The sequence below is a fragment of the Streptomyces sp. NPDC001002 genome, from assembly GCF_053599215.1.
Genome location: NZ_JBSFLV010000011.1, coordinates 1 through 57,671 on the forward strand (window position 1 = coordinate 1; position 57,671 = coordinate 57,671).

Genomic DNA, 57,671 nt, shown 5'->3' on the forward strand with positions numbered 1-57,671 from the left:
GGACGTGCACCACCTCCATATCGCGAAACCCCCCACAGGAAGCACAACCGACCGGATGTCGTCGGGGGCTCGGGCCCCGGATACGGGTGGGTCTTCCCGGTGCGGACGGACGAGTGCTCAGAAGCGGATTTCCTCGAAGCCCGAGGCGTTGGCCCGGACGGTGCGGTTGTAGTTGTCCGACACCTCGTCCAGGGTGGTCGCGTGGCTGTCCAGGATGGTGCTGAGTGCCTGGACCTCGGCGTTCCAGGTCGGCTGGACCTTCTGGTAGTAGATGTCCTTGTCCGGGCCGAGCCAACTGCCCACGATGCCCGCCAGGTTGGACTCCAGCTCGGACACGATGGAAGCGATGTTCCTGGTCTGCTGCCGCATCTCCTCGGAGAAGGTCAGCGCCTGACCGTGGTCGATGTAGATGCCGTCTTCGGCGGGCATGGCAGGCTCCTGAAGGTTGTGGGTCGGTTCGGGGTGACCTGATGTGCGGGGAGAGTCGGTGTCACGTGGTGAGCGTCGAGTAGACGTTGTCGCCCGGCGACCCGGTGACACTCAGGTTCAGCTGCGAGTTCACCATGTCGTTGTTGTGGCTCTGGGTCTTGTTGGACGACGTCATGCTGTTGCGGAGCTGGTTCTCCATCGCCATGCAGGTGTTCTTGATGCGGTCCACCTCCGACGACCAGGTCGCCATGACCTGTGCGTACGCCTGACCGTCCGCGCCCTGGTAGTTGGTGTGCAGCGTCGCGGCGGCGTCGGAGACCTGACCCTGGATGGTGGTCATGCGCGTCCGGGCGTCTTCCAGGAAGCTGATCGCGTTGCTGTAGGTCCTGGTGGACGATTCCTGCAGGTTGCCGGAAGGGCTCATACCGATCTCCTCTTCAGTGGCTCAGGTGAATATGGGCATGGGGATTCTTCGCGCCATATTCATATCCCCGGCCAGAGTAGCTTCGTGAAAGATGTGTACCGATTGCTCGCCGCCCGCTCTGCACGTACGGGCAATCCCCCTGCACCGACGGGAATGAGAATTCCGGTCGGCCGTTCTCTCCCGGCAAATGCCTCCACCCCGGCGCCTTCCCGACTCCGCGAACGGAGAAGAGGACAGGCGCCGGGGTGGAGTCCTGCCGGGTACCGAATTTCTCAGTGCTGGGTGCCGGCCGCCCAGAGGGTCGAGTCGCCGGCCGTGAGGATCGCGACGTTGCCGTCGGCCTGGATCACCAGCTTGGCACCGTCGTTGCCCCCGGTGCCCGAGGACCACAGCGTCCGGTTGTCCGCGCTGTAGACCGCGAAGTTGCCGTCGGCCTGGAACACCGCGCGGTTGCCGGAGCCCGACGTGCCCGAGGACCAGCGGACGACACCGTTCTCGTCGGAGATGACGAGGTTGCCGTTGCTGCCCAGGGTGATCCGCATCCGGTTCGACGCGACCGAGTCACCCGGGTTGAGCACCGTGGTCGAGCTGATGACCTTGGTGGACCAGTCGGGAGTGGCGGGCTTCGCCGGCTTGGCGGGCTTGACCGCGGTGGGCTTGGCGACCGTGGGCTTGGCCGTGTCCGACTTCACCGTCGCGGGCTTGACCGAACCGGCCTTCACCGTGTCCGACTTGGTCGAGTCGGACGACTTGACGGTGTCGGTCTTGGTCGAATCGGGCTTCGTGGAGCCGGACTTGACCGTGGCGGGCTTCACCGAGTCCGTCTTGACCGAGTTGGACTTGACCGTGTTCGTCTTGGTCGAGTCGGGCTCGGCCACGGCGGGTTCGACCGCGTCGGACCGGTCCGTGACCGGCGAGCCCACCCGCGGCTGCAGCACCGCGTAGGGCGAGTCCGACCCGTCGGACGACGAGTCGTCGAGCTGCCCGCCCGGCAGGTCGGACGAGGGCGAACCGGCGGCGATCCCGAGGCTGAACGGCACCCCGTTCTTCACGCCCGCCGGCAGCTCCCCGTCCTGCGCCGGCTGATCCGTGCCCTCCGCCGGCAACTCGCCGCTCCGCGACGTCGGTTGCTTCACCGAGGTGCCGGGGACCGTGGCGGTCCCGTTGTCGACAACGGTGTCACCGTTGGCGGCGACGAAGTTCCTGCCGTTCCCGGACGCCACCGGCGGGGTGTCGGACTCCGGCTCCGGCACCAGCGGCGACGCCGGACCGTCGTTCGGCTCGTACGTCGGCATGTCGCTGGCGTAGCCGTCCGCGGTGGCGTTGCCCGTGCTCTCCAGGCCCGTCACATTCTTGCTGCCGCTGTTGTGCACGAACGGCGCGGAGACGAGCACGGCGCCGGCGAAGGCGGCCGCCACCATCGGCCAGCGGCCGAGCTTGGGGGAGTGCCCGTGCCCGGTGGCGGTCCGGCCCGGGCGCCTGCGCGAACTGCCCTCGGCCAGCGAGCCGTTGACCACGGCCTCGCCCTCGTCGCCCTCGTGCGCCGGCGGAACGGCGGCCAGGGCCGGGGCGGCGGGCCCGTCGGATCCGGCACCGCCCTGCTGCGGCCGGAAACGCGGCCGGAAGAGCCGCCCGGCCTGAGCGGTGCCGTCCGCGCCGACGGCGGTCGCCGAAGCGACGGAGACCGCGGTGGTGCCCGAGGCCCCGCCCCGGTCGGTCCGGCCGCCGGTCACGCTGGTCAGAGTCCCCGCCGGGACCTGCGCGGCCGAGGTCATGGCACTCGCGGCTCTCGCCGTCTGGGTGGCCGACACGAGCGCCGAGGCCTCGCCCGAGCCGATGTCGCCGTCGTTCAGGGGCAGCGCGACAGCCCGTCGTATGGACGGTGACCCGGAGACGGTGGACCCGATGGCGGGCGGCGAGCCGCCCACCGGATGTTCTGTGGCCATCTGTCCTCCTCAATCGTCTTGCGTGCGGTGGGTGGGACGAGGTGGCAGTCGTACGGGAAGCGGGCCCCGCCCAGAACCGGCACGGGGCCTACGGCTCCCACGGCAGCGCCACCGGTACGAGCGGCCCGCCGCCCCCCACGAAGCGGCGGCCGCACGCGCCTCACCCGGGTCCTCGCCAGGACCCGAACGAGGTCGGGCCCACAGGACGTCAAGCGACCAGGACCCGGATCGACGAGCCGTCCGGCGCGCACTGTCATTCTTCGCTCCGGACTGTGACCGCCGGTACGCGAAGGGCCGGACGCTGCCTGTTGAGCGGGAGGTTCTGCCCGAACGGGAAGGGCGCACTCCGGGTACGGATCAGGCGTCGGGCGCCGGCATCCCGAGGACGCCGGTGCACTGCTGCGGCCACCGCGCACCCGAACCCACCGCCGTGGACAGGTCGATGAGACCGAGCAGACGCTTGAGGACGGAGTTGTCCGCGTCGTCCAGCAGGCCGGGCGCGGACGGCGGCGCGGACTCCGGGAGTTCACGCAGCAGCACGACGGTCGCCCCTGTCCGCTGTACGACCTGGAGGACACGCAGCCGGGTCCCGGGGGCGAACAGCACCTCCCCGGCGAGGACGCCGGAACCCGGTGCTGAACCAGCCTCCGCCGTACCGGAGTTGTCACTCGCGGCACCGGGTCCCGCCTCGGGCTCGGTCAGTACGGCGGCCGCCTTGCGGCCGGTCATGGACCAGATCAGGTAGTGGTCGGCGGACACGGAGGGGTACGCCTTGTCGAAGGCGACGGCGCCGACCGGCACGGCCTCACCCAACTCCTCACCGGGCAGCAGCAGTTCGGCCGCCTCGCCGAGCACACCACCGGCCGATCGCACGGCGGCGCCACGGTACGACGGCAGCGTGCGCAGGCCCGAGGCCACGCACCCGAGGAACGGCACCAGCTCGGTGCCGCCCGCCTCCAGCGACTCCAGCAGGGCGAGCCGGGTGTCGGCGCTCTCGGCCAAGTAGGCGTGCAACGAGGCGAGATCGGCGGCGACCTCCTCCGGGCGCTCGCTGTCACGCAGCGCCGGCATCCGGGTCAGCGCCCGCGTCACGGCACCCGCGTGATGGTCCCAGCGCTCACCCAAGTAGACCCGCACGGCGTCACGTTCGGCCTCGGAACTCCGGTACGAGGGCCGCACCGGCAGCCAAGTCACGGTCCGCAGCGCGGAGTCGCCCCCGACCTCGCCGCCCGTCTCCTCGGCCCCGCCGGACCGTGACTCGCCGGAACCGCTCGCCGGGGCTTCCGCCCCCAGCGAGAGCGAGCTCACCAGCCCGGCCAACGGCACGGCAGGCAGGGCGAGTTCCTCTTCATCGACGTCCGAGCCGACCTCCGAACCGACCTCCGAGCCGCCCTCCGCTCGTTCGGCATCGGGGTCCAGGGCCGGCGGTGGCGGCGGCCACGGCGCCCTTTCGGCGACGGGCGTCTCGGGAGGCGAGGCAGGTCGGGCGACGGGCTCCCGCTCCGCCCCACCAACACGCAGGGCGCTCGCCCCGGCTCCGGTCGCTGAGGCGGTTGTGGAGGCAGAGGCAGAGGCAGAGGCTGTGGCCTCCCGCGTCTCGGGCATGCCGCTGGAGGCAGTCGCGGGACCACCGCTGAGCGTGGGCCGCGTGTCCGGCCGTATCGCGACCGGGTCTGCCCCGATCGCACCCAACGGCACGGCGGGTACGGGCGGTTCGTGCACGGGCACCGTCGGCTCGGGGGGCTCTACGGCCTGTCCTTGGAGCGGATCGGGCTCCGCACCTGCCGTGATCGTCGAGGGGACGGGGGCCACAGGCTCGGAAACCCTCGCTGTCGCCGGCGCCTGGGCCACCGAGCCTCCGGTGCCTGCCGAACTCGCCGCACTCGCCCCGGTCGTAGCCGTACCCGGAGCCACCGTCGGAAGCCCCCTGCCCCCCGGCAGTACCGCCATCGACACGGACGTCTCCCGTGAGGTCAGTGCGAGGTCGTGGCGGATGGCGAGTCGGCGCAGGGCGCGCAGGGTCTCGGGGTCGGGTTCGCCGAGGAGTTGGATCAGAGTGTGGGTGCGGACGTCGTCCTGGAGCGAGGCGAGCAGATGCTCCAGCGGTGCCAGGAGCGAGGTGTCCAGGCGCCCGCCGGGGACGCCGATGTCGATGGCCATCAGGTCGGCCCTGGCCGGCCGGGCCGCCGAGGACGCGGGCAGCGAGGCCCGCTGCGCTCCGATCCACAGGCCCGCGCGGGTGACGGTGACCTGCCACCCGCCGTCGAGCAGCAGGGTGCCGGTCTCCGGGGCCGGGCGCAGACCACCGATCGGGGCACGCCAGTTGCTGATCCGCGGGGCCGCGCCGGTCTCGGCCGGGCTGCACGTGACGGTCCGTACGTACGGCTGCCAGGAGGGGTTGCCGTCGGAGTCGAGCAGCACGGTACGGGCCGTACCGCCGTGGCCCGGGCCGCCCCACGGCGACTCGTCGGCGCCCCGGGACCGGCCGGCCGGGCGCGGTGCGGGCGCGGTGGCGTGCGGCTCGTCCAGCAGCACGGTCAGGCCGTTGGCGACCTGCACCTCCGTACCGAGCAGGTCGGCAACCTCCTGGCCCAGGGCGAGCAGGTCGCTGCCGTCGCAGGAGGCCAGGCGTACGGTGCCGCGGACCGAGCCCGGCAGCGCGGCCAGCACGTCGGCGAGGGCGTCGGGCGGCACCGGCGCCGAGCCGCCGGTGTTGACGAGCAGCACCGGACCCTCGGGGTCCACGGGCAGGGCGTAGCGGATCGCGTCGACCCCTTCGGGCGGCGCTCCGGCGGGCTGGATGAGCAGGCCCGCCGGGATGTGCTCGATGACGCAGCCCGGGGCGCTGTCGGCCGGCACCCGGTCCAGCGCGTTCTGCCAGCCGGGCACCGGATGGCGCGGGCCGAGGCCGCGGGGCTGCCGGGCGGGGGAGAACTGCCACCAGCCGCCGACCGCGTCGGGCAGGTCGGGCGCGAACAGGGTGCCGCCGGGCACGACCATGGCCACGCCGGCCGGGGCGAGCACGTCCAGGCCCCAGTTGTCGGCGATCCGGCGGGCGGGGCTGGGGCGTTCGGGCACGTCGATCGCGCCGCCGGACATCACCATCCGCAGCAGCGTGGTGCCCGCGGACCGGCACTCCTCCAGGGCCGGTTCGAGCACATCGCAGAGCGCGTCCACGTCGTTGAAGCCGGCGCCGACCAGCACGGTGGCCGTGCCGGGGAAGGCGCCGGTGCCGGTGACCGAGTCGAGAGTCCGGGCCGCGCCGGCGAGTTGGTCGGGGACCCCGCCGCCCGCGTGCACGGCGTAGACGCCCTTGGCGCCGGTCAGGTGCAGAGCGCCGCCCTGGCGCGGCTTGCGCGGGCTCACAAGACGTCAACTCGATTCTTGAGGTAGTTTTCCGGCACCTTAGTCGGCCTCATCTCTCGGAATATACTGACTGCGAATTTGAGCACGCGAAAACAAAGGGCATGGAAAGCGATCCGGCAGGAGTTGGTATGGCCGACAGCGGTATACGAGGTTTTCGGTTCGCAGGTGGTGTTGTGCCCGCCGTAGTGCTCACCGCGGCCTTGTCGATGTGCGCCACCGGTACCGCCGTCGCGGACGGTACGCCGACCCCGTTGCCCTCCGCCGGTGGCACCACCGCGCCCGCGCTGCGGCTGCCGGTCATGCCGCCGGCGCTCGGCCTCACCCGGACGTCCTGCACCACCGCGTCCAACACGGTGATGACCGACGTACCTTGGGCACAGCAGAACCTCGAACTGACCCGGGCGCACCAACTCACCCAGGGCGCGGGAGTCAAGGTCGCCGTCATCGACACAGGTGTGTCGGCCAGTGCTCCCACCCTGACCGGCAGGGTGACACCAGTGGGTGCGGGTGCGACCAAGGACTGTGTCGGACATGGCACGTTCGTCGCGGGCATCATCGCCGGGGCACCGCGCGCCGGGACCGGCTTCAGCGGGGTGGCGCCCGCCGCGAGGATCCTCGCGGTCAGCGGCACCGACTCCGCGGGCATACCCAACGAGTCGAAGGTGGCGGCCGGCATCCGCGCGGCGACCGACGCCGGGGCCGAGGTGATCGACGTGTCGCCGTCCTTCCCGAGCACCATCGGGGCGCTCGACTCGGCGCTGGAGTACGCCGCGAAGCACGATGTGCTGGTGGTCGCCGCGGGTGTCTCCGACGGTCTGACGGCCACCTCGACGGACAACGGCGCCGAGCGGCCGACCGTCACGTACTGGCCCGCCGCCCGACCGGGTGTGCTGTCGGTGGTGGACCTGGACATCGACGGGGCCCGGCCGGACAGCGCGGTGGACCCGGCCCGGGCCGACCTGGCCGCTCCGGGCCAGGGCATCACCGGTATCGGGCCGCGCGGCAAGGGGAACTACCTGGCCAACGGCCCTTCGGTGGCAGCCGCGTTCGTCGCCGGTGCCGCCGCGCTCGTACGGGCCTACTACCCGGACCTCAGCGCCGCCGAGGTGCGTGACCGGCTCGTCGCGGGCGCCTACCCCGGCGAGGTGCCGCGCCTGAACCCCTACGGCGCGCTGTCCGCGGTCCTGCCCACCGCCAACTCGTCGGCCCAGCCCGGGACTTCGCACGCCGTGCACCTCACTCCGGTCGTGCGGGACCACGCCCCGGCCCGCCGCGCCTACGCCGTCCTCACGGCGTCCGTGGCGGCAGCGGCCGTACTGGGCGCGGGAGTTCTCCTGGCGAGGCGCCGCCGCAGCCACACGACGGCCGACGCCTGACTCGACGCGGCGGCGAGCCGCCCGGCCCCGGGCGGCTCCGGCCGTCTGCCGACCGTCTACGCCGGCTCGTCCGCCGGGCGGAGTGCTCAGCCGGGCGTCGGCAGCGGTAGGCCAGGTGTCCGGCCCGGTTCCCGCAGCTGTGAGCCGGGCGCCCGCCCTGAGTTCGCCGGGGCCCGCAGCATGAGGACGGTCGCCCGCCCCCGCCTCCACGGCAGCAGGCCCGGCCCCCGCCCCGGCTCTCCGGGCCGGCCGAAACCCCGTCCCCGCTCCCGCTCTCACAGCAGATCCGGCACCCGCTCCTCCAGGTCCAGCATGGCCGTCTGGACCTGGAGGGTGCGGCGGCGGGTGATGTACAGGCCGCGGCCGGGGGGCAGCAGGCGGGGCTTGACGTTGTTGAAGAGGTAGCCCTCGGCGGGCGGGCAGGACATCAGCAGGCCGGGGGAGTTGGTCTCCAGCATGCGGCGGACCAACTGGTCGTTGATGCCGCGCATCGCGCCCGCCGCGGCCCGTGCGACCACCATGTGGAAGCCGATCTCGTAGCCGAGCGGCAGGTGTTCCAGGAGGGGTTCGAAGGGGGTCCGCATCGGGGCCGTGACCAGGTCGTAGTCGTCGACGAGCACGAACAGGCGGGGGCCCTTCCACCAGTCGGCCTGGCGCATCCGGGCGGGTGAGATGTCCTGGCCCGGGGCGCGCGTCTTGAGGGCGCGGCCCACGCCGTCGACCAGTTCCCTGAGTTGGTCCACGGAGACCGCGTGGCCGAGCCGGTACTCCTCCGGGATCGCCTCGATCAGGTTGCGGCGGAAGTCGACCGCGAGGATGCGGGCCTCGGCCGGGGTGAAGCGCTCGGTGATGCTCTTCGCGAACAGCCGCAGCAGGTTGGTCTTGCCGCTCTCGGTGTCGCCGAACGTCACCAGGTGCGGGGACTCGGCGAAGTCGTGCCAGGCGGTGTCGAGTTCGGTCTCCTCGACACCGATCGGGATGCGGAGGCGGCGCGCGGTGTCCGGTGCGCCGGAGGCCGTGGAGCCGGCCGGCGCGCGTGTGAACGCGGGCAGTTCCTTCGCGTTGAGCTGCGTCGGCAGCATCCGCACCGGAGGCGCGGCGGGACCGAACCAGTTCTCCGCGACCGCCGTCACCAGGTCGCTGACGCCGTCGGCCAGGTCGGTGGCGTCCTGCCCGCCGTCGATCCGGGGCAGCGCGGCGAGGAAGTGCAGCTTGGAGTCGATGGTCAGGCCGCGCCCCGGTGAGCGGGGCACGCTGCCGGCCTTCCGGATGTCGACCATGGAGTCCAGCGCGTCACCCATGCGCAGTTCGAGCCGGGTCGCCGACTGGTCGCGGACCGCCGCCGACAGCTCCACCCAGCGGGCGGTGGTGGTCATCAGGTGGATGCCGTAGCTGAGTCCGCTGGTGGCGATCTGGTTGATGACCGGCACATGGTCCTGGAAGTCCTGCCGGACCGTGGACCAGCCGTCGATGACGAGGAACACGTCACCGTGCGGCTCGTCGGGGAACTCACCGGCCGCCCGGCGCCGCCGCAGCGTCGTCATGGAGTCGATGCCGTGGTCGAGGAAGAGCCGCTCGCGGCGGGCGAGGAGCGAGGTGATCTCGGCGATCGTCCGGCTGATCCGCTCGTGGTCCATCCGGGCCGCGACGCCCCCGACATGGGGGAGCCCGGCCAGCGAGGTCAGCGTGCCGCCGCCGAAGTCCAGGCAGTAGAACTGCACTTCGCGCGGGGTGTGGGTGAGACTGAGCGCGGCGATCAGATTGCGCAGCAGCGTGGACTTGCCGCTCTGCGGGCCGCCCGCGATGGCGACATGGCCGCCGGCCCCGGACAAGTCGACGGTCATCAGGTCGCGTTGTTGCTCGAAGGGCTTGTCGATGATGCCGACCGGCACGGTGAGCCGGCCGCGCCGCGGCCAGTCCGCGGTGCTGAGGCCGAGGTCCAGATCTGGGGTCAGCGGCGGCAGCAACTGGTCGAGCGTGGGCGGCTGGTCGAGCGGCGGCAGCCACACCTGGTGGGCCGGTGGACCGGCGTCCCGCAGCTTGCCGATGGCGACCGCCAGCAACGAGCCCGCGCCGCCCTCGGGTTCGCTCACCGCGGGGTCACGGGCCGGCTCCGGGGCGGGCACGGGCGCCTGCCGGGCGGCGACGTACTCACCGGTCCACGGCACCACCTGTCCGGCCAGCTGCTCGGGGGCGATCGCGCCGGAGCGCTTGCGGTAGGTGCCGGAGACGTACGCGGCGCGGAACCGGGTCAGCGCCTCGATGCCGCTCTTGAGGAACCCGCTGCCGGGCTGCGGCGGCAGTTCGTAGGCGTCCGGGACGCCGAGCACACCGCGCGACTCCATGGCGGAGAAGGTGCGCAGCCCGACCCGGTAGGACAGGTGGCCCTCCAGCTGGTGCATCCGGCCCTCGTCCAACCGCTGCGAGGCCAGCAGCAGATGGACCCCGAGCGAGCGGCCCAGGCGCCCGATCATCACGAACAGATCCATGAAGTCCCGGTGCGCGGCGAGCAGTTCGCTGAACTCGTCGACGACCACGAACAGGCTGGGCAGCGGCGCCAGCGGCGTACCGGCGGCGCGGGCCCGCTCGTACTCCAGCGCGGAACTGTAGTTGCCGGCCGAGCGCAGCAGTTCCTGACGGCGCATCATCTCGCCGTGCAGGGCGTCCTGCATCCGGGAGACCAGCGCGGCCTCGCCGGCCAGGTTGGTGATCACCGCGGAGGTGTGCGGGAGTTCGTCCAGACCGAGGAAGGTCGCGCCGCCCTTGAAGTCGACGAGGACGAAGTTGAGCGTCTCGGAGGAGTGGGTCAGGGCCAGGCCCAGGACCAGGGTGCGCAGCAGCTCGCTCTTGCCCGAACCGGTGGCGCCGATCAGCATGCCGTGCGGACCCATGCCGCCCTGCGCCGACTCCTTGATGTCGAGCTCCACCGGGCGCCCGTCGGCGCCCACGGCGATCGGCACCCGCAGCCGGCCCGACTCGGAGACGGACCGGCGCTGCCAGTAGGTCACCGGGTCATGGCGGTGCAGGTCGGCGATGCCGAGCAGGCTGGTGAGCTGGATGTCGGACTCCAGCGGGCGGGTCTCCTCGCCGAGGTCGCCGGTCCGCATCGGCGCCAGGATCGCGGCGACCGACCGGGCCGCGGCGGGCCCGAGCGAGTCGGCCCGGCCGAGCAAGGTGGTGGCCTCCTTGCGGTTGCGGTCGGTACGCACCAACGCGACCTCGCCGTCGCTCAGTTCGAGCCGCAGCACGGTACGCCCGGGCCGCCAGCTGAGCGTCTCGGACAGATCGAGGATCACACAGTTGCGGACGCCGGCCCGGTCGAACCGGTGCCCAGCGGGCAGTTGACCGCCGTCGATGACGACGACGGTGAACGCCTCCTCCTTGCTGGGCGTCGCCGCCACGTCGAAGGCCGGCCGCTCGGTGAACTCCGCGCCGAGCAACTCCTCCAGCTCGTTGCCGGTGCTCGCGAACATCCGGGTCGGGCCTGCCCCGTCGGTCTCGTACGGATGCAGGCTGTGCGGCAGCCACTTGGCCCAGTCCCAGTCCGCGCGCCGCTCGGCGGACACACAGAAGGCGAGCATCAGGTCCTGCGGGGCGTGCATCACCGTGAGTTGGGCGATCAGGGCGCGAGCCGTGCCGAGCACCTGCTCGCGGTCGCCGCGCATCAGCACCCGGGCCCAGGTGCGCAGGAACACGGCGATCGGCTGGTCGGGCACGGTGGAGTAGGCATTGATGAAGGCGCGCAGCGCGTGCGCGGTCAGCGGGTCCAGGTCGGACACCGGCTTGCTCGCCGTGGTGGTCAGCCGCAGCCCGAGGCGCTGGTCGCCGACCGCGAGCCGCACCTCCGCGAAGTCCTCGTCACCGGTCCGGCGTTCCCACAGCCGGGGACTGCGGGCGAAGGACCACAGCACCGCCGGATCGGGATGCCGCCAGGCCAGCGCGCTCTGCTGCTCGGCCACGGCCCGCCGCACCCGTCGCCGCACCCCGGCCAGATAGCGCAGATAGTCACGCCGGGAACCCTTGAGCTTGTGCTTGCGCTCGGCACCCGACCGCATCATCTGGCCGGCCAGCATGCTGCCCATGGCGACCACCATCACCCCGACGATCAGGTAGGTGATGGGACTCGATGTGGAGCCGGGACGCATGTACAGCAGCACCATGGCGCCCGACATCATCGCCATCGGCAGATACGTCATCATGCTGCCGCCACCGGGAGTCGGCTCGGCGACCACCGGTGGTTCCTGGAGCGAGAGGTCGCCCGTGGGCATCTCGGGTCCGCTGCGGCGGGCCGACCGGCGGAAATACACCACACTCACGGGAACGTCACCTCTGGCTTTCGAACAGACCGACCGGGCATGCCGAGCACATGAGGTACGCCCAGGGGTGAGTCTGGTAAATCCCCTGGCAGGCATCACGTGCTGGGAGCGACCGTCGCCCATTGGGTCAGTGTCCTGTGCCCCTTCGTGCACCTGGCGCACCGGAAGTGTCGACACCTGCGATGCTCACGGTTGACTGGGCCCATGTGCACGGCACGGGTCGGTTCCTGAGCCATACCTGTCGGCCGCCGAGTCACTGTTCGTTCCCGTTTCCTGCCAAGTCGCCGCGTTCGCACGCCCCGAACGCACCCCATGCCAAGTCGAAGGAGTGGGCACCCTGATGAGCGAGAGTTCGGTGGCGGCCTTGCCCGGTACGTCGTCGGGCCTGTGCCGGCTGACCGTACGGGCCCCGGAGAAGTCGCTCGACCTCGCCGTCCCGGCCGACATTCCGCTCGCGGACCTGCTGCCGGTGATCGTCGGCTACGCGGGGGACGATCTGCACGAAGCCGGTCTGGAACACGGCGGTTGGGCACTTCAGCGCATCGGCGGCCCGCCGCTGGACCCCGAGGGCACCTTGCAGTCGCTCGAACTGCACGACGGTGACGTGGTGTTGCTCCGCCCGGCGACCGAGACCCTGCCGCCGGTACGGTTCGACAACCTGGTGGACGGCGTCTCGGCGACCATCCGCGGACTGCCCAACTCCTGGTCGCCCACGGTCAGTCGATGGGCGCTGCGCTCCGTCCTGACCGCGGTGCTGATGGGTGTGCTGGCGTTGCTGGCACTGTCCGACGGCGACCGCGACGGACGGGCCGCGGTGTGCGCCGGGGCGACGCTGCTGCTCCTGGCCGGGGCGGGCGCCGCGGCCCGGGTGCTCGACGACCTGCCCAGCGCGACCCTGCTGGGCCTGGCCACCGGCCCGTTCGCGGCACTGGCCGGCGCACTCCTCGTGGGCGGCGCGACCGGTGCCGCCGACGCCCATGTGACCGGCGCCCGTTGGCTGGCCGGCGCGGCGGCCTGGGGCATCTTCACCGCGCTCGCGATGACCGTGGTCGGCACCTTCCCGGTGGCGTTCGCCCCGGGCATCCTGGTCGCGGTGGCCGGCGTACTGGGCGGCCTGCTGATGCTGTCGATGGACGTCGACGTCGACGGCGCGGCGGCCGGAGTGTCCGTGCCCGTGATCATCTTCGGGGCGTTCGTCCCCATGATCTCCTTCTCGCTGTCGGGACTGCGGCTGCCCCCGCTGCCCACCAACGCCGAGCAGTTGCAGGAGGGCATCGACCCTTACCCCAGCGAGGAGTTGACCGCCCGCTCGGCGGCCACCGACCAGTGGATGACCGGCCTGTACCTCGCGGTCGGCGTGGTCTGCGCCGGCTGCTTCGCCGGCCTGGCCCGGCACACGGCGACCCCTCAACTGCTCACCGGCGGCCTGCTGTCCGCGGTGCTCCTGCTGCACAGCCGCAACCTCGGCAACGCCTGGCAACGCCTCGCGCTGGCGGTACCCGGCGCGCTCGGCGCGGTGCTGCTCACGGTGTGCGCGGCTCTGCGGACAGGCGCAGAAGGGCAGTTGACGGCAGTGGTGATGCTGCTGGCCGCGGTGGCCGTCGCGATCGTCCTGTGGTCGGTGCCGGGCCGCCGGCTGCTGCCGTACTGGGGCCGGGCCGGCGACCTCCTCCAGTCGGCGGCGGCGATCGGTCTGCTGCCGTCCGTGCTCTGGGTGTTGGACGTGTACGCGGACCTGCGCGGAATCAAGGGCTGAGGGCGAAACGTCACCATGCAGACTCGACGCGACCAGGTGCAGGCGCACCGCTTCGTCGTCTCCCGGCTCACCACCGGCCTGATGCGGACCGACCCGGACGCCCTGGAGAGCCCCAACCGCCGCACCAACCGGGGTATGGCGATCGGCGGCGCGCTCGGCGCGGTGGTGGCCATCGGCTTCCTGATCTTCGGCTTCATCTCCCCGGGCGGCTCGACCACTTGGCAGAACGGCAACGCGCTCATCGTCGAGAGCGGCACGGGCAACCGCTATCTCTACGACGGTTCACTGCGCCCGGTCCGCAACTACGCCTCGGCCCGCCTGATCGTGGGCACCGAACTGGCCACCAGAACGGTCCCCGCCAAGTCACTGGCCGACACACCCCGCGGCAGCGCGGTCGGCATCCCCGGTGCCCCCGACACACTGCCGGACGCGGACAGCCTGGACACCGGCCGCTGGGAGGTGTGCGCCGCGACCCGCACCACCGGCAGCAGCGAACACACCCCGTCGACGACCCTCGTGGTGGACGGCTCGACGACCGGCGCGGGCCTGGCGGCCGACCAGTCCCTGCTGGTCCGCGGCCCGGACAAGACGTCGTACCTGATCTGGCGCGGAAACCGCTACCGCCTGGCATCCGGCACCGCCACCGCCGAAGCGCTCGGCTACGGCGCCACCGAACCGTTGCCGGTCTCCGCCGCGTTCCTGGACGCACTGCCCGCCGGCGCCGACCTGGGCGCGCCGGCCGTCGCGGGCCAGGGTGCGAAAGGCCCCGAGCTGGACGGCCACGCGACCCGCCTCGGCCAGGTCTTCGTGGTCCAGACCCCGGGCACCTCGGAGCGCTACTACCTCCTGCTCCGCACCGGCCTGGTCCCGCTCACCCCCACCCAGGCGGCCCTGTCCCTCAGCGGCCCCGGCGTCCGGGAGAAGGCCTACGGCGGTGACGCGCCCGTCGCCGTCACCATCACCGCGGACGCCCTCAACGGCGTACTGGTGCAAGGCGATTCGGACGTCGAGTCGGCCGGCCGGGCCCTGCCGTCCACACCGCCCGCGCTGCTGCCCGTCGCCGCCACCCAGGCCGCCTGCGTACGACTGGAGGCGGCCGGCGGCAAGGACAGCGGGTCGAGCGGCGTGGGCACCAGCATCAGCGTCGCCCTGATCGACGCGGGCGCCCTGCCGGCGGGCGCCAAGTCCCCGGTGGGGCCCGCCTGTCTGCCGATGGACGCCGTGGCCGTACCGCCGGACGGCGGCAGCCTGGTCCGGGCCCTGGGCGCCGGCGGCGGCCAAGTCGGCGACGCCACCTACCTGGTGACCGAGACCGGCATGAAGTACCTGGTGCCGTCCGCCGAGGCGGCCGCGGATCTCGGCTACGACCTGTCCGACGCCCGAGGCCTGCCCTCGGCGCTGTTGGGCATGCTGCCCACCGGCCCCGACCTGTCACCGGCGAACGCGATCGCCGGCCGGGCGACGACCAGCACCGCACCGGGCTGCACTGCGCGCTGACCGGGGTTGCTTGAAAGTCACCCAAAGTGCGGCAAAGGCAGACGCATACGCCGAAGCTCCACTCGGTCATTTGACGGAAGCTCTGCGCAACAGGGCAGCCATATCGTGCTCATGGGCCACATCGGCCTCATGCGCGGGACCCCACGTCCTCGCGCCATGCAGTCAGCTCTGTTTGGGGAATGCCAGGTGTGTGAGAGTCGAGCGGATGGAACGGGTGACGCGTCGAGCGCTCCGGTCTCTGTCGTTCTGAGGGCAAGTGACGCCATCCTGGAGCATGCGGCCACCGCCTACCTGCAGTCGTGTTCGCGCGTCGACGTCGCTCCCCCCGAAGGGCCGCCCGCGGCGGACGTCTCCGTCCTGCTGCTGAACACCCTCAACGACGAGTGGATGAGGGTCCTGAGACAGGATGCCGCGCGCGCCGCGGGTCCACCGGTCCCGGTGGTGGTGATGGCGGACCGGATCACCGAGCGACAGCTCACGCTCGCCATCGAGTACGGCCTCACCAGCTTCCTGTACCGAGGGCACTCGAACCTCGACCAGCTGGTCGACGCGATCATCAAGGCCAGTGCGGGCCGCAGCCACATGCCGGACGACCTGTTGGGCCATCTGATCGCCGAGCTGGGTTATCAGCAGCGACAGCAGACGCTCACGGATCTGGCGAAGAAGGGCGGGCTCCTCGTACGCGAGATCGAGGTGCTCCGCATGCTGTCCGAGGGGCTCAACACCGTCGAGATCGCCGACAAGATGAGCTACTCGGAGCGGACGATAAAAGGGATCATCCATGACGCCGTGAAGAGGTTGAAGGTCAAGAACAGGACGCAGGCCGTCGCGTACGCGATACGCGTCGGGATCTTCTGAGGTGGGTGGACCGACTCCGTCGAGCGTATGACCGGCGACGCCGATCCGCCGCTCCGAGGGACGGTCTCTTCCCCTTGGTGCAGCCCGCTGCCCGTGGGTGCAGATCCGGTGAACGCAGGTTGCCGTCCGGGAGCGAATGCGCGGGCCCTGGCGGGCTGTGGCCCACGTCACACCAACGCCTTCGAACTTTGCGCCGGAGCTGGTGTCTTGCAGGCATGAAGACGGATACAGACATCGAACCCCAGATCGCCAACTGCCGTGACTACTGGCTGGGTTGGGGCTCGTCCGAACGAGTCGACGGTGAACTGACCTATTTCCGGAGCGGAGTCCCGAACGGTCAGGTCAACGGAGTTCTCTGCCTGCGCGACAGCGCCAAGGTGGAGCAGTCGATCGCCTACGCCACCGAGCGGCTGGCCGGCGTCCCCTGGATGTGGTGGGTGGGACCGGACAGTGCCCCCGGTGTGGCTGCCGGACTGGCCGACCGGGGCGCGATCTGGCTCTGTGCCATGCCCGTCATGAGCGTGCGCACCGACAGGGTCACGCCCGTCGAAGCCCCCGCGGACCTGGACATCGAGGTGGTGAAGGGCGCGGACGCGCTCAAGGAGTGGGTGCACACCTTCGCCTCCTCGTTCGGGCTCCCGCCCGAGACCCACGACGACCTGCTGCGCAGCGAGAGCGAACGCCACGACGCCGACCGGATCGTCCGGTTCCTCGGCCGCCGCGCCGGCCGACCGGTGAGCACCTCGCTCCTGTACGACGCCCACGGCGTGGCCGGCGTCTACGTGGTCGCGACCGCCGAGGACCAGCGCCGCCAGGGCATCGGCACGGCCCTCACCGCGGCGGCCCTCACCGAGGGCAGAGAGCGCGGACTGGACGTCGGCACCCTCCAGTCCAGCCCGCTCGGCTTCCCGGTCTACCAGCGCATGGGCTTCGAGACCGTCGCTGAGTACGAGCTCTTCCAGATCCCCGCTTCCGAGGCGTAGGCACGATCTTCCGAGGCCTGGACGCGACGACGCCCAGCCCACCGCGGGCTGGGCGTCGCTCTTCTCGGTACCGGGTGTCCTTATCGGCGGAGCCTGCGCTCGACCGCCGTGGCCATGGCCTGGTGTCCCGCGGCGTTCGCGTGCACGGGAGCCGCGGGGTGGACGGGGGCCAGGTCCTCGATCCACCGCTCCTCGGCCGGCGCGCACATGTCGTGTCCGACGGTCGGCGTGTAGGTGTCCACGTAGGTGGCTCCGGCGCGCTTCGCCTGCTGCTTCAGCATGGCGTTGAGGGCCAGTTCACCGTCCCGCATCCACGCGAAGTCACCGGCGGCGAAGGGCGCGGTCGGACTCGTGCAGGAGCTGCCGTCCGCGGGGAAGATGTCCGCGTAACCGACGACCACCACACGGGCATGTGGGGCGCGCTCCTTGATGCCCCGCAGCACCTCGGCGACCTTCGGCGCGGTCGCGTTCACCGCGTCCTGGACCCCGTCCGTGCCGCCCTCGTTGTACTTGGCCTTGCAGGGCGCGCCGGCCAGATCCGTGGAGGCGACCGTCGCGCAGGTCCCGATGATCGTGCTGAAGCCGATGTCGTTGCCCCCGATGGTCAGGGTGACCAGCTTCGTCGACCGGCCGAGCGCGTCGAACTGCGGCGGTGCCGTTCCCTGGGCGGTCGTCATCTCCGCGGTCGTAGCACTGGAGCAACTGACGTCGGTCAGCGTGGCCTTGAGCGAGGTCGCGACGAGCGACGGGTAATTCTTGTCGGACCGCAGACAGTTGGCGTCGACCTGGTCGGGGATCGCCGGCCCGGAGGCCGCCGAGTCGCCGAGCGCGACGTACGAGAGGTCATGGGTCCTGCCGTGCAGTGGCGAGGCGCTGGAGACCGGCGCGGTCGCGGCGACGAAGGCCAGGGCCAGGGCGCCACTGGCGACAGCGGATCTGCCGAGACTGCGCGTGCGTGGGGTATCCACGTGTTCACCCTTCGGTGATGGGCGTTGATAGGGCGCACGCAGGACGCGGTGGGTGGGTCAAAAGTTCGACGCGGGGCCTGTGTTGACGCTCACACGCGGACTGTCGAGGTCAGTTCCAGGTGGCCGGTCGGTGGACGTGATCCGGCAGGGTGCCGACCCGGTCGTACCCCTCGACGGCGACCGTCAGCCCCGGCGCGATCTCCGTGAAGCCCGCGTCGCGCACCAACGGCAGCCCGCTCGTGGTCAGTTCGGGCCAGCGGGCCGGGTCGGCGGTCCGTACGGCGAGCGGGAAACCGGCCGCGCGCCAGGCGTCCCGCTCCTTGTCCGACAGTTCCCACCAAGCGAGTTGGGCGCCGTGACCGGCCTGCGCCATCGTCTTCCCGGCGGTCATGTCGAGGTCCGGGTTCAGCCAGATCACGGGCTGTTCCGTCGGGTCGGCCGCCAACGGCGGTTCAGGGTCGTCGAGTTCGGTGCCGGACACCTGAAGCTTGGCCAGGTCCTTGGGCCACCCGTCCAGCGGCACCGGCGGAAAGACGCGCACCTGTGCCGACTCTCCGCTCACCGTGATCCCGGGCAGCGCCTCGGCCCGCCGCCACTCCGCGCCACGGGCCCGCCGCACGACCTTGCGGATCCGGGCGTCCTGCCAGTCCCGCACGGCCTGCGCCCACTCGCCCTCGCCGAGCGACCGCTCGTCGCTGAGCATCACCAGCACGGCCCGCGCGGCCGTCTCCAGGGCGTCGGTACGGGCGGGCGGCGCGGCCTTCTCGATCCGCACGACGAGAGGCAGCACGAACTGCGGCGCCTCGTCCCGGGAGGTGGGCTCGTTGCGGAAGGGGCTGGCGTCGGGGGAGGTGGAATCAAGGCTCACAACAGCCAACCCTAAGCCTGTCACCGACCACCCAGGAGCCCCGCCCGCCGGCCCCGGCCAACGGCACCCCCTAGGACCCGATCAGCTGGGACACCTTCACGAACCGGAAGCCCCGCGCGCGCAGCTCCGGCACGATCGTCCGCACCGCCCGCTCGGTCGCCGGGGCCGCGCTCCGTGTGCAGTGCATGACGACGACCGACCCCGGCCGCACCCCGTCCAGCACCTGCCGGGCCACCGCGTCCGCGTCGGTGGCGAACGCGTCCCCGCTCACCACGTCCCACTGCACCGCGGTGACACCGGTCGCGGAGAGCGTCCGCAGCGCCTGATGGTTGTAACACCCGCCGGGGAAACGGAAGTACGGCATCGCGTCCGGCACCCCGGCCCGCCGGAACGCGGCGTACGCGCGCTCCACGTCCGCCCGCATCCGGTCCTCGGACACCGTCGGCAGGCCGTAGCAGTCGCCGGTGAAGGCGTAGTGGCTGTAGGAGTGGTTGGCGACCTCGAAGAGCGGGTCCGTGCCGATGGAACGGGCCTGGACCGGGTACTGCTCGGCCCACCGCCCCGTCATGAACACGGTCGCCGGCACCTTCAGCGCCCGCAGCGTCGCGATCAGCTGCGGATTGTCGAAGCGTTCCCCCGATGCCGCCCGGGCCCCCTGGTCCGCGGTCATGTCGGCGTCGAAGGTGAGCGCGACGGTCTTGCCGTGGTCGCGCGACCCGTTCTTGAAGACGGGCGTGAGCCCCGCGGGCCCCGGGGCGAGTGTGGGCGGCCGGGACGGGACGGCGGAGGTCGCGGAGGGGGCCGGCCGGGCGGCGGGAGGCGCCGCGGGGGCACCACAGGCGGTGAGCGCGGCGCCGAGCGCACAGGCGGCGGCTGCATGGCGTACTCGAATGATCACCGTACGAAAGTAAACGTACTAATCAGGCAAATCGGTCAGCGCCGCGCGCCCTCGCCCGGGTCGTGCCCCGTCCAGGTCATGCCGGGGTCACCCCTCCTTCAGCAGCCGCTCCCGGTACTCCGCCGCGTCGAACTGCGCCTTCGGGTACTGCGGGTCCAGGGCCTCCAGATGTTCGAGGAGGAGCCGGCTGATCGCCCAGTTGCGGTACCACTTCCGGTCGGCGGGGATCAGATGCCAAGGGGCGTACGAGGTCGAGCAGCGGTCCAGGACCTTCTCGTAGGCCTTCTGGTAGGCGGGCCACAGGGCTCGGTCGTCGATGTCGCCGGGGTTGAACTTCCAGTGCTTGTCCGGGCGGTCGAGGCGAGCGAGCAGGCGGCGCCGCTGCTCCTCGTAGGAGATGTGCAGGAAGCACTTGATCACGGTCACGCCGTCGTCGGTCAGGGACCTCTCGAACTGGTTGATCTCGTCGTAGCGGCGCTCGATCTCCGCGCGCGGGACGATCCCGCGGACGCCGGCGGCCAGCACGTCCTCGTAGTGGGAGCGGTCGAAGATGCCCAGTTCGCCGGGGAAGGGCAGCGGCTTCCAGACGCGCCACAGGAAGTGCTGCGCGAGCTCCTCGGGGGTGGGGGCCTTGAACGCCTTGATCCTGCAGGCGGAGGGGTTGAACAGGCCGATGACGTGTTTGACCGTGCCGCCCTTGCCGCTGGTGTCCATGCCCTGCAGCACCAGCAGAATCCGCCGCCGGTCACCCGCGGTGCTCGCCGCGAACAGGCGTTCCTGCAGGTCGGCGAGGTGCTCGGCCATGACGGTGGTGGCTTCGAGCCCCGCTTCCTTGTCCTGCGGACCGCTCGGGGTGGCCCGCGCGTCGAAGGCCGCCAGCTCGATCCGCTCACCGCCCGGCACCCGCAGCAACTCCCGCACGTCCGCCGCGTCGGCGCTCCAGATCCCGTTCTTCCCGTGCTTGCCGTCCTTGGCCATGAGCACCCCTTCCGGTCCGCTTCCTCGATCCTCCGGTGCAGGGGTGGTACGCGCCACCCCTGCCCGCTCCCGCGAGGCCCCCGCAGGGTTGTCGCACGGAAATGCCCGGTGCCCGTCCCGGGGCCGCAAGGACCCTCGGATCGGACACCGGGCAGAGACCGGACAGCCGCTACGCGCTCACGCCGCCGTGACCTTCACCGGCTCGGTACCGGCCGCGCTGTGCCGCTCGGCCCAGTTCTCCAGGGCCGTACGGCAGGCGTGGTCGAGGTGGTGCAGCCCGGACAGGTCCAGCTCGACCGGCCGGTCCTGGGGGAGCGCCTCCAGCTCGTCGAGGATCTTCGGCAGCCGCAGGAAGGTCGCGTTGCCCGACAGATACGCCTGGACCGGTCCGGCGCCCTTGTCGACGACCTCCATCTTGAGGTGCGAGGCCTCCCACGCGGTCTTCGCGACGGCCAGCGCGAGCCCGATCAGCACGCCCTCGAACATGCTGACCGCGACGATCGACACCGCCGTGACGACCAGGATCAGCGCCTCACCACGGTGCTCCCGCCACAGCGACACGATCTCGCGTACGGGGATCAGCTTGGCGCCCGAGTAGACGAGGATGCCGGCCAGCGCCGGGATCGGGATGTAGCCGAGGGCACCGGGCAGCAGCGCCGCGAACAGCAGCAGCCATACGCCGTGCAGCACCCGGGACGCCTTCGTCCGCGCGCCCGCCTGGACGTTCGCCGCGCTGCGCACGATCACCGCCGTCATGGGCAGCGCGCCCAGCAGCCCGCAGAGCGCGTTGCCGGCGCCCTGCGCCACCAGCTCCTTGTCGTACTCGGTGCGCGGCCCGTCGTGCAGCCGGTCCACGGCCGCCGCGCTGAACAGCGACTCGGCGGACGCGATCAGCGTGAACGCGACGACCGTACCGAGCAGCCCGATGCCCGCCAGCTCACCGAAGGAGCTGAGGGAAGGCGGCTGGACGGAGTCCAGCAGACCCTTCACCTCGACCATGGCGACCGGCAGCGAGAACACCGCGGCGACGAGCGTGGCCAGACCGACCGCGGCGAGCGGCCCGGGGACCGTACGCAGCCGCTTCGGCATCCGCTTCCACAGCACGAGTACGGCGATGGTGCCGACGCCGAGCCCGAGCGAGGCCAGGGCGTCCGTGCTGCCGAGAGCGTCCACGAGCGCGCCGGGGAGCTCGGCTATCTTGTCCAGCCCCGAGGCGGGGGCCTTCGCGTCGGCCATCGAGTACAACTGCCCGGCGATCAGGACGAGTCCGATGCCGGCCAGCATGCCCTCGACGACCGAGACCGAGATGGCCCGGAAGTAGCGCCCCAACTTCAGGACACCCATGGCGATCTGGAGCGCGCCGGTCGTGAGCACGATGACCCCGAGGGCGGGCAGCCCGAACTCCCGCACCGCTTCGAAGACCAGCACGGTCAGTCCGGCGGCGGGACCGGACACCTGGAGGCTGCTGCCCCGCATGAGTCCGGTGACGATCCCGCCCACGATGCCGGTGACCAGGCCCAGTTCGGCCGGGACACCGGAGGCGACGGCCACGCCCACGCAGAGCGGGAGCGCGACCAGGAAGACGACCAGGGAGGCGGCGAAGTCCTGCCGCAGATGAGGGAATTTCGCTGTCAGGGACATGGGCGCGCTCACAGGGCCGCGAAGGCGTCGGACTGCGGGTCGTGCGCCAGGACGGCGCCCGTGTGGACCTCGTAGTACCAGGCGTGCAGCGACAGTTGACGGTCCTTCAGCTTCTTGTCGAGGTACGGGTAGGAGCGCAGTCGCAGCAGCTGCGTCAGGACGTGGCTCTGCACGCCCTCGGCGACGGCCGGGTCCTCGACCGCTCCCGAGGGACGCGGGGTGGCGTGCGCGAGCCAGTCGCGTACGGCCGGTACGGCGGTCAGGTCGTCGCCGCGCACCAGGGCGCCGACGGCGCCGCAGTGCGAGTGTCCGCAGACGACGATGTCGCGGACGCCGAGCACCTCCACGGCGTACTCGATGGTGGCCGCCTCGCTGGTGGGGTGCTCGGAGGCGTAGGGCGGAACGATGTTGCCTGCGGTGCGCAGTTCGAACAGCTCGCCGGGGCGGGCGCCCGTGATCAGGGCCGGGACGACCCGGGAGTCGGAGCAGGTGATGAACAGCACCTGCGGAGACTGGCCTTCGGCGAGTTTGGCGAACTCCTCAGGGCGCTGTCCGAACGTGCGGGCGTTGTCGATGAGGGGCTGCATGATGGGGTGACTCCTCCTGGCGCGCGGCGAAGGCGCGTCGGTGTGGGGGCAGGACAGATATGTGTGCAGACACGTCCGCGCGGACAGATGCGCGCGCGGACGGAGATGTGGGGGAGTGGGGGGACTGCTCCGCAGTCAGCAGCGGAAGACTTGAAGTGCCGCCGGCGAGTGGGCGGTCGAGGGTCTCGACGTACGCGGCGCCCGGAGCGTGACCGGGGGGTGCTCGGCCGCCGGGTCCTGTGCCAGCAGCGGGCGTTCGGGGTCTTCCGGTGTGACGTCGACCGCTCGGTGGCGGTCGCGGGTGCGCAGGGGACCGGTCGGGTCCCCCGGGTGATCGCAGTGGCGGAACGTGATCGTTTCGTTGCGAAGTGCCTTGCCGGAGAGGTTGATTCCGGGTGCGGCCTTGGCCTCGACCTGACGGACCGTGTGCGCGGATGCGAAGGAAGCGGTGGGCGCGAAGAACTGGAGGGCGAGCAGGACGGCGGCGAGGGCCGCGATGACGGTCCTGGTCGTCGTACCTCGGAACATGCGCCCCCCTCCGGACACTTCACGCTTCTCGTACAGACCAAAGCCTGGTCAACGGCTGGTCAAGAAACACGGTAACCCTGCGAAGTCGTTTGCAGGGTTAACTTAACGTTTCGAGCTGAAGAGAGCCTGAAATGTACGGGTGGCTTGGCGTGATCAAGTCGGTTTACGCCGCCGCTAGCGGGTCTCGACCAGCGCCTTGCCGTCGCGGGCCAGCGCGGTGAGCCGGGAGATCGCCCGGAAGTACTTCTTGCGATACCCGCCGTTCAGCATCTCCTCGCTGAACAGCTGGTCGAACGGCTGCCCCGAGGCCAGCACCGGGACCTCACGGTCGTAGAGCCGGTCCGCGAGCACGACGAGGCGCAGCGCCGTCGACTGGTCGGGGACTGCCTGCACGTCGGTCAGGCAGACCGCCTTGAGCCCGTCGGTCAGCGCGCCGTACCGGCTCGGGTGGACCTTGGCCAAGTGGGCGAGCAGGTGCGGGAAGTCGTCGAGCGAGGCGCCCTCGGTGGCGTACGCGGCCTTCGTCACCTGCTCGTCCGAGAACGGCGTCGGCGCCGCCGGCAGACCGCGGTGGCGGTAGTCCTCGCCGTCGATGCGCAGGGAGCGGAAGCGGGCGGCCAGGCCCTGGATCTCGCGCAGGAAGTCGACGGAGGCGAAGCGGCCCTCGCCGAGCTTGCCGGGCAGGGTGTTGGAGGTGGCGGCGAGCGCGACGCCCGCGTCCACGAGCCTGCCGAGCAGGGTGGAGACGAGGACGGTGTCGCCGGGGTCGTCGAGCTCGAACTCGTCGATGCACAGCAGCCGGTGGCCGGAGAGGGTCTGCACGGTCTGCTGGAAGCCGAGGGCGCCGACCAGGTTGGTCAGCTCCACGAAGGTGCCGAACGCCTTGAGCGCCGGCTCGGCCGGGGTGGCGTGCCAGAGGGAGGCGAGCAGGTGGGTCTTGCCGACGCCGTAGCCGCCGTCCAGATAGACGCCCCGGGGCCCGGCCGGGGTCTTCGGCGCCTTGGCCTTCCCGAACCCGAAGAACCCACGCTTGCCGCCACCGACGGAGTGCGCCCCGCCGAGACCGGCCGCGAAGCCTTCGAGCACCCGTACGGCCTCGGTCTGGCTCGGCTGGTTCGGGTCCGGGATGTACGTGCTGAAGCGGACCGAGTCGAAGCGTGGCGGCGGCACCATCTCGGCGACCAGTCGCTCCGCGGGGACATGCGGAGTACGGGCGCACAGGGACAGCGGAGCCGGGTCGGCTATCGGGCCGATACCGGGAGCGGCGGGGGAGGACGACACGGTTCACCATGGTAGGCGCCGTGCCACACTGCACGACATGCGACGCCTGTTCCCTGTGACGGACGAGACAACGACGAGGGCCTCAGGCGGGGGGGCGGGACGGGGCGAGGGGGTGTCGGGCGCTTCCGAGGGACCCGGTGGTTCTCCCGGAGGGGACCTCGCAGATCGGGAATCCGGCGGGGACCTCGTGGATCCGGAGTCCGGAGGGGACCTCGTGGATCCGGAGTCCGGAGGGGGCCTCGTAGATCGCGAATGGACCCTCGCCGAGCTCTCCGCCGCCTACGCCTATCCCGAGCCGTCCGCCGGCGGGCCGCCCGTGCCCTACCTGCGGGGCAACATGGTGTCGACGCTCGACGGGGCCGCACAGCACGGCGGGAAGTCGCAGGGGATCTCCAACGCGGCCGACATGCGGATCTTCGGCACGCTGCGCGGACTCGCGGACGTCGTGGTGGTCGGTGCGGAAACGGTACGCCAGGAGGGTTACCGGCCCGCACGCGCGCGTGACGACTTCGCGGCGGCGCGGGCGGCGGCGGGACAGGGCCCGGCGCCCGCGATCGCGGTGGTCACCGCGAGCCTGGACCTCGATTTCTCCCTCCCGCTGTTCACCTCCCCGCTCGTGCCGACGCTCGTCCTCACGGGCGCGTCGGCGGCCCCGGACCGGGTCGCCGCCGCCGAGAAGGCGGGCACCCGGGTGGTGATCGCCGGCGACGGCGTCGGAGTGGACCCCGCCCGTGCCGTACTCGCGCTCGGCGAACTCGGTCACACGCGGCTGCTGACGGAGGGCGGTCCCCGGCTGCTGGGCCAGATGATCGCTGCCGGAGTCCTCGACGAGCTGTGCCTCACGCTGTCGCCGATGCTCACCGCGGGGGACGCGCAGCGCATCGCGGGCGGCCCGTCCGTCGCGGTTCCACAACGATTCGCACTGGTGTCCCTGCTGACCGAAGAGGGCTTCCTTTTCGGCCGCTACCAGCGCACTTGAAATTCGTTCAACGGTATCGCCGGTCCCGAAATCGGCGGAATCTACCGTTCCGCTTACGGTTCGGCGGGCACACTGAATCTCGCAAGTCCCCGTGACACCACGGGGCAGGATGGTTTCCGCAGAAGGGGCGCCCGGTGTTCACAAGCGTATTGATGATCGAGAAAGCCCTGACGTCCGCCGACGTGGAGTTCGTCACCTCCCTGCACGGTGATGAGCAGGTCGCCTTTCATGTGCTGCTCCAGCCCCGCGGCGACCAGGCGGACCGCCTGCTGCGGGCCATCGACGACGTCGCGCTCGGCGAGCTGGACGAGGCCGCCCGGGAGAACGAGGTGCCCGAGGGCGAGGCCGCCAAGGACTTCGGCGAGCGGGCCCTGGAGGTGTCGCTGCAGGCGCTGCACGCGGCCGGCAGCGAGGCCGAGGGCCGCATCGTCGAGGACCACCCGCTGGACGCTCTCAGGGCCCTGGTGGAGGAGATCGGCGCGGACGAGGTACTCGTCCTGACGGACCCGCACTACGTGGAGGAGTTCTTCCACCGGGACTGGGCGTCCAGGGCGCGGCACAAGGTCGGGGTGCCGGTGCTGAAGCTGTTCTCGCACAGCAAGGCGTGACGGGGGGTGGGTGTTGGGCGTGGGACCGGCGGACGTTGGACGTGGCGCTGGCCGGCTCCGGGCGTGACTCCGGGCGGACGTCACTGATTGTCAGCGGTACGGCATAGGCTTGGCCGCTGAACGTCAGGCTCAGCAGCACGCACAGGGAGACACGCATGGCACCCGGCCTTCCCACCGCCATGGACCGACCGCACTTCATCGGCATCGGCGGCGCCGGGATGTCCGGGATCGCGAAGATCCTCGCGCAGCGCGGGGCCCGGGTGGCGGGCAGCGACGCGAAGGAGTCGGCGACCGCCGAGGCCCTGCGCGCGCTGGGCGTGACGGTGCACATCGGGCACGCGCGCGAGCACCTCGCCGACGACGCGAGCAGCGTGGTCGTCTCCTCGGCGATCCGTAAGGACAACCCGGAGCTGGCCCGCGCGGCCGAGCTGGGCATCCCGGTGGTGCACCGCTCGGACGCGCTGGCCGCCCTGATGGAGGGCCTGCGCCCGATCGCGGTCGCCGGTACCCACGGCAAGACGACCACGACGTCCATGCTGGCGGTGTCGCTGGGCGAGCTGGGCCTGAACCCGTCGTACGCGATCGGCGGCGACCTCGACGCCCCCGGCTCCAACGCGCTGCACGGCGAGGGCGAGATCTTCGTCGCCGAGGCGGACGAATCGGACCGCAGCTTCCACAAGTACGCCCCCGAGGTCGCGATCGTCCTGAACGTGGAGCTGGACCACCACGCCAACTACGCCTCGATCGACGAGATCTACGAGTCCTTCGAGACCTTCGCGGGACGCATCGTCCCCGGCGGCACCCTGGTGATCTCCGCGGACCACGAGGGCGCGCGCGAACTGACCCGGCGGCTGGCCGGCGCGGTGCGGACGGTGACGTACGGAGAGGCGCCGGACGCGGACGTACGCGTCCTCTCCGTCGTCCCCCAGGGCCTCAAGAGCGAGGTCACCGTCCTCCTGGACGGCGAGGAACTGACCTTCACGGTCTCCGTCCCCGGCCGCCACTACGCCCACAACGCGGTGGCGGCCCTCGCCGCGGGCGCCGCCCTGGGCGTCCCGGCCGCCGAACTGGCCCCCGCGCTGGCCGCGTACACCGGCGTGAAGCGCCGCCTCCAGCTGAAGGGCGAGGCGGCCGGCGTCCAGGTCATCGACTCCTACGCCCACCACCCGACGGAGATGACGGCGGACCTGGAGGCGATGCGGGCGGCGGTCGGTGAGGCCCGCATCCTGGTCGTCTTCCAGCCGCACCTCTTCTCCCGCACCCAGGAACTCGGCAAGGAGATGGGCCAGTCCCTCTCCCTGGCCGACGCCTCGGTCGTCCTGGACATCTATCCCGCGCGCGAGGACCCGATCCCCGGCGTGACGAGCGAGCTGATCATCGAGGCGGCCCGGGCGGCGGGCGCGGACGTGACACCGCTCCACGACAAGGCGGACGTCCCGGAGGTCGTCGCGGGAATGGCGAAGCCCGGTGATCTCGTTCTCACCATGGGCGCGGGCGACGTGACGGACCTCGGCCCACTGATCCTGGACCGACTCGCGAAGTAAGGGGCTGAGCTTCATGTCGTACGACGTCGAAAAGCCGGACGAGGAATGGCGCGCGGAGCTGAACCCCGCGGAGTACGCGGTACTGCGCCAGGCCGCCACGGAACCGGCGTTCACCGGCGAGTACACCGACTCCAAGACCAAGGGCGTCTACTCCTGTCGCGCCTGCGGCGCCGAACTCTTCACCTCCAACGAAAAGTTCGAGTCCCACTGCGGCTGGCCGTCCTTCTTCGACCCCAAGGACACCGACGCGGTCGAGCTGATCGAGGACCGCACCCACGGCATGGTCCGCACCGAGGTGCGCTGCGCGCGCTGCGGCTCACACCTGGGCCACGTCTTCGAGGGCGAGGGGTACGCGACCCCGACGGACCAGCGGTACTGCATCAACAGCATCTCGCTGCGGCTGACGCCGGACGAGGGCTGACGCGGGACCCGCAGGTTCGAGCCCTGGGGCCCGTCGGACCCTGGTTGCCGATCGAAAACACCCGGAACCGCGCCCGCCGGCCAGCGTGGCAGGGGAGGCTGCATGTCGATCAGGGGCGATTCAGGCGGACGATCACGTGCTGCTTCGTTCTCCGCATACCAGGGCCTCGGCTTCGGCCTTCGGTAGCTCCGCGTCGATACCGCACTTGAACAGTCCTGACTCGGTAGCTGACGACCATGTGGTGAGGGTGCCGCGAACGGATTCACCGGTATGGGTGCCGCAGCCGTAGACGAAGGACGCCTCGACCGTGTCGATACCAACGGCGGCCACCAGGACGCCGTCGAACTTCCCCGAAGATGTCTTGAGGGTCTTGTCACCCTTGCTCAGGGTGAAGGTGGTTCCGGGCTTTGCCAGATCAAGTCCGGTCTCGTCCGCGAGGGCGGCGACGGCCGCCTGCGGATCGACCGCGTCGTTGGTGCGAGACGGCGTGACGGCTGCCGTCAGGGTGCGGACCGGCACCAGATCGAACGTCGACGCGACAGTCTTGCCCGCTGGGATGTGCAGCTCCTGAGGGTCGGACACGGCGGCCAACGTCTCCTGCTTGGTGATCTTGCCCCAGTGGAACGTCCCCGCAGGGCAGGCCCCGTTTGATGGAAGGGTGCGGCTCGCCTTCGACGGCGCACTCGCCGACGGATGCGCCTGTGATGCCTCGGCCGTGCACGACGCTGTCGCCAGCACGGCCGCCAGGACGGCGGCACCGCGAAGTGGTCTGTTCATGGTCGGCATCCCTTTTTGATGGCGATCTTAGCCAGGGCAACCTGCGGCCTCTTGCCGCGTCCGTCGTGACAGTCGACGGATTCGGTGGCGGTAGGCATCTTCGTCGTCGAGCAACGGCACGACGGCACGGCAGTTCTGGTCGTCGACGAGACCGGTGATCCGCATGATCGGCTGTGCAGACGTCGGCGAGGATCAGCCCAGACATCGCCAACTCGTCAGTCGGAACCGGCGCACCGGCGGACTCGCCTTCTACCGGATCACGGTCCGGATGGATGCGTCACGCCGCCACCCGCAAGATAGCGCTATGTCCAGGGCGGGGTGGGAGTGCCGTCGGGGTCCAGTCCGCAGGGCCATTGCCGTCGTGCGTAGGTTCTGAAGGGGTTGGAATTCGACAGGGTTCCCAGACTGCCCGCGTTGGCTGCTTGGAGGGCGAGGGTTTCTGCCTCTGCATGGTCTCCGGCTTGTTGTCTTTTCTGGGCGAGTTCGAACAAGGCGTTGGCGCTGCCCGCGTCGGCCGCGCGACGCAGGAGGTTCTGGGCTCCTGTGTCGTCTCCAGCTGTTCCCCTGGTCGCGGCCAGATCGAGCAGTGCGTAGATGTTGCCTGCGTCTGCCGCGCGGACGGAGAGGCTTTCGGCCGCCGCGAAGTCCCCTGCCTTCGCCCACGTTCGGACCAGTACGCGCAGCGGGTGGACGTCGCCGCTCTGGGCGGCGTCGAGCACGAGAGTCTCGGCGCCTGTCCGGTCGCCTGCCTTGTCGCGTACACGGGCAAGGTCCGCGAGCGTCCTGCGGCTGCCGGCGTCGACGGCCTGTTGGAACAGGTCCGCAGCCGCCGCCCACTCGGCGTCCCGCTCGCGGGATCGCGCCAGGTGGATCAGAGCACCGGAGTTGCCGGCGGCGGCTGCCCGCTGGGCCAGGGCTTCCGCCTTTGCGTGCTCTCCTGCTCTGTCCCTGAGCCGGACCAGCGACGCAAGGGCGTCGATGTCGCCCGCATCGGCCGCCTGTTGGAAGAGGCTCTCGGCGCCGACGTCGTCACCGGCCCGCTCCCGTAGCCGGGCCAACGCCAGCAAGGCGTACATGTCGTGGGACGTAGGAGCACGCCAGTCGGCTGCCGGGACACCCCTTGGGCGCGCGGTCCTGCTGCCCTCCAGGAGCGGATCGTCCGACGGGCGACGAACTGACAGGTCGGTGGCGTGCCTGGCCAGGGCTTCGGCGCTCTCTTTGTCGCCCGCTTCCTCTCGCGCAAGCATGAGTCTCACCAACACTTGGGTGTTGCCCACTGCCGCCGCTTGCCGGGCGAAGTCGTCAGCAGCCGCGTGGTCTCCGGCCTCCTCGCGGACCCACACCAGTTCGGCCAGCGCGGCCGGGCTGCCGAGCTCGAGTGCGTACCGGGCCAGGGCTTCGCCTCCCTGCCGGTCGCCCGACTTCTCCCGCGTCAGCGCCAGGTCCGTCAGGGCACGCAGTTGGCCGGCCGCGGCCGCGCGTCGGGCCAGGGCCTCAGCTTTCTTCTCGTGGCCGTTCTCCTGCCAGATCCGGACCAACTGGACCAACGCCTGTTCGCTGCCTGCCCTGACGGCTTGCCAACCGACCGCTTCGGCCCCCCGGGCGTCGCCGGCTTCTCGGTGGATCCGCATCAGTTGAATCATTGCTTCGGTACTGCCCGCCGCAGCGGCTTCCCGGTAAAGGTGCTCGGCACCATCATGGTTCCCGGACTGTTCCCGGACCTGAGCGAGCCGGAGCAGAGCCCGACCGTCCCCGGCGCCGGCGGCCTGCCGGGCGAGCGCCTCGGCACGCTCTTTGCTGCCGGCCTTCTCCCGGGCCCGGGCCAGCTGCGCCAGCGCCCGGGTGTCCCCGGCCTGCGCCGCCCGCGCCGCCAGCGCCTCGGCCTCCGCGTGCTGCCCGGACCGCTCCCTGAAGCGGGACAGGTAGACCAGGGAGTCGGCGTCGCCGGCCTCCGCCGCGCGGCCCGTGAGGTGGTGTGCCCACTGCAGCCGGTGGCGCCTTTGGGCCGCTGTGGCCAGGGCCTTGAGGTCGTCGACCTGAGTGAGATGCGTATGGCCGGCGTCCCAGAAACTCGCGGGAGGGCACAGCATCCGGCGGACGGTCCTGCCGTGCTGCTCCAGATAGTCGGCAAGGCGGAAGATGGGTCCGGCAGGGGTGGGCGACGACGCCGACGGTACTTGCGGTCGGCGGCGTTCGGGGCGGGGGCTGACGCGACGCAAGGGCGCCTGTTTTCCGTGGACGAGGCGGGCGAGCTCGGCGTAGGCGGCTTCCGCCCAGTCCTCGGTGAGTTGGTCGTAGTCGACGTCGGTGAGGTAGTCGGCGGCCGCGGCGGTGAGAAACGGCTGGGAAAGATGCAGCCCAAGACCCAGGCGGCGGGCATCCATCGCCGCTTCGAGCAGAGCGCGGGCGGCCGCTGTGCCGTGCTCGTAGCGGTGCAGAAGCTGAGGTGCGCCGGCGAGGTCCTGCGTCACACGTCCATCGGCCCGGGCCCGGGTGAGCGCATCGGCCAGCAGCCGGTCACCGCTGTCGGCCAGATCTGCGGCGCGCTCCAGGGCAGCGGCATCGAAGGTGTCGGGCACGGACACGGTGCGGCCCGCGAGCAACTCGCGCACTCTGCTGTAGGAGTCCGAGCCGTCAGTGGTCGGCAGATCCGTGTACTGCCTGGCGTACTCGGGCCACAGCGTTCCCAGGATGAGCACCGGTCCCCGTGCCGGATCGGTGAGCAGGTGATGCAGGGCAGCGGCGATGCGCTCGCCCGAACTCTGGCTGTCGAGGTAGTGTTGAGCTTCGTTCAGCCACACCACGGTCTGCGGCTCGACCCGGCCCAAGTCCTCAAGTGCGGCCTCCGCCCGGGTCGGATCGAAGGGATGCCAGAGCCGCCAACCCGTACCCGCGAGCGGCTGAACCGCTTCCCAACACGCCCTGGTCTTCCCCGTGGAGGAGCTCCCCACCAGCACCACCATGCGGCTGTGGCCCCTCGTGGCCTCCTGCACCGCCGCGGCCAGCACACGATCGTGTTCACGGTGTACGTAGCCGGGCAGTGTCCGATCCTCGAGCGCACCAGCCTCCTGCCCGTTCGCGGTGCTCCCGGCCGGATGCACCTCCAGGGAATGCGGTTCCCAGTCCTCGACGGGTTTGCCCAGCCCCGGCCCTTCGTCCACGACTGAGCCTGCCCCGCCGGCTGCGGTCCGCCGCAGCTCCAGAAGCGCGTGTGCCGGGATTCCCAAGGCCTGTGCCAGCGCTGCCACCGTCTTGGCCGACGGCAGCCGACCATCGGGCCGAAAGGCCTCCGAGACGGTGGCGCGCCCCAGCCCCGACAGGTCGGCGAGCTGTGTCTTCGTCAGCCGACTCACAGCCAGACGATCGTTCAGCCTGCCGCGTAGCTCACGCCCGGCCGCAGCACGCGCCGTGTGTTCTTCAGGCACCCATCCTCCCCCGAGCCGTCCTGCCTCCACCGGTGTTCATGCTCCTACCGGTGAATCGGCAACCACCACCGTCAGCAGACATGCTGTGCCAACACACCACGGGCATCGGGTCGTTCACTTCATTCCCGGTCGCCGCGCCGCTTGCCTGCGTGCGCGCTGGGTGGCGGCCCTGCCCAAATTGCCGGGCCCCGTGCGGTGCTGGTGCTTTGGCCGCGGGCGTTCTCGGTGGCTGGCACACTGCACCGGTGAGGCAGCGGGCGGGACGGCAGGGGGCTCTGTGTCGGATGCGGTGATGACGGCGTGGATCGCCGCCGGTTCGGCAGTGGCCGGTGCACTCGCGGGCGGTGGGGTCACAGGATGGTTCACGTTGGCGGCCGCTCGGAAACAGGCGCAGAGCACGGTCGACGCGGCGATCCGGCAGGCGGACGCGGCCTGGGCGGCCGGCCAGCGCCAGGCGGATGCGGCCTGGGAAGCGGGACGCCGGCAGGCAGATGCCGCATGGGAGGCCGGACGGCTGCAGGCCGATGCCCAACTCGACGTCGCCCGACAGACGCTGACCGCCCAGCACCTTGCCGCGCAGCGTGAGGTGCGCCGGGCCGCCTACGCTGCCTTCCTCGCCGCCACCGACGCTTGCCATCAACGTCGCCTTGAGTGGCAGCAAGCCTTGGGCACATCCGAGGCGGCCGGCTGCCGCGACCGCTACCGTGCAGCTCTGAGCGCCGTCGCCGAGGCACTCACCCTCGTCCGGCTCGAAGGCCCTGATCCGGTCGGCTCCTCTGCCGAGGCTTTGGAACGCGCCCTCGACGCGAACGCCTCCCTGGGGCAGTACCAAACGGCGCACGCCGACTTCCTCGACGCCGCACGTAACGCCCTCGCCGCACCCTGACCACCGCCCCGGCGCCTGTTACCGAACGGCAGGAACGGCCGGAGCCGCTCCTGCCGTTCGGTGTCGCTCGGATCTCCCCCGTGGTGAGTCCTAGTTGTAGTGCTCCCTCAGGTGGAGCGAGTTGATGGGCGTCAGGTCCCGGTACTCGCCGTGGCCCGCCGCGATCGAGGACGTGCAGTCGTTCGCGTTGTAGCTGAGGCACAGCTCGACCACCGCGCCGTCGTACTGATTGTTCAGCACCCAGTGGTTGCCGACCTGGTTGCTGAGGTTGTGCGCGCCGTAGGTCCAGTAGATGTGGCTCGGCGACACGGCCGGGTTCTGGTTCTGCGGGTAGACGCAGACCGCGCCGTACGGGCAACCGGCCCAGTCGTCGGCCGGCTTGGCCTGAGCTGTGCCCGTCGCGACCACGGCCGCGGTGACGGTCGCGAAGGCAAGGGCGGCGGTGCGCCTCAGCGTTCTGCGCATATCGGGTTCTTCCTCTCCTGCGGGTCTGCGTTCGGATGACCGAAACCGTAGGGAAGGCACGGCCGGACGTGTCCTGACAGATGTCAGGGACCGCCGGACAGGTGGACTCCCTAGGTTCGGGATGGGGAGAGACCAACCACCGCAGACCAGGGGGAGTTGTGATCGAGGGAATCCGGAGCGTCCGAAGAAGCGGAAGAACGGCGTTCGGAGCGGGAGGTCGGGAACGGCGTTCATGGGGGCGTGAGTTGCGGCTCCTCGTGGTCGTGATCCTGACGGTGGTGAGTCTCGGCCTGCCGGCCGTCGCCGCCGCTCCGGCGTCCGCCGCCGCGGGATGCGCGCCGCTCCAGTCCGGCGCGAGCCCGGCGGCGGAGGCTGCCGTCGAGGTCGCGTGCCGGTACGTGGGTCAGCAGTACGCCTGGGGCGGCGGTCACGCGCAGGGCGTGCCGGGTCCGAGCCAGGGCCAGATCGACCGCACCTCTCCGGAGTCGTACGCCGACCCGGAGCTCTGGAGCTTCGACTGCATCGGCCTCGTACGCTGGGCCTGGTACAAGGCGACCGGCCGGGACCTCATCACCGAGCGCACCACGCAGGCGACCTTCGCGGCGCCGGGGTACGCGCACACCAAGTTCCTCAAGTCCCAGGGGTCAGGTGTGCTGCGTCCCGGCGACATCATGTACTTCGGCCGTGAGGGCTTCGGGCCTACCCATGTCGCGCTGTACCTCGGCAACGGCAAGATGGTCGAGTCTCCGCAGTCGGGCATGAACATCCAGGTCAACGACATCAGTGCCCGGTGGGAGCGTTATCAGGGCGCGTTGCGCCCGCATGCCGACGTGACACCGATGGTCTGGTCCTGGGACGGCCGCGGCTCCTTCCACAAGACGTGGGGCCAGCCCAACCTGCGGCAGGACTCGAACACGAGCAGCGGCATCAACTTCGCGAACGGCAACGGCATTTCCGTAAAGGTGCGGGTGCTGTGCCAGCGTGTGGGGGAGCGGTCCACGGTCGACGGCATGGTGAACAACGTCTGGTCGTTCCTGCCGGACTACCACAGCTGGGTCAGCAACCTCTTCGTACAGGGACCGGCGCTGCTCAAGGACGTGCCGTCCTGCGGCGACTACCCGGAGATCGGCGGCACCCTGGCCGGCGCGGAGAACAACACCTCGTGCGGCGACGGCACCGAGCCCAACTCCGCGGGCGCCTGGACAGCCAGGTCGACCACCGTCTTCGGCCGCACGGTGGAACTGCGCTACAACGCCACCACCCAGTGCGCCTGGGGGCGTATCACCGGCGGTGCGCCCGGCGACGAGATCTGGGTCGACCGCAGCGCCGACGGGGGCAGTACCTGGTCCCCGATGCTCGGCTTCACCACCATCACCACCGGCAACGACGCGTACACCACCCAGTGGAACGACGCCGGACTCCTCATGAGGGCCTGCGGAACGAACGGCCCGGGCGGCGCCATCGAGTGCACCGGCTGGTTCTGACCCGGTCGCCGGTCAGGCCGGTCGGTCCCGGGTACGAAGTGGTGCTCCTGGCTGCCAGGAGCACCACCGGAACACCACCTGATGGGGAAGGTGGAAGGTCACCCGAGCCCTACGTCGTCCAGAGCGGGCAACTCCGTTGGAGGGAGGGGCCGTTCCGGTTGGTGAGACCGTACGGAGACCGGTCTGTTGTCCCAATCCCGGTGTCGGCCCGCGACCATTCGGACATGGATCATCCGACGGGGGTACATGATCGGGCGGGGGCGCCGGCACGCGGATGTGTGATGGTTCTGGCCGTGGTGTGCGCGTTGGCGCTCCTCGCGTTGTGGCAGATTCACCGCGTCTTGGACCGCACATCGCCGCCCGATGTCGGTGCCTTCGCGCACTCCGCCACCACCCGGGCCGCCGGCGAGGCCGCGGCACGGACGAGTTCCGCCCGTCTGACGAACCTGACGTCGGCGCTGCCCTGGGGTGTTCCGCTCGGCACATCGGTGGCCGACTCCTGCCGGACGGAGGACCGGAACCCGTTCTTCGGGCCGGCCCGCTGGGCGCCGATCAACTGCGTCCGCAGCAGCGTCCTCTATCTCGCGTTCGACGGGGACATCCACGCGCGCCTCCGTCAACTCGACGCGGTGTTGGCCGAGCAGGAGTGGGCGAGTTCGGGTTCGTCGCCGAAACCGCTGACCGGGATGGCGACTTGGATGAGCCAGGCAGGGGGTGACCCGTCACCGGCCGCGTCGCAGCGGGGGAGCACCGAACCCCCGGGTTCGCAGCCGACCTGCCTGTCCACGACGTACGGTCCGGCCGCGCAGAAGCCCGACCTTCCGCACGGCGGGCTCGGCGTCCGGCTGCGCGTGGCGGTGGCGGAGCTTCCGTGCACGCCCAGCGCGGAGACCGGCGACATCCAGATCAACGGCAGACCGGAGAAGTCCGCGTCCGACGGAACCGTCTACCTTGCCTGGCACCCCCTCTTGACCGACAAGGTGAGCCGCGACGCCTACACCGCGCACCACTACGTGGCCGCCTTCTCCCTCGTCGACGGCTACGCCGTCGAGTCCACCCCGACCACCTCTCCGCCTCCGTCGCCGACCGGTCGGCGAGCGGGGTAGGTGCTCGCGCCGCCTCTGGCATGGGCCGGGGCCGTTGGGTACGGAGGCGGAGCCTGCTCAGCGCGGCGATCCCGACCGACCGGCGCGTGGACGGCGGATGTGCATCGGTCGAGGCGGCGGAGCGAGACGTGGCCCGGACGGGACTCACTTGCCGCGCAGGGCGGATGTGGTCTTGCCGGTGCGTTCGCGGAGGAGTACCCGCAGAGTGTTGGGGTGTTCGTAGCCGACCTTCCGGGCGATGGTCTCAAGGGACATGTCGGTGGAGCGCAGCAGGTGGGAAGCGCGTTCGATTCTCAGGTCCTGGACGAACCGGATGGGAGATGTCCCGACGGTGCGCTGTACGGCGCGTTGCAGGGTCCGCTCGCCGACGCCGATGGCTTTGGCCGCCTCGGGGATGTTGATGGCGTCGGTCAGATGCTCGCGGACCCAGAGTTCGAAGGCAGTGACGGTGGGGTCGCTCTGGGCCAGAGCGCTGGGGATGGTGTACGCGGCCTGCGACGGGCGTTCGTCGACCACGAGATAGCGGGCGACGATGTCGGAGAGCGCGGGGCTGTCGGCCCGGACGATGGCCAGGGCGAGGTCGACGTGACCGAAGGCGGCGCCGGCCGTGGTGATGCCCTCGCTGCCGACGACCATCCGGCTGTGATCCAGCCGGACTTTGGGATACCTGTTGCGGAACACGGGCGACAGCCACCAGGTCGTCGTGGCGCGCAGTCCGTCGAGCACGCCCGTCTCGGCGAGGAGGAAGGTGCCCGCGCACGCGGAGGCGATGGTCGTACCGCGGGCACGGGTTCGGGCGATCAGGTCGCGGACAGGCAGGGACTCGTCGCCGCCGACATGGTCGAGCAGCGCCGCAGGATCGCTCTCCGCCGGTGCCGGCACGACCAGCAGGTCCGCCGTGTCCGCGTAGGCGAGCGGCCTGGGCGCCACGAGGAGCCCGGCCCCGGTCCGCACGGACGGGACGGCACCGACCATGGTCACGTCCCACGTCGGCGGGTGGTGGATCTGCCCGCCCAGCGCGTTCGCGTTGCTCAGTACGTCGAGAATCGCTGCGAGCCCGGAGTCGAAGACCCCGTCATAGACGACGACTGCTACTTGCATGGTGGGAGTTCTTTTCTCCGTGATGTTCTGAACGGCGCATTGTCACCGGGTGGATTCAGTTGTCCCGTGTCGCATCGATGAATTCGGGGTGGTGGGCTCGGCTTCGATGACGGCGAATGCCCCGGCGGTACTCACCTTCACCCGACGAAGACCGGCCGCGGTGAACAGCGCGTCGAATTCGGTGATCTGGCGTTCTCGGCCGCCTGTCATGCCGAGCATGTTCATATCCATCAGAGGGGCGAGCCCAGGCCTTCCGGCCTCGTCGACCAGGTGGTCGACCACGGCGACACGGCCGCCGTCGGCCAGCGATGCCCGGCAGTTCCGAAGCAGGCGGACGCAGCTCGCGTCGTCCCAGTCATGGAGGATGTATTTGAGTACGTAGAGGTCCGCGGGCGGAACGGAATCGAAGAAGTCTCCGCCGACCGCGGTGAAGCGCCCCTCCACTCCCTCGGCCTTGGCCGCTTCCGCGGCGGCGGGAACGATGTGGGGCAAGTCGAGGACCCCGCCGCCGAGTTCGGGGTTGGCCCGCATCATGGCCAGGATGACGTCACCGCCCGCGCCCCCGATGTCCAGGGCGAGAGTGACGCCCTTCGTGTCCAGCACCTCGGCGATGTCGAGGGCGGACGCGCGGGACAGGTTGCTCATCGACTCGGTGAAGGACGCCGCCTCGTCGAGGTGCTTGGAGAAGTAGTCGAAGATGCTCTCCTCCCCATGGGCCGCGGTCACTTGGTGGCGACCCGTGCGGACGGCTTCGGGGAATCTGCCCCACGGCAGCCAATGCCCCGGCGCGGACTGGGAGATGGCGAGATGCCGCAGCGAGCGGGGGTCGTCGTGCCGCAGTGTGCTCAGCAGGGACGTGCCGGTGAAGTGATGCCCGTCCTCCGTGGTCATCAGGCCCAAGGAGGCACAGGTGCGCAGCAGTCGGCGGGTCGCGTCGGGATCGGTGGACTCCGCCTCGGCGATCGCTTCGGCGGTGTCGGCTCCGGCCGCGAGGTGGTCCGCGATGTTGTACAACGCTGCGGCCCGAACCGTCTGGGTGACCCAGAAGCCCGTGACCATGCCCATCATGCGCTCATGGTCCTGAGCCTCCGCCGAGCGGGCCGGCGACGGTTGTGCGCTGGTCAAAGCAGTCTCCTCAACGTGGTCTGCCATTCGGAAACGGGTCCGGTACGGCGGTCGATCGATGTCATTCCAACCCTGCGCCCGCCGCACCGCGCTCGCCACGGCGGTCTTCCTCCCTTCTGATAGGCGCAGGCTTCCATCGCAGGCAGTGGCGGTGGACGGCCCGGAACCTGTGTTCGTCCGACCCTGCCAATCCATTTCCGCCCGCTCGTATGACGGCAACGCTATTTCTTCTGTCGTTTCTGCTGCTGACGCGGTCAGGGGTGGTCACCGTAAATTCATGGGGCGCCGAGCAGTCGGTGTCCCTTTTGCATCGCGATCTCGGATTTCACGAGAAGTCGAGCCGCGTCCGTGGGGTTCCGAACATTGCCTCCGACCACAGCAGGAGAGGAACGTGAGTGAACATCACGACAGGCAACCGAAAGCGTGCGGGAGCCAGGCACGTGGACAGCGCGGTTGGCGAAACGCTGAGCCGGCGCGGCATCCTCGGAGGCCTTGCGGCCGTTCCCGTTCTGTACGGTCTCGGCGCGGCGGCCTCTCCGGCGTCGGCCGCCACGGCAACGCGGCGAGACAGCGTCCCGACGGTCACTGATGAACTGGTGAGCGGTCAGGAACGGCGGTACAACGCTCCACTGCTCACTCCGGGAACCCGTCTGGTGTTGCCCGAAGGCGTCAAGGCCGTTCCCGTCCAGGACTACTACAGCGGTCCGCACCTCGCCGCGGCCCGGTCGGCGTGGCCGTACGTGACGGCGACCGACGGCACCACGGTCGACGCGTCGACCGTCCCCGAACGCGGCGCCCCCACCCGTATCGCGATCCTGAGCGGCTTCACCGAGGGGTGGTACGAGCTCCTCCACGCGAACGGGCAGTCCGACCGCGTGACTTGGGATGCCGGGAAGCTGCCCTTCGTCTGGCTGTACGGCGAGTTCGGCGGCACGAACGAGGCTCCCTACCGCAACTGGTTCTACACGCTCGCGCTGCAGCCGTTCTCCCGTAATCCGTACGCCCGCACCACCCGGATCCGCTAGGAGCACCATGTCCCACCACTTCGACTACCCCGAAGACGAAACGCTGGACATCAGCGACGCCTACTGCTTCGCCGGGGCAGGCGACCGCCATGGCCCCCGAACGGTCTTCGGGATGAACACCTCGCCGACGTACGGCAAGCCCTGGAACCCCGCGGGCTACTACGAGCTCAAGATCGACACCGACGGGGACCACGTCGAGGACATCACGTACCGCGCCACCTTCCCGATCGGCTCCGACGGCACGCAGTACGTTCAGGTGGAGCAGCTCACCGGTGCGGCGGCCACGGACCGCAGTGCCTCGGGCACGGTCATCACGCCTCCTGACGCCCCCGTCGGGGAGGTCGTCGACTGCCGTCACGGCATCAAGCTCTTCGCCGGGCAACGCCGTGACCCGTTCTACAACTTCATCCCGTTCCCCGTCGCGACGGCGAAGGCACTGGCGACGGGCACGTTCCCCGACTTCGACGCGCTGCGTCCCGCCCACGACGATTTCGCGAACACCAGCGTCAGGTCCCTCGTGCTGGAGGTGCCCGTAGAGGTGACGGGCCGCGGCCGGGTGCACTACTGGGCGACCACCGCGTACTTCGACAAGGGCCACAACACCTGGGCCCAGCTCCAGCGCGCCGCCGAGCCGAACATGACCACCTTCTTCGACTTCGCAGGCGGCTCGGCACACGTCGACTACAACGCCTCCGTCCCCACGGACGACCTCGTGGGCAGGCCCGCCCACCCGGCGACCCAGGCCGCGTCGGGGATCTGGGGCCAGGTCAGGGACAACATCGCGGCGGTCGTCGAGGCCGGCGGAACGTACGGTGACCGTCCCCATCGCTTCCCCACCGCGCGGGCGTACGGGGCGTGGGCGGCAGACGCACTGCTCCCGAACGTCATCACGTTCACACCCGGCACCGTCGCCGACTGGGACCCCTGGTGCGACCTCCACAACGGCAAGGGCGTCAGGGAGGACATCGCGTCCAACATCATCAAGATGATCGTGAACCAGGACTTCTCCTCGGGACTCAAGCACGGGCCGCTCCTGGACCACTTCCCTTACCTCTCCGAGCCACCGGTCTCCTGACCCGTCCCGGAGTTCAGGGTGTCCGTGGCCTTGCCCGCGTGATCTGCGCCCCGTGACGCACGCAGGCTGAGCCACCGTACGGACGGCGGCTCAGCCTGCGTGCGTTCCCGGGCAGTCCACGACGTGGTCAGACGCCGGCCGGGGTCGGGGCGTGCTCCTGCCGGGCGGAGGCGTCGGTGCGGTCGAGTTGCTGGTGCAGCTTCTCGCCCTCGACGTCCACGTCGGGGAGGACGCGGTCGAGCCACCTGGGCAGCCACCAGGCCTTCTCGCCGAGGAGGGCGAGGACCGCGGGCACGATGGCCATGCGGACCACGAAGGCGTCGAAGAGGACGGCGATCGCAAGGCCGAAGCCCATCATCTTGATCATCTGGTCGTCCTCCATGACGAAGCCGGAGAAGACGCTGATCATGATGATCGCGGCCGCCGAGACGACCCGTCCGCCATGGGTGAAGCCGGTGGTCACGGCCTCCGCGGGCGATGCGCCCCGTACGTAGGCCTCGCGCATCCGTGTGACGAGGAAGACCTCGTAGTCCATGGCCAGGCCGAAGACCACGCCGATCATGAAGATCGGCATCATGCTCATGATCGGGCCCGGCTGGTCGACGCCCACAACGTCGGCGAGCCAACCCCACTGGAAGACCGCGACGACGGCGCCGAGGGCCGCGCCCACCGAGAGCAGGAAGCCGAGCGCCGCTTTCAGCGGGACCAGCACCGAACGGAAGACGAGCATGAGAAGGAGGAAGGCGAGTCCGACCACCAGGACCAGGTACGGCAGCAGCGCGTCGTCCAGGGTCTGCGAGAAGTCGACGGTCATCGCGGTCACGCCGGTGACCAGCACGGTCGCGCCGGTGTCGGCCTTGATGTCACCGGAGAGCGAGCGGATCGACTTCACCAGCTCCTCGGTGGCGTGGTCGCTCGGCCCGGTCCTGGGCACGACCGTGAGGACGGCGGTGTCACCTGCCTCGTTGAAGGTCGCCGGGGTGACGGCTGCCGCCTGTTCGAGGGTGGAGATTTCCCTGACAACCTGCTTCGCGGCATCCCTCCCGTCCTTGACGCCCTCGGTGTCGACGGTGATCGTCAGCGGGCCGTTGAAGCCGGCGCCGAAGGACTCCGACAACATGTCGTAGGCCTTGCGTTGGGTGGATGCGGGTGCCGAGCTGCCCTCGTCGGGCAGGCCGAGTTGCAGGCCGGCGGTCGGAAGGGCGATCACTCCGAGGCCGAGGACGGTCGTGATCAGCACGAGCAGGGGGCGACGTAGCACGAACTCGGCCCAGCGGGTGCCGAGTTCCGGTTTGGGGGTCGCGGTCCGGTGGGTGGCGGCGACCGGATTCTCGCGATCCTTGCGACGTAGCGCCCTCTTTCCCGCGAAGCCCAGCAGCGCCGGGGTCATGGTGAGCGCGATCAGGACGGCGACGGCGACCGTGGCCGCGGCGGCCAGGCCCATCTTGGTGAGCATGGGGATGTCGACGACCGCGAGGCCGGACAGCGCGACGATCACCGTGAGGCCGGCGAACACGACGGCCGAGCCCGCGGTTCCGACCGCGCGGCCCGCGGCGTCCTCGGCCTCGCGGCCCTCGGCGATCTCCGTGCGATAGCGGGACACGATGAACAGGGCGTAGTCGATGGCGACCGCCAGGCCGATCATCATGGCCAGCGTCGAGGTCGTGGCGGACAGATCGAGTGCGGCGCCGAGAGCCGCGATGCCGGTGGTTCCGATGCCCACACCGATGATCGCGGAGAGCAGCGGCATACCGGCGGCCACCAGCGAGCCGAAGGTCAGGACCAGCACGACCGCGGCCACCGCGATGCCGATCATCTCGGCGGAGCCGCTCATCTCCTGCTGGGCCATGAGCGCGTCGCCGCCGGCCTCGACGGTGTAGCCCGCGTGCCGGGCGGCGTCGGTGGCCTCGGTGAGCGCGGCACGGGCCCTGTCGGTCAGCTCCATCGAGTTGACCTCGTAGGTGACGGAGGCGTAGGCGGTCGTACCGTCCTCGCTCACCGCGTCCGCCGTGAACGGATCCGTGACACCGGCGACCTGCGGGCCCCTGCCCAGGGCCTCGACCAGCTTCTCGACCTCGGCCCTGCCTTCGGTGCCGGATATCTTCTCGCCCCGCGGGGCACGGATGACGACGCGTGCCTGCGCTCCCTCCGCGCCTGCCGCGGGGAAACGCTCGTCGAGCAGGTCGAACGCCTTCTGGGACTCGGTTCCGGGCATCGAGAACGAGTCGGCGGGCGCCGCGGGCGCGGACGATGCCGCGACACCGACACCCACGAGCACGGCCACCCAGAGCAGGGCGATGAACGGGCGGCGCCGGAATGCGTACCGCCCGAGGCGGTAGAGGAATGTAGCCATGTGGAACCTCGATCGGATGGGGATTTCGGGCGGCAGGAAGCCCCGGCAGGAAGCCCCGGCAGGAAGCCCCGGCAGGAAGCCCCGGCAGGGAGGCCGTCGCTCAGGAGGGGGCAGCGGGACCGCGGATGAGAGTGGGCCACGGACCGCACCGGGGTTGGATGACCGGACCGTGGGTTCGTTGATCGCTTCGGGCCGGGCTGCATTCAGTACAAACCGTGACGTTGCGTCAAGGTCAAATCGGATCCTCCAGGTCCCTCGCCGTGCTCGGGTCCGGTGGGCCGGCCGACGAGCCCCGCGCTTGACCTTGACGCGACGTCATGGATTCCACTGGGGCCATGCGAATCAGCGAAGTCGCCGCCCTGGTCGGGGTCACCCCGCGGGCCGTGCGGCACTACCACCATCTCGGGCTGCTGCCGGAACCCGTACGACGAGGCAACGGATACCGCGACTACGGCATGCGGGAGGCCGTCCTGCTCGCCCGGGTCCGGGGGTTGACCGACCTGGGTCTCGGACTCGAAGAAGTACGGGACGTCCTCGCGGACACCGAGGGTTGTGACCTGACCGAGGTCCTGGAGGAACTGGACGCCGACCTGGCACGGCAGGAGACCGTGACCCGGCAGCGGCGGACGCGACTGGCCCCGCTCCTGGCGCAGGTCCAGAGCGGATCCCTGTCCCCGGACGGACCGGTGTCGCCCGAACTCACCGACCTGCTCGCCGTACTCGGAGACATTGACGACTCACCGATGGCCGCCAAGGACCGCGAGCACCTGGCCTTCCTCGACGCCACGGCACCCCCGGAGAGCCGGGCCGTGCTGATGGCGACACTGCACGGCATGCGTCGGCATGCCGAAGAGGTCTACGGACTGCTGGACGGCCTCGATGACCACGAGCCGGACGACCCGCGGGTGACCCGGGCCGCCGCCGCGCTGGAGGCCCTTCTGCCCGACGGCCTGGCGACGACGTACGTCCCCGGCGAGGGCGCCCGCAGCCTGGCCGACATCCTCTTCGCGGACCTGGCCCCGGCCCAGGCGGCGGCCGTACGCCGCGCACTCGAACTCGTCGAGCAACGACAGGAGGCATCGCCATGACCGCCACCCCGCCGACCGCGTCTCCCGCCACACCTTCGGCCACACCTTCGGCCACTCCTCCCGGCGCCCAGCCACCGCCCGCCGCGCCCAAGCGCGCGTCCTCACATGTGCTGCGGTTCCTCGCGCACGAGCGTCGGATCATGGAGAGCCTGATCCGGTGGGTCGCCCGCCGTCCGCACGGCACCGAGGGCGCGGACGGCGTCTTCACGCACGGCCGGGACCAGGCAGGCATGATGTACGGCCTCACGTTCGCCTGCGTGATCGAGACCGTCGCCCTGTCCTTCCTCCTGGCCCGCTGGCCCGTCGTCCACACCGCCCTCCTGGTCGTCGACGTCTACACCGTCCTGTTCGTCCTCGGCCTGCACGCCGCCTCCCGCACCCGGCCGCACACCCTCACCGGCCACACCCTGCGCATCCGGCAGGCCGCCAACGTCGACCTCCGCCTCCCGCTCGACCGGATCGCGTCCGTCCGCCGCGAGTCACGTTTCACCCACGAGAAGAAGGACGGCGAGCTGAACCTCCCCATCGGCTCGCAGACCTCCCTCACCCTCGAACTCACCGAGCCGGTCGACGCACCGACATTCCTCGGCACACCCCGCCTCGTCACCCGGATCAGGCTGCACGCGGACGACCCGAAGGCGCTCTACGACGCGATCACACGAGCGCGAACCACGCCCGAGCCCGGCCTGGAAACGGCCCCGCGGCCCAAGGGGTCGTAACCACCCACGCCAGGGCGCCCGTTCAGCGGCTGAGTACGTGTCCCTGTCCGACAGGCGCTGTTCGGCGCCCCGCGTCTCCGCTGAAAGGACGCGGCCGGTGTCGGACACGGACGGGGCGTGGAATCCATCACGGAACAGGAGACCCGTCGGCGACGACGGGCACGCTTCGAAGGACTGGCGCAGGTGGTCACCGAACCCCTGCACCGGTATCTGCTGCGACGAACGGCCCCTGACATGGTCGAGGACGTCCTGTCCGAGACGATGCTGGTGCTGTGGCGTCGCGTCGACCATGTACCCGGGCTCGGAAACGGGTCCCTGCCCGATCGCGACGAGGTGCTCCCCTGGTGCTACGGGGTGGCGCGGGGCTGCCTGGCCAACGCCCGCCGGGCGCACGGCCGCAGGGTCCGCCTGGTGGAGCGGTTGATGAGCGTTCACCAGGTACCTGTACAGGCACCTGTGTCGCAGGCACCCGTGCCCCTGGTCACCGATCACAGCGACCTGCATGCCGCGCTGGACGCACTCGGGGAGCTGGATCGCGAGGTGATACGGCTGTGGGCGTGGGAGGAGTTGGCGCCGCGGCAGATCGCGGAGGCGACCGGAATGACGTCCAACGCGGTGAGCATGCGGCTGCATCGGGCGAAAAAGAAAATCGCCGAACAGCTCCGGGCGGGGCGAAAGAACGCCGAACTCGCCGGACACAAGATGAGTGAAGGAAGGAGCGGTCAGTGAATGACAGCGAGTTGCTGACCCTAATGAGGGATGCGGATCCCGCAGCGACCTCACGAGCTCCGCTGCCCGACATCAATCGTCTTGTGGAGGCTGCCATGAAGAACAACTCCGTAGCAACGTCGGAAAACACCGACTTCGACGCCACGAATTCCGCCGCGAGGATCTCCGCGGGACGGGGGCGCCAGCGTTTCTTCGGGATCGCGGCGGCTGCCGCGCTGCTCCTCGGGGGTGGTATCACCGCGGGCATCACGGCGAATTCCGGAAACGGTCACGCGACCTCGGCCGTCAAGCAGCTGAATCTCACCGTCTCCGGGAACGGCAGCGGAAAGTGCGCGGCACCTGTTCCGGACCAGCTGGCGGGTTACCCGACCCTTTTCTACGGGACGGTCGACTCGGTGAAGGGGCCGCTGATCACCCTGCACGTCGATCACTGGCTGCGCGGTGGTGGCTCGCGCACCATTCTGGTGAGCAATGACCCCGACTTCCCGGAGAATCTGACCTTCACGGTCGGCCAGCATTACCTCGTGGCCGCCGATAGCGACGGTGCCATTCCCTCGTGCGGTGCGAACTGGGTCTCGGAAGAGACCTGGGAGCAGTTCGTCGACCCGATCGTGAACTAGCGCCACGGTTCCGCCCCCCCCGGGTCCCGAGCACCACGGCGATCTCGTCGCGGTGCTCGGGACCGCCCTCATGCCGCACGCGGCCGGCCCGAGCCCGAGTGACCCAAGGGTTGCCGGGTAGACGGAGTCCTTCCAGCGCTGCAGTCGGCAGGTGGGAGGCGATGCGTTTCATGGGCAGGTCAGGGAGTGTCCCGGCGACGACCGGCGACCGGGAAGCGGGGGCGAACCCGGGCGCCGCGGGTTCTTCACCCGGGCCGGGGGAGTCGTCGAGACGCGTGACGTCCGGCCGGGGCTTCCCGTCGGCGACCGTGCACAGCGGCCGTGTGAACGGTCTGGACGGGCTGAGGACCGTCGCGGTGGCGGTCGTCCTCGTCTACCACGTGAGGCCCGACCTGTTGCCGGGCGGCTCGGTCGCGGTGGATGTCTTCTTCACCATCAGCGGGTTCGTCATCACCCGGCTGTTGCTCGCCGAGTACGCCCGCACGGGCGGCATCGGCCTGGGGAGCTTCTACCGGCGGCGCTGGCTGCGACTCGTCCCCGCTCTCCTGGTGGTCTGCGCGGTGTGCGTGGTGCTGTCGCTGACCACCTCGCTGCGGTCCTTCGACGGCGCCTGGGTGGCCGCCGGCCTCGCGGCGGCGTTCGTGGTGAACATCGTGCGGGCCGTGCAGCCCGGCCCGTACTCCGACCTGACCGGACCGCTGGGGCACACCTGGTCGCTCAGCGTGGAGGAGCAGTTCTACCTGCTGTGGCCGCCGGCGCTGCTGTTCCTGCTGAAGCGATTCCGGGCTCGTACGGTGCTGCTGTGCACCGCGACACTGTGCGCGCTGCCGGTGCTGTGGCGCTGCCACCTGTGGAACCCGGACGCGGCGCACCGCATCTACAACGGCACCGACACCCGCGCCGACCAGCTGCTCGCCGGCGCTCTGGTGGCAGTGGCCCTGGCCCGGCTGCGCGCCGACGATCCACGGCTGGCCATACTGCGCAGATGTGCCGGCCGACTGGCCTGGCCCGCACTGGGCCTGCTGTGCCTGACCGCCTGGAAGGTGCCGGTCACCGGCGGCGGGGGTGCCTGGACCGCGGTCTGGTACACCGCAGGGTTCCTGGCGGTCGCCATCGTGTCCGCGACGCTCGTCATGGGGCTCGAACTGCGCCCGGACACCCGGCTGTCGCGAGTGCTGTCCCTGACGCCCCTGGCCTGGGCGGGCCGCAACCTCAGCTACGGCAGCTACCTGTGGCACTACCCCGTCATCCGCCTCCTGGACTCCCTCGGAGTGAAGGACGGACGGCTGTCGGCCACCGTGGTGCTGACCATCGTCATGGCCCTGCTGTCGTACGCACTCGTCGAGACCCCCTTCCTGCACAGAGGCCGGCCCGCCCGCTCGGAGACCGCGCGCCGGTCTGCGGTGAGTGCGGCGAGTACCCCGAGGGCAGCACCTCCCTCGACGTGACGCAAAGCCGGCGGGCTTTTGATGCCGCCGTGTTCTCGCTAGCGGCCGCCGCCGCGCCGGTATAGCGTTGGCCTTCAGCAGTCGTGGTTCCGAAGTCCGTTCGCCCGTGATCGCACATCACGGGCGTTCTTGCTGTTCAGCGCCTCTCCGGACCAGGGCGATCACCTCCCGGGCTCGCAGGGTGCGAGCCTGGTTTTCCCTCGAAGGAGACGGCTATGGCCAAGGGCACTGTCAAGTGGTTCAACAGCGAGAAGGGCTTCGGCTTCATCGAGCAGGAGGGCGGCGGCCCCGACGTCTTCGCCCACTACTCCAACATCGCCAGCCAGGGCTACCGCGAGCTGCAGGAAGGCCAGAAGGTGGAGTTCGACGTCACCCAGGGCCAGAAGGGCCCGCAGGCGGAGAACATCCGCCCCGCCTGATCCCGCTGTCTCGGTAAGGTCCGGCCTCCCTTCGGAGGCCGGACCTTTTCCGTGCGGCCCGCGGAGGTGTGGGTCCGGTCGGGCTGGGGACTTGATGAGCAGGCTGGGCCCGGTGTTCCCATGGGGGCTGGCCCGGCCGAGGCTTCTCCGGTTCAGCTCAGAGCCGGGGAAGCCGCTCGGTCACGTCAGGCTGCCGTCCTCGCAGACCCGGCGGGCGACCTCGCGGAGCTTGATGTTGTTCTCCTGCGAGGTGCGGCGCAGCAGGTCGAAGGCCTGCTCGTCGGTGATGTGGTGGCGGCCCATGAGGATGCCCATCGCCTCGCCGATCAAGTGGCGGGTGGCGACGGCCTGTTCCATCTGGGCCTGGGTGCGGGCGTTGGAGTAGGCGACCGCCGCGTGGGAGGCGAGGAGCCAGCCCGCCGTCTCGCTGTCCTGGGTGAACGCGCCGGGTGTGCGCGAGTAGAGGTTGAGCGCGCCGAGGTTCTCGTCCTCGGTGAACAGCAGGAAGCCCATCATGCTGCCCACCCCGAGCGCGCGGGCCTGCGGGGCGTAGGCAGGCCAGCGCTGTTCGACGGTCAGGTCCCTGATACGGAAGACCCGCTCGCTGTTCGAGTCGAGGGCGGCGTCGAAACACGGCCCCTCTCCCAGCTGCTCCTGGAGCCGGTCGCTGACGACGGCGACCTGGTCGGTGGGAGCGAGGGTCTCCACCCGCTTGCCGCGCAGCACGAGCACACCGGCCGCGTCACAGCCCTCCACCAGCTCGGTGGCCGACGCGGTGATCCGCTCCAGCGTGCCGTCCACCGACTCCTGCGCCAGCAGTTCCCGCGCCATCGACGCCATCTGCAGCGCGAACCGTGCCCAGTCCACTCCGTCCTCCCTGACTCACCCCGTCCCGAACAGACTGACTTCTACCCACACTTTCACGAGACCTTCGCGCGGTGACCTCGCGGCGGGTTCAGGCCGGGAAGCGGGGCCGCCGGCTCAGGCGGGGAGTTCCTTGACGCCGAGGGCGAAGTCCCAGCCCCCCACCCCGTGGCGGGCGAGGCCCATCGTGAGCACCCCCGCTCCTTCCAGCCAGTGCGCCATTTCCAGGCCACCGGCGTCCAGCGGCCGCATCCCGAGGCTCTTGACGAACACCTCCACGTCCGCCTTGGCCCGCGCGTCGTCGCCGGCGATGAAGATGTCGGGCCGGCCGTTCTCCAGGACATGACGGAAGACGGTGTTGAACCCCTTCACCACGCCGGCACCGGCCGGGGCCACCTTGGCGACTTCCTGCGCGATCGAGGTGACCTCGCGGTGGGCCAGACCGTCGGACGTGGAATTGAAGGGGTTGCTGATGTCGACGATGACCTTGCCCGCGAGGGCGTCCCCGTAGTGGGCGACGGCCGGGACGACACCGTCGGACAACAGGGCCACGACGACGATGTCCCCGGCCGGGACGGCGCCCCACTCTCCCGCTGTGGCGCCACCGCCGAGCGCCTCGGCCAGGGCGGCGGACTTGGCATGATCGCGGCCCATGACCTCGACGGTGTTGCCGCCCGCCATCGCCAGCGCGCCGATGGTACGGGCCATGTTGCCCGTGCCGATGATGCTGATGCTGCTCATGAGATGTGCTCTCTTCTCGTGGTCACCCGGTGAGTCCGTCGACGTGTCCGCTCAGATCGCCGTGGTGCCGCCGTCGGCGGTCAACTCCAGCCCGTTCACATAGCTGGAGTCGTCCGAAGCGAGGAACAGCGCGACCGTCGCGATCTCCTCGGGGCTGCCCATCGCGCCCCGCGGGATCAGGGACTCGAACTGCCGCTTCGTCTCCTCGTCGAACAACTCCTCCTGCTTGGCCGTGGCCACCTGGCCGGGGGTCAGTACGTTCACCCGGATCCGCCGGTCCCTCAGCTCGTTCAGCCACACACGGGCCCAGGCCTGCTGCACGGCCTTGCTCCCCGCGTACACGCTCCATCCGGGGAAGCCCTTGAACGAGGCGTTCGACCCGGTCATGAAGATCGAGCCGCCGTCGTTGAACAGCGGCAGCGCCTTCTGCACCGTGAACAGCGTGCCGCGCGCGTTCAGCGAGAACGTGTTGTCGAACTGCTCCTCGGTGATCTCCCCGAGCTTGCCCTGCTCACCCGTGCCGGCACTCGCCCACAGCACGTCGATCGAGCCCTTCTCCCGCCTGACCGTCTCGTACAGACGGTCCAGGTCGTCCAGGTCGGCCGCGTCCCCCCGCACGGCGGTCACGTTCCGGCCGATCACCTTGACGGCGTCGTCCAGCGCCCCCTGCCGCCGGCCCGTGATGAAGACATGAGCCCCTTCCTCGACGAACAGCTTCGCGCCGGCCAGCGCCAATCCGGTCGACCCACCCGTGATCACCGCGACCTTGCCATCGAGCTTTCCCACGATCACTCCTTTTTAGGTACACCGATCTGTGTACGTAACGTAGGCGACGATCGAGCGGGAGCGCAAGCTATGTACACCGATCCGTACCAGACCGGGCTACGATGGAGTCATGACGAAGCTGGAGAAGGGCCCCCAGGGCCGGCGCCGCGGCAGGGGTGCGCGCGAGCGCATCCTCAGCGCGTCACAGCAGCTGTTCCGCGATCAGGGCATCAACCGCACCGGCATGGACCAGCTCTGCGCGGTGGCCCAGGTCTCGAAGCGCACGGCCTACCAACACTTCTCCGGCAAGGACGACCTGGTCGCCGAATACCTGCGCCGATTCGATCCCGACGTCATGCCCGGGGTGTTCGACCGCACCGACCTCACGCCCCGCGAACGACTCCTCGCCGCCTTCGAGGTCCCCGCGTCCGGCCCGGAGGAGCTCACGCCCCTGTGCCCCTACATCGCGGCGACCGTCGAGATCCACGACCCCGAACACCCCGCGTCCCAATACGCGCGCGACTACAAGCTCGCCGTCGCCGCGCGGCTCGCCGAGACGGCCCGTGAGGCCGGCGCCACCGACCCCGAACAGCTCGGCGAGCAACTGGCGCTGCTCCTCGACGGCGCCTCGGTCCGCACCCGAGTCCTCAACGCCGAGTCCTTCCCGGCCGCCGCAGCCATCGCCGCCGTCCTCATCGACAACGCCATCCCCGCGACGGACGGGGACCGGGGGAGCGAAGTGGGCGCGGTTCGCGTCGACTGAAGCGGGTTGTGCGGCACATGGGCCCCGGCTGAACCGCGATGCCTACGGCCGCGTCGGTCACGCGGGTCCGGCCTTCGGGTGATGAGTTCGTGTGCTTCGAGGTCGTCGAGAAGGTAGGTCATCACGGTCCGGTCCAGGCTGACCTCTTTGGCCGGGGCGAGTTGTGAGGGCGGTTCGCCGGAGGACAGGGCGACCAGGACGAGGCGCTGGCATGTGGCCACACCGGAGATCGCGGCCCTCCTCACCAAGTGGGGCCCTCGCATACGCAATGAAGTACGGCGGTTCGACGCCGACGAGAAGGATCCGCAAGCCTGAGCCGAGCCGGGGACCCGGAGCTCCCCGTCCCCGGGTCTTGGGGTGAACCTCTTCCCGTCGTCTCAAGCGAGTGCGGCGGCCAGCAGTGCGAACGCGCCGACGATGACGGCGACCCGGACGTAGTGGAAGCGGTCCCAGCGGTTCATCTGGTCCTTCCAGTCCGCGGGCCGGTTCTCGGGGGTCCAGGTCTTGCCGCGGTTGTTGATCGGGACGAGCAGCAGGACCGACATGATCACGCTGACGATCAGCAGTACGCCGGAGGTGATGACGAGTCCGGTGCCGTCGTGGTGCCGTCCGGCTATGGCCCAGATCGCGACGAGGACGAGCGAGCCGATGTACCAGACCGGCATGACGGCGCCGAGCATCCGGCCTCCGTGGGCGCGGCCGAGCTGGTTGCTGTCGTCGGGGAGGGCGTCGAGGATCCGGTTGATGACGAAGGCGACGGAGAACTCCACTCCCACCATCAGGCCGACGATCACGGTGGTCACGATCTGAAGTGCGTTCAGCATGGCTGCCCCTCCTGGGGTAACTGGAAATCTAGTGTTGCTAGCCGATGAGGCAACGCTAGACCTACTGCCGCTTGGTTGTCTAGCGGTGCTAGGATCGAGTCATGTCGGTACAGGAACGCAAGGAGCGCGAACGGGCCGTCCGCGAGCGCCTCATCGTGGCGACGGCCCGCGAACTCGCCGAGCAGCAGGGCTGGGACGCGGTCACCACCCGCCGGCTTGCCGAGCGCATCGAGTACAGCCAGCCCGTCCTCTACAGCCACTTCCGCGGCAAGCGCGAGATCATCGGCGCCGTCGCGCTGGAGGGCGCCGCCGAGATGGCCGCGGCGCTGCGGGCGGCGGCCTCCGCCGCGGACGGCCCGCGCGCCCGGGTCACCGCCCTCGCCCGCGCCTACCTCGCCTTCGCCGAGAGCAACCCGGCGGTCTACGACGCGATGTTCCAGCTCGACGGCGGCCTGGCGTTCGCGCAGGAGGAGACCCCGGAGCCGTTGAAGGACGCTTTCGCCGCCCTGCTGGAGACCCTCGCCGAGGTCGCCGGGGACGGCGTCCACCCGGGACTGTTCACCGAGGTCTTCTGGGCGGCCCTGCACGGCCTGGCCACCCTCACCCGAGCGGGACGGCTGCCGCCGGGGGAAGCCGAGCGGAGGGTGCAACTGGTGGTGGACAGGCTCGCCGTGGTCTGACACACCACCGCAACCGCGTCTCTCGTCGAGTACGTGTCGCATGATCCGCGTGATCGGCGGCCGAGTTGGCGTGCTTCCTTAACAACGGGCTTCCGTTTGGCGGCGATTGCCCACTCCACCCCTACAACAGTCTCGTCACCCACCAACACCTCGGGATCCGATCCCCGAGACAGGGAGAAGACGATGACTGATCATCGAGCCGATCTGCTGATCCGCGCCGGCGCCGTGCACACGCTGGTGCCTGGGCAGGCCCCGCAGCAGGCGTTGGCCGTGCGCGGGGACCGTATCGCCGCCGTGTCCGGCGATCCCCACGGCCTCGACCATCTGGTGGGCGCGGGAACCGAGGTGCACGACCTGCCCGGTGCCACCGTGCTGCCCGCCTTCGACGACACCCACACCCACCTGATCTTCGCGGCGCTCGGTGCCCATGACGTCCCGGTCCACCGGGCCGCGAACATCACCGAGTTCCTCGACCTGATCCGGCAGCGGGCCGCCGGCACGCCCGAGGGGGAGTGGATCCGCACCACCACCAACTGGCAGGAACTCAATCTGGCCGAGCGCCGCATGCCCACCGCGACCGAACTCGACCGGGCCACCGACCGGCACCCGGTCCTCGTCAAGCGCGGCGGTCACAACGACGTCGTCAACAGCTACGCGCTTCGGCTGGCCGGCATCACCGAGGACACCCCCGTACCGCCGGGCGGCACCATCGGCCGCGGCAGCGACGCCAAGCCGGACGGTCGACTGATCGACAACGCGCTGCATCTGGTGGAGCGCCTGGTCCCGGCCCCGGACCGCGCCGAGCGCATCGACGGGTTGCGGCTGGCCAGTCGCGATTACGCCGCCACGGGTATCGGGACCGTACGCGACTGCGCGGTCAGGCCCGAGGACTACGCCGTGCTCCGGGCCGCCCGCGAGGCGGGGGCGCTCGGCGTCCGGGTGCGGGCGCTGATCTCGGCGCTCGGCATGACCAGCGCAGCCCAGGTGGAGGACCTGCTCGACGTCATGGAGGAGTGGCGTGACGACTCCGACCCGTGGCTGTCGGTGTGGGGGGTGAAGTTCGGCCTCGACGGCGGGCTCGAAGCCGGGGCTACCGAGGAGCCGTACGCCTGCGACCACTCGTACTCCGGGATGCTGATCTGGGAGCCGGACGCGCTGGTCGAGGCCGTCGAGGCGGTGGTCCGGCGCGGCTGGCGAGTCGGGACGCACGCCTACGGCGACCGCGCGGTCCGCACCCTGCTCGACGTCTACGAACGCGTCCTGGAGCGCAGCCCCGGCCTGTCCGCCGGCACGCTCGTGATGGAGCACGGCGGCCTGGCCGGCCCCGAACAGCGCGCCCGCGCCGTCGCGTTGGGCATTCCCGTCACCATCCAGCAGCCGCTGCTCCACGACACCGCCGAGGTCGAGGAGGGCTTCTGGGGCCCGGAACGCGTCGCCCGCCTCTTCCCCGCCCGTGGCTGGATCGACCTGGGCGCCCAGGTCAGCGCCGGATCCGACTTCCCCGTCGGCCAGTTCGGCGCCATGCGCTCCGTCTGGGGCATGACCACCCGCCAGACCGTCATCGGCGTCAAGGGCCCCGAACACGCCATCACCTACGACGAAGCCCTCACCCTGCACACCACCAACGCCGCCCGGCTGCTCGGCGAGGAACACCTGCGCGGCACCCTCACCCCCGGCCGCCTCGCCGACCTCACCGTCTGGGATCGCGACCCCGCCCACTGCCCCGCCGACGACCTGCGCGACCTGAACCCCACGCACACCTTCATCGGCGGCGCCCTGGTCACATCCACCGGCACGCGGTGAGCACGCCTCTTGCGGCGGTCAGACCGCGCCGGCTTCAGGGGTGACGGCGGGAGTGGTGGACGTTGTCTGCGTCGCCGCGTCGAGGACCAAGCGTTGACTGCGCGCCACCGCACGGGATTGAGCGGCGTCGTTGCGTCGAAGCACGAAGACGGTGGCGAGGGCAAGGACACTGGGCCCAGAGAGCATCGCGGCGAGCCACGGCTGATCGTTGCTGCCTACGATCACCGCTCCGGAGAGCATGCCCACGGTGATGACGAAGCCCGCCACGAGTCCGGCGAGATAGAGAGCATGGGATCGCTTCGCCCTGTTTTCTCCGGCTTCGATCGCCTTCAGTTCAAGTTCACGGTCGATCTGCTGCTGGGCCATGCGGTACTCGTGATCACGTAGCAATTGCGGTTCAAGAGCCTTGAGCGCCACTTCGAGGTGATCCACCGGTACGTCGGCCCAGGCGCGCGCGACCTCCAGTCCGCCCAGTGGCGCGGCAGTTCCCCTTTGCTCCGTCACGGCCGCTCACCTTCGCCACTCTGCTGCATCCGATCCGGCTCCTGGCGGTCGTCAGGTGGCAGACCGAGAGCCCGGAACAACTGGTCAAGACCGTCGAAAACCGTGCCTGCGCTCTCGTCGAGGGCACATAGAGCCTCGGCGGCGACTTCAGCAGGTTGTGGATCGCGGCGGTCGGTTTCGCCGGGTGCCTGCTTTCCCTGCCGATGTGGGTCTTCAACGCTGCGGCCGCCGGGAAGTCCTTGAAGCCGGGCGAGGAACGACGCCGGTGGAGAGGGTGGCGCGACGGCCGCGAACACAGACTTCAGCCTCCGCTGGGCATCCGCCTCGGCCTTGCACTTCGCGCAGGTGGCAAGATGCGCGAGGAATCGCTCGCGGAGTTCGTGGCCGAGCTCGCCGTCCACAAGAGCCGAGAGCCGGTCGCCCAGGTGAAACTGATGCTCGTCCCCTGAGAGGTCCCGGGGTGTTCCCCCCAAGCCGGGCTCGGACCCGGCACGAGAGCTCATGCGCGTTCCCATGGTTGCCGACGTCTTGCCGGTAGTACGACTCGTCGCACGATGACCTGCGCCATACTCTCCCGCCCCCGAAATCTCAAGCACGGCTTCAACCAGTCTAGTTGGGACCAGGCAAGCGGGGCAGCGGGTGCGCGCTTTCGGAGCGGACGTAGTCCGGCGCCCCCGACCGGGGCTCACTCGCGGTGACTGTGACCCGTACAGAGTCTTGAGACACGTTTTACGTGGTACCTGAAACTGCGGGGCACGCCCCGACCGTCTGACAGGGAGCCGGGTCTGTCAGGGCCGAAGAGCGAGAGAGAGCGGGGCACGCCGTGGGACGGCGCAAGGGCAGCATAGGGATCGCACTCATAACGGGTGTGGTGCTGGTGGGCGCGAGTGCCTGCGGCGGGGGCGGCAGTGACAAGGCGAGCGGGAGCGACGCGAAGGCGTCGGGCAAGGCGAGTACGAGTGCCTCGCCCTCGCCGACGAAGCCCGCCGGTCCACCGATGCTGCTGGACACGATCACCCCGCAGACCGGGACGACGGTCGGCGTGGCCATGCCGATCTCGGTGATCTTCACCAACCCGGTCGCCGCCAAGGCCAAGGCCACGGTCGAGAAGCACATGAAGGTGAGCGCCTCGCAGCCGGTGGCCGGCGCCTGGCACTGGATGGGCGACCGGCGTGCCGACTGGCGCCCGAAGACGTACTGGCCCTCCGGTACGACGGTGAAGATCGACGCCGACATGAAGGGCGTCAGCAACGGCAACGGACGCTACGGCGTGCACGGCTACACGCACACCTTCAAGGTCGGCGACGACGTCCGCGCGGACGTCTCCGTGACCGGCCACACCATGAAGGTGACCCGCAACGGCTCGCTGGTGCGCACCCTGTCGATCAACGCGGGCAGCGCCGAGTACCCGACGTGGAACGGCACGATGGCCGTCATCGACAAGCAGAAGAAGGTCCACATGACCTCCTGCAGCGTCGGCATCAGCTGCGACAAGGGCAGCCCCAACTACTACGACCTGACGCTGCCCTGGGACGTCCACCTCACCCAGTCCGGCACGTACGTGCACTACTCGACCGGCGACCCGAACCCGGGCAGCGGCAGCGCCCGCGGCTCGCACGGCTGCGTCCACCTGTCCATGGCGGACGCCAAGTGGTTCTACGGCCAGGTCAAGCAGGGCGACCCGATCACCATCACCGGCTCGCCCCGCGCCAAGGCCCCGGCCGACAACGGCTACGCCGACTTCAACCTCAGCTGGGACCAGTGGCTCGCGGGCAGCGCCTCCGGGGAGAGCACGACCGCGACCCTGTGACGCGCGGTGGACGGCCGGCCCGCTACGAGGAGCCGGTCGTCCCGAAGGTCACCTTGTAGTAGCAGGCCCCCTTGCAGGGCATCGTCGCCCCGTCGTCGAAAGCGTACGAATAGGCGTACGGGGCGGCCCGCTTGAAGACCTGGGTGTAGTCGACCGGCCACTTCGACGGAATGCAGTTCTCGCGGCCCGCCCAGGCGCCGCGGCAGCAGTACGTGTCGCCGCCGAACGCCGCGCACGGCGGCTTGCAGCCGACGACCTGGCCGCCGCGGACCTCCTGCATCGCGGTGGGGCAGTCGACGTCCGTGGTGCAGACGCCCTTGTAGCAGCCCGTGGAGCTGACCGGGTCGGCGGTCGTGGTGTGGGAGATGTTGATGTACATGGGCAGGTTCGAGCCGTCGACCATGCTCACGTCGTAGAAGTCCATGCCCGCGTACGCGTCGAAGGTGAACTCACCCAGCGTGGTGGGCGGGTTGCCGCCGCTGCACACGCTGGTGCAGTCGCCGGTCGCGCAGTACCCCGCGGCCGTCCCGGTGCAGCCGGTGCGGCCCCAGATGCGTCCGCCCCAGTTGTTGGCCACGGTCACCGACAGGCTCTGGCCCGGGGCCAGTTCGCGGCCCTGCGGGTAGACGGCGGTGTTGGTGACGACCGCCCAGACCGTCTTCGGAGTCCGGTTGACGACCGTGATCAGCCGCTTGCCCGCGGGCGCCGACGACGGCTGCCCGGCCGACCCGCCCGCCCCGGTGACCGGCTTCCGCGTGCTCTTTCCCGACGCACCGGTCTTGACCGAAGGCGAGGCCGAGGCAGAGACCGAGGCGGATGG

The 57,671-nt window shown here is 70.4% G+C and carries 49 protein-coding genes and 2 pseudogenes (1 of these 51 running past the window's edge); 24 read left to right on the plus strand and 27 right to left on the minus strand.

The genetic code is table 11. The annotated features are described in order from the left end of the window. Positions 1-117: 117 nt before the first annotated feature. From ACWDR3_RS08095 to ACWDR3_RS08110, 4 genes are all read right to left on the minus strand, one after another. On the minus strand, positions 118-429 hold the full coding sequence (locus ACWDR3_RS08095; protein ID WP_450351619.1) for a WXG100 family type VII secretion target: 312 nt from the start codon (positions 427-429) through the stop codon (positions 118-120). A gap of 61 nt (positions 430-490) precedes the next feature. After that, complete coding sequence (locus tag ACWDR3_RS08100; RefSeq protein WP_450351620.1) at positions 491-853, minus strand: WXG100 family type VII secretion target; 363 nt, start codon at positions 851-853, stop codon at positions 491-493. A 272-nt stretch (positions 854-1,125) separates the two neighbouring features. After that, positions 1,126-2,799, minus strand: coding sequence for a hypothetical protein (locus ACWDR3_RS08105; RefSeq protein ID WP_450351621.1), 1,674 nt, complete (start codon positions 2,797-2,799; stop codon positions 1,126-1,128). A gap of 357 nt (positions 2,800-3,156) precedes the next feature. Next, positions 3,157-6,165: a hypothetical protein gene (locus tag ACWDR3_RS08110; RefSeq protein WP_450351622.1), complete on the minus strand. Its 3,009-nt coding sequence runs from the start codon at positions 6,163-6,165 to the stop codon at positions 3,157-3,159. Between the two features lie 173 nt (positions 6,166-6,338). Between ACWDR3_RS08110 and ACWDR3_RS08115 the strand changes: the two genes are divergently transcribed. Then, positions 6,339-7,541 carry a S8 family serine peptidase gene (locus ACWDR3_RS08115; protein ID WP_450351623.1) on the plus strand — a complete coding sequence of 401 codons (1,203 nt, stop codon included), beginning with the start codon at positions 6,339-6,341 and terminating at the stop codon, positions 7,539-7,541. A 275-nt stretch (positions 7,542-7,816) separates the two neighbouring features. On the opposite strand, the gene eccCa is transcribed toward ACWDR3_RS08115, so the two are convergent. Then, a complete protein-coding gene (gene eccCa, locus ACWDR3_RS08120; protein WP_450351694.1) occupies positions 7,817-11,851 on the minus strand; it encodes a type VII secretion protein EccCa in 4,035 nt (1,344 codons plus the stop codon). Between the two features lie 346 nt (positions 11,852-12,197). Between eccCa and eccD the strand changes: the two genes are divergently transcribed. The 4 genes from eccD to ACWDR3_RS08140 all read left to right on the plus strand — a co-directional run bounded on the left by eccD (position 12,198) and on the right by ACWDR3_RS08140 (position 16,951). Beyond that, positions 12,198-13,613: a type VII secretion integral membrane protein EccD gene (gene eccD, locus ACWDR3_RS08125; RefSeq protein ID WP_450351624.1), complete on the plus strand. Its 1,416-nt coding sequence runs from the start codon at positions 12,198-12,200 to the stop codon at positions 13,611-13,613. A 15-nt stretch (positions 13,614-13,628) separates the two neighbouring features. Continuing rightward, a complete protein-coding gene (gene eccB, locus ACWDR3_RS08130) occupies positions 13,629-15,110 on the plus strand; it encodes a type VII secretion protein EccB (RefSeq protein ID WP_450351625.1) in 1,482 nt (493 codons plus the stop codon). A 387-nt stretch (positions 15,111-15,497) separates the two neighbouring features. Next, positions 15,498-15,968, plus strand: a complete 471-nt coding sequence (locus ACWDR3_RS08135) for a helix-turn-helix transcriptional regulator (protein ID WP_450351626.1) — start codon at positions 15,498-15,500, stop codon at positions 15,966-15,968. Between the two features lie 215 nt (positions 15,969-16,183). Continuing rightward, positions 16,184-16,951, plus strand: coding sequence for a GNAT family N-acetyltransferase (locus ACWDR3_RS08140; RefSeq protein ID WP_450351627.1), 768 nt, complete (start codon positions 16,184-16,186; stop codon positions 16,949-16,951). 80 nt (positions 16,952-17,031) lie between these two features. Here the strand turns inward: ACWDR3_RS08140 and ACWDR3_RS08145 are convergent, their stop codons facing one another. The 8 genes from ACWDR3_RS08145 to zapE all read right to left on the minus strand — a co-directional run bounded on the left by ACWDR3_RS08145 (position 17,032) and on the right by zapE (position 24,700). Next, positions 17,032-17,919: an SGNH/GDSL hydrolase family protein gene (locus ACWDR3_RS08145; RefSeq protein WP_450351628.1), complete on the minus strand. Its 888-nt coding sequence runs from the start codon at positions 17,917-17,919 to the stop codon at positions 17,032-17,034. Positions 17,920-18,028: 109 nt separating this feature from the next. Further along, entirely contained in the window at positions 18,029-18,787 is a 759-nt protein-coding gene (locus ACWDR3_RS08150; protein WP_450351629.1) for a peptidyl-tRNA hydrolase, read from the minus strand. Between the two features lie 70 nt (positions 18,788-18,857). Beyond that, entirely contained in the window at positions 18,858-19,685 is an 828-nt protein-coding gene (locus tag ACWDR3_RS08155) for a polysaccharide deacetylase family protein (RefSeq protein ID WP_450351630.1), read from the minus strand. An 87-nt stretch (positions 19,686-19,772) separates the two neighbouring features. Continuing rightward, complete coding sequence (locus tag ACWDR3_RS08160) at positions 19,773-20,663, minus strand: PPK2 family polyphosphate kinase (protein WP_450351631.1); 891 nt, start codon at positions 20,661-20,663, stop codon at positions 19,773-19,775. A gap of 177 nt (positions 20,664-20,840) precedes the next feature. After that, positions 20,841-22,304: a SulP family inorganic anion transporter gene (locus tag ACWDR3_RS08165; RefSeq protein ID WP_450351632.1), complete on the minus strand. Its 1,464-nt coding sequence runs from the start codon at positions 22,302-22,304 to the stop codon at positions 20,841-20,843. 8 nt (positions 22,305-22,312) lie between these two features. Further along, complete coding sequence (locus ACWDR3_RS08170) at positions 22,313-22,891, minus strand: carbonic anhydrase (RefSeq protein WP_450351633.1); 579 nt, start codon at positions 22,889-22,891, stop codon at positions 22,313-22,315. 135 nt (positions 22,892-23,026) lie between these two features. Beyond that, positions 23,027-23,419 (minus strand): hypothetical protein, encoded by a 393-nt coding sequence (locus ACWDR3_RS08175; RefSeq protein ID WP_450351634.1) that lies wholly within the window; start codon positions 23,417-23,419, stop codon positions 23,027-23,029. A 174-nt stretch (positions 23,420-23,593) separates the two neighbouring features. Next, a complete protein-coding gene (zapE, locus tag ACWDR3_RS08180) occupies positions 23,594-24,700 on the minus strand; it encodes a cell division protein ZapE (protein ID WP_450351635.1) in 1,107 nt (368 codons plus the stop codon). 37 nt (positions 24,701-24,737) lie between these two features. On the opposite strand from zapE, the gene ACWDR3_RS08185 reads away from it, so the two are divergent. The 4 genes from ACWDR3_RS08185 to msrB all read left to right on the plus strand — a co-directional run bounded on the left by ACWDR3_RS08185 (position 24,738) and on the right by msrB (position 28,252). Next, positions 24,738-25,679 (plus strand): pyrimidine reductase family protein, encoded by a 942-nt coding sequence (locus ACWDR3_RS08185; protein WP_450351636.1) that lies wholly within the window; start codon positions 24,738-24,740, stop codon positions 25,677-25,679. 134 nt (positions 25,680-25,813) lie between these two features. Beyond that, entirely contained in the window at positions 25,814-26,287 is a 474-nt protein-coding gene (locus tag ACWDR3_RS08190; RefSeq protein ID WP_123997036.1) for an indole-3-glycerol phosphate synthase, read from the plus strand. A 155-nt stretch (positions 26,288-26,442) separates the two neighbouring features. Further along, a complete protein-coding gene (gene murC, locus ACWDR3_RS08195; RefSeq protein ID WP_450351637.1) occupies positions 26,443-27,831 on the plus strand; it encodes a UDP-N-acetylmuramate--L-alanine ligase in 1,389 nt (462 codons plus the stop codon). A 13-nt stretch (positions 27,832-27,844) separates the two neighbouring features. Then, complete coding sequence (gene msrB / locus ACWDR3_RS08200; RefSeq protein WP_401721549.1) at positions 27,845-28,252, plus strand: peptide-methionine (R)-S-oxide reductase MsrB; 408 nt, start codon at positions 27,845-27,847, stop codon at positions 28,250-28,252. 132 nt (positions 28,253-28,384) lie between these two features. Here msrB and ACWDR3_RS08205 read toward each other — a convergent pair whose 3' ends face one another. Next, positions 28,385-29,038: a hypothetical protein gene (locus ACWDR3_RS08205; protein ID WP_450351638.1), complete on the minus strand. Its 654-nt coding sequence runs from the start codon at positions 29,036-29,038 to the stop codon at positions 28,385-28,387. Positions 29,039-29,331: 293 nt separating this feature from the next. Next, positions 29,332-32,454 carry a hypothetical protein gene (locus ACWDR3_RS08210; protein ID WP_450351639.1) on the minus strand — a complete coding sequence of 1,041 codons (3,123 nt, stop codon included), beginning with the start codon at positions 32,452-32,454 and terminating at the stop codon, positions 29,332-29,334. Between the two features lie 292 nt (positions 32,455-32,746). Here ACWDR3_RS08210 and ACWDR3_RS08215 point away from each other — a divergent pair, with 292 nt between their 5' ends. Then, a complete protein-coding gene (locus ACWDR3_RS08215; RefSeq protein WP_450351640.1) occupies positions 32,747-33,340 on the plus strand; it encodes a hypothetical protein in 594 nt (197 codons plus the stop codon). Positions 33,341-33,430: 90 nt separating this feature from the next. Here ACWDR3_RS08215 and ACWDR3_RS08220 read toward each other — a convergent pair whose 3' ends face one another. Next, entirely contained in the window at positions 33,431-33,805 is a 375-nt protein-coding gene (locus ACWDR3_RS08220; RefSeq protein WP_450351641.1) for a hypothetical protein, read from the minus strand. Positions 33,806-34,050: 245 nt separating this feature from the next. Between ACWDR3_RS08220 and ACWDR3_RS08225 the strand changes: the two genes are divergently transcribed. Next, positions 34,051-35,289, plus strand: coding sequence for an NlpC/P60 family protein (locus ACWDR3_RS08225; RefSeq protein ID WP_450351642.1), 1,239 nt, complete (start codon positions 34,051-34,053; stop codon positions 35,287-35,289). 281 nt (positions 35,290-35,570) lie between these two features. After that, positions 35,571-36,395: a hypothetical protein gene (locus ACWDR3_RS08230; RefSeq protein WP_450351643.1), complete on the plus strand. Its 825-nt coding sequence runs from the start codon at positions 35,571-35,573 to the stop codon at positions 36,393-36,395. A gap of 144 nt (positions 36,396-36,539) precedes the next feature. On the opposite strand, the gene ACWDR3_RS08235 is transcribed toward ACWDR3_RS08230, so the two are convergent. Further along, positions 36,540-37,496 carry a GlxA family transcriptional regulator gene (locus ACWDR3_RS08235; RefSeq protein WP_450351644.1) on the minus strand — a complete coding sequence of 319 codons (957 nt, stop codon included), beginning with the start codon at positions 37,494-37,496 and terminating at the stop codon, positions 36,540-36,542. 42 nt (positions 37,497-37,538) lie between these two features. Then, positions 37,539-38,621 carry a methyltransferase gene (locus ACWDR3_RS08240; protein WP_450351645.1) on the minus strand — a complete coding sequence of 361 codons (1,083 nt, stop codon included), beginning with the start codon at positions 38,619-38,621 and terminating at the stop codon, positions 37,539-37,541. Positions 38,622-39,061: 440 nt separating this feature from the next. Between ACWDR3_RS08240 and ACWDR3_RS08245 the strand changes: the two genes are divergently transcribed. Beyond that, positions 39,062-39,646: a hypothetical protein gene (locus ACWDR3_RS08245; RefSeq protein WP_450351646.1), complete on the plus strand. Its 585-nt coding sequence runs from the start codon at positions 39,062-39,064 to the stop codon at positions 39,644-39,646. 7 nt (positions 39,647-39,653) lie between these two features. Continuing rightward, positions 39,654-40,721: a DUF4331 family protein gene (locus tag ACWDR3_RS08250; RefSeq protein WP_450351647.1), complete on the plus strand. Its 1,068-nt coding sequence runs from the start codon at positions 39,654-39,656 to the stop codon at positions 40,719-40,721. A gap of 127 nt (positions 40,722-40,848) precedes the next feature. Here the strand turns inward: ACWDR3_RS08250 and ACWDR3_RS08255 are convergent, their stop codons facing one another. Next, a complete protein-coding gene (locus tag ACWDR3_RS08255; RefSeq protein WP_450351648.1) occupies positions 40,849-43,074 on the minus strand; it encodes an MMPL family transporter in 2,226 nt (741 codons plus the stop codon). A gap of 335 nt (positions 43,075-43,409) precedes the next feature. On the opposite strand from ACWDR3_RS08255, the gene ACWDR3_RS08260 reads away from it, so the two are divergent. The 6 genes from ACWDR3_RS08260 to ACWDR3_RS08285 all read left to right on the plus strand — a co-directional run bounded on the left by ACWDR3_RS08260 (position 43,410) and on the right by ACWDR3_RS08285 (position 48,097). Next, a complete protein-coding gene (locus ACWDR3_RS08260; protein ID WP_450351649.1) occupies positions 43,410-44,162 on the plus strand; it encodes a MerR family transcriptional regulator in 753 nt (250 codons plus the stop codon). Then, the gene (locus tag ACWDR3_RS08265; RefSeq protein WP_450351650.1) at positions 44,159-44,881 is read left to right on the plus strand and encodes a hypothetical protein; all 723 of its coding nucleotides are present in this window, start codon (positions 44,159-44,161) and stop codon (positions 44,879-44,881) included. The genes ACWDR3_RS08260 and ACWDR3_RS08265 overlap by 4 nt, the downstream gene beginning before the upstream one ends. Positions 44,882-44,998: 117 nt before the next feature. Then, positions 44,999-45,610, plus strand: a complete 612-nt coding sequence (locus ACWDR3_RS08270; RefSeq protein WP_450351651.1) for an RNA polymerase sigma factor — start codon at positions 44,999-45,001, stop codon at positions 45,608-45,610. Continuing rightward, the gene (locus ACWDR3_RS08275) at positions 45,607-46,230 is read left to right on the plus strand and encodes a hypothetical protein (protein WP_450351652.1); all 624 of its coding nucleotides are present in this window, start codon (positions 45,607-45,609) and stop codon (positions 46,228-46,230) included. Before ACWDR3_RS08270 ends, ACWDR3_RS08275 begins: the two co-directional genes overlap by 4 nt. A gap of 275 nt (positions 46,231-46,505) precedes the next feature. Continuing rightward, positions 46,506-47,678 (plus strand): acyltransferase family protein, encoded by a 1,173-nt coding sequence (locus tag ACWDR3_RS08280; RefSeq protein WP_450351653.1) that lies wholly within the window; start codon positions 46,506-46,508, stop codon positions 47,676-47,678. Between the two features lie 215 nt (positions 47,679-47,893). Beyond that, the gene (locus tag ACWDR3_RS08285; protein ID WP_014670069.1) at positions 47,894-48,097 is read left to right on the plus strand and encodes a cold-shock protein; all 204 of its coding nucleotides are present in this window, start codon (positions 47,894-47,896) and stop codon (positions 48,095-48,097) included. A gap of 180 nt (positions 48,098-48,277) precedes the next feature. Here the strand turns inward: ACWDR3_RS08285 and ACWDR3_RS08290 are convergent, their stop codons facing one another. The 3 genes from ACWDR3_RS08290 to ACWDR3_RS08300 all read right to left on the minus strand — a co-directional run bounded on the left by ACWDR3_RS08290 (position 48,278) and on the right by ACWDR3_RS08300 (position 50,488). Continuing rightward, positions 48,278-48,964, minus strand: a complete 687-nt coding sequence (locus ACWDR3_RS08290) for a GAF and ANTAR domain-containing protein (RefSeq protein ID WP_450351654.1) — start codon at positions 48,962-48,964, stop codon at positions 48,278-48,280. A 114-nt stretch (positions 48,965-49,078) separates the two neighbouring features. Next, positions 49,079-49,702, minus strand: coding sequence for an NADPH-dependent F420 reductase (locus ACWDR3_RS08295; protein WP_450351655.1), 624 nt, complete (start codon positions 49,700-49,702; stop codon positions 49,079-49,081). Between the two features lie 51 nt (positions 49,703-49,753). Further along, a complete protein-coding gene (locus ACWDR3_RS08300) occupies positions 49,754-50,488 on the minus strand; it encodes an SDR family NAD(P)-dependent oxidoreductase (RefSeq protein WP_450351656.1) in 735 nt (244 codons plus the stop codon). A gap of 109 nt (positions 50,489-50,597) precedes the next feature. Between ACWDR3_RS08300 and ACWDR3_RS08305 the strand changes: the two genes are divergently transcribed. Continuing rightward, positions 50,598-51,230, plus strand: a complete 633-nt coding sequence (locus tag ACWDR3_RS08305; protein WP_450351657.1) for a TetR/AcrR family transcriptional regulator — start codon at positions 50,598-50,600, stop codon at positions 51,228-51,230. 62 nt (positions 51,231-51,292) lie between these two features. Here the strand turns inward: ACWDR3_RS08305 and ACWDR3_RS08310 are convergent. Beyond that, a pseudogene (locus ACWDR3_RS08310) lies at positions 51,293-51,493 on the minus strand (hypothetical protein); the annotation flags it as partial. A 114-nt stretch (positions 51,494-51,607) separates the two neighbouring features. Next, positions 51,608-52,054 carry an anthrone oxygenase family protein gene (locus tag ACWDR3_RS08315; protein ID WP_450351658.1) on the minus strand — a complete coding sequence of 149 codons (447 nt, stop codon included), beginning with the start codon at positions 52,052-52,054 and terminating at the stop codon, positions 51,608-51,610. Between the two features lie 101 nt (positions 52,055-52,155). Between ACWDR3_RS08315 and ACWDR3_RS08320 the strand changes: the two genes are divergently transcribed. Beyond that, complete coding sequence (locus ACWDR3_RS08320) at positions 52,156-52,734, plus strand: TetR/AcrR family transcriptional regulator (RefSeq protein ID WP_450351659.1); 579 nt, start codon at positions 52,156-52,158, stop codon at positions 52,732-52,734. A 183-nt stretch (positions 52,735-52,917) separates the two neighbouring features. Then, positions 52,918-54,537: an amidohydrolase gene (locus tag ACWDR3_RS08325; protein WP_450351660.1), complete on the plus strand. Its 1,620-nt coding sequence runs from the start codon at positions 52,918-52,920 to the stop codon at positions 54,535-54,537. A gap of 18 nt (positions 54,538-54,555) precedes the next feature. On the opposite strand, the gene ACWDR3_RS08330 is transcribed toward ACWDR3_RS08325, so the two are convergent. Next, entirely contained in the window at positions 54,556-55,041 is a 486-nt protein-coding gene (locus ACWDR3_RS08330; RefSeq protein WP_450351661.1) for a hypothetical protein, read from the minus strand. 224 nt (positions 55,042-55,265) lie between these two features. After that, positions 55,266-55,544 (minus strand): annotated as a pseudogene (locus ACWDR3_RS08335) (anti-sigma factor family protein); the annotation flags it as partial. Positions 55,545-55,864: 320 nt separating this feature from the next. On the opposite strand from ACWDR3_RS08335, the gene ACWDR3_RS08340 reads away from it, so the two are divergent. Then, the gene (locus tag ACWDR3_RS08340; protein WP_450351662.1) at positions 55,865-56,851 is read left to right on the plus strand and encodes a L,D-transpeptidase; all 987 of its coding nucleotides are present in this window, start codon (positions 55,865-55,867) and stop codon (positions 56,849-56,851) included. 22 nt (positions 56,852-56,873) lie between these two features. On the opposite strand, the gene ACWDR3_RS08345 is transcribed toward ACWDR3_RS08340, so the two are convergent. Next, a protein-coding gene (locus tag ACWDR3_RS08345) for a thaumatin family protein (RefSeq protein ID WP_450351663.1) crosses the window boundary here: on the minus strand, positions 56,874-57,671 show its 3' portion. It continues 237 nt past the right edge of the window; 798 of the gene's 1,035 nt are visible here — the last part of the coding sequence; its start codon lies beyond the right edge, outside the window; its stop codon occupies positions 56,874-56,876.

Excerpts from the sequence above, each read along its gene's own strand:
- ACWDR3_RS08305 (WP_450351657.1), top strand. The coding sequence starts at position 50,598 with ATGACGAAGCTGGAGAAGGGCCCCCAGGGCCGGCGCCGCGGCAGGGGT.
- eccB (WP_450351625.1), top strand. The coding sequence starts at position 13,629 with ATGCAGACTCGACGCGACCAGGTGCAGGCGCACCGCTTCGTCGTCTCC.
- ACWDR3_RS08185 (WP_450351636.1), top strand. The coding sequence starts at position 24,738 with ATGCGACGCCTGTTCCCTGTGACGGACGAGACAACGACGAGGGCCTCA.
- ACWDR3_RS08105 (WP_450351621.1), bottom strand. The coding sequence starts at position 2,799 with ATGGCCACAGAACATCCGGTGGGCGGCTCGCCGCCCGCCATCGGGTCC.
- ACWDR3_RS08285 (WP_014670069.1), top strand. The coding sequence starts at position 47,894 with ATGGCCAAGGGCACTGTCAAGTGGTTCAACAGCGAGAAGGGCTTCGGC.
- ACWDR3_RS08325 (WP_450351660.1), top strand. The coding sequence starts at position 52,918 with ATGACTGATCATCGAGCCGATCTGCTGATCCGCGCCGGCGCCGTGCAC.
- ACWDR3_RS08315 (WP_450351658.1), bottom strand. The coding sequence starts at position 52,054 with ATGCTGAACGCACTTCAGATCGTGACCACCGTGATCGTCGGCCTGATG.
- murC (WP_450351637.1), top strand. The coding sequence starts at position 26,443 with ATGGCACCCGGCCTTCCCACCGCCATGGACCGACCGCACTTCATCGGC.
- ACWDR3_RS08100 (WP_450351620.1), bottom strand. The coding sequence starts at position 853 with ATGAGCCCTTCCGGCAACCTGCAGGAATCGTCCACCAGGACCTACAGC.
- eccD (WP_450351624.1), top strand. The coding sequence starts at position 12,198 with ATGAGCGAGAGTTCGGTGGCGGCCTTGCCCGGTACGTCGTCGGGCCTG.
- ACWDR3_RS08230 (WP_450351643.1), top strand. The coding sequence starts at position 35,571 with ATGGTTCTGGCCGTGGTGTGCGCGTTGGCGCTCCTCGCGTTGTGGCAG.
- ACWDR3_RS08320 (WP_450351659.1), top strand. The coding sequence starts at position 52,156 with ATGTCGGTACAGGAACGCAAGGAGCGCGAACGGGCCGTCCGCGAGCGC.
- ACWDR3_RS08295 (WP_450351655.1), bottom strand. The coding sequence starts at position 49,702 with ATGAGCAGCATCAGCATCATCGGCACGGGCAACATGGCCCGTACCATC.
- ACWDR3_RS08255 (WP_450351648.1), bottom strand. The coding sequence starts at position 43,074 with ATGGCTACATTCCTCTACCGCCTCGGGCGGTACGCATTCCGGCGCCGC.
- ACWDR3_RS08205 (WP_450351638.1), bottom strand. The coding sequence starts at position 29,038 with ATGCCGACCATGAACAGACCACTTCGCGGTGCCGCCGTCCTGGCGGCC.
- ACWDR3_RS08250 (WP_450351647.1), top strand. The coding sequence starts at position 39,654 with ATGTCCCACCACTTCGACTACCCCGAAGACGAAACGCTGGACATCAGC.
- ACWDR3_RS08235 (WP_450351644.1), bottom strand. The coding sequence starts at position 37,496 with ATGCAAGTAGCAGTCGTCGTCTATGACGGGGTCTTCGACTCCGGGCTC.
- ACWDR3_RS08175 (WP_450351634.1), bottom strand. The coding sequence starts at position 23,419 with ATGTTCCGAGGTACGACGACCAGGACCGTCATCGCGGCCCTCGCCGCC.
- ACWDR3_RS08260 (WP_450351649.1), top strand. The coding sequence starts at position 43,410 with ATGCGAATCAGCGAAGTCGCCGCCCTGGTCGGGGTCACCCCGCGGGCC.
- ACWDR3_RS08170 (WP_450351633.1), bottom strand. The coding sequence starts at position 22,891 with ATGCAGCCCCTCATCGACAACGCCCGCACGTTCGGACAGCGCCCTGAG.
- ACWDR3_RS08220 (WP_450351641.1), bottom strand. The coding sequence starts at position 33,805 with ATGCGCAGAACGCTGAGGCGCACCGCCGCCCTTGCCTTCGCGACCGTC.
- msrB (WP_401721549.1), top strand. The coding sequence starts at position 27,845 with ATGTCGTACGACGTCGAAAAGCCGGACGAGGAATGGCGCGCGGAGCTG.
- ACWDR3_RS08265 (WP_450351650.1), top strand. The coding sequence starts at position 44,159 with ATGACCGCCACCCCGCCGACCGCGTCTCCCGCCACACCTTCGGCCACA.
- ACWDR3_RS08165 (WP_450351632.1), bottom strand. The coding sequence starts at position 22,304 with ATGTCCCTGACAGCGAAATTCCCTCATCTGCGGCAGGACTTCGCCGCC.
- ACWDR3_RS08160 (WP_450351631.1), bottom strand. The coding sequence starts at position 20,663 with ATGGCCAAGGACGGCAAGCACGGGAAGAACGGGATCTGGAGCGCCGAC.
- ACWDR3_RS08140 (WP_450351627.1), top strand. The coding sequence starts at position 16,184 with ATGAAGACGGATACAGACATCGAACCCCAGATCGCCAACTGCCGTGAC.
- ACWDR3_RS08215 (WP_450351640.1), top strand. The coding sequence starts at position 32,747 with ATGACGGCGTGGATCGCCGCCGGTTCGGCAGTGGCCGGTGCACTCGCG.
- ACWDR3_RS08135 (WP_450351626.1), top strand. The coding sequence starts at position 15,498 with ATGAGGGTCCTGAGACAGGATGCCGCGCGCGCCGCGGGTCCACCGGTC.
- ACWDR3_RS08095 (WP_450351619.1), bottom strand. The coding sequence starts at position 429 with ATGCCCGCCGAAGACGGCATCTACATCGACCACGGTCAGGCGCTGACC.